This window comes from Streptomyces sp. NPDC031474 (genome assembly GCF_055581185.1).
In genome coordinates, this window is the sequence record NZ_JBVIJX010000028.1 from 1 (window position 1) to 46,341 (window position 46,341).

The following is a 46,341-nucleotide window of genomic DNA, read 5'->3' on the forward strand; positions in this document are numbered from 1 at the left end:
CTGGGCACCATGGAACTCACCGCCTCCCGCGCCCAGGTCAGCCTCGAAGAACTCACCAACCACATGGCCGGCGGCGCCGAACTCGCAGCCCTCAAACACGAGCTGTCCCAGGTCCGCGGCGTCGACGTGGAAGAGCTCCCGGAGGCCAAGGACCTCACCACACCCGTGGCGGCGCCCCCCGACGCAACCGGTTGACGTCGGCCGCGGTGGAGGCGGTGGCGGTCCGGAGTGGGGTGCCGTTGTGAAGCCCGCACCCCACTCCTGGCGACAGCTATTGACATGACATTCGGACTTGGGTCATCGTACGGGAACTAGAGCGCGCTAGTAGAGCGCGACAGAGCATTCTCCGGACAAGCCGGTCGAGCCGTCGGAGCGAAGGGAAACGAGAGCGATGCCGTTCGAAGTGCTGACCATGGGCCGTGTGGGGGTGGATGTGTATCCGCTCCAGACGGGGGTGGGGCTGGCGGAGGTCGCCTCGTTCGGCAAGTACCTGGGTGGCAGTCCGACGAATGTGGCGGTGGCCGCGGCCCGGTACGGGCGTTCGGCGGCCGTGATCACCAAGACGGGGCGGGACCCGTTCGGTGAGTTCGTGCGGCAGGCGCTGGAGGGTTACGGCGTCGACGCGCGGTTCGTGGGGGCGTCGGGGATCGCACCGACGCCGGTGACCTTCTGTGAGATCTTCCCGCCGGACGACTTCCCGCTGTACTTCTACCGGCTGCCGAAGGCTCCCGACCTGGACATTCAGGCGGCTGAGCTGGACCTGGACGCGGTGCGCGACGCGCGGATCTTCTGGGTCACGGGCACGGGCCTGAGCGAGGAGCCGAGCCGTTCGGCGACGCTGGCGGCGCTGGCGCACCGGGCGGGGGCGGGGGCGGGGGCGACGGTGTTCGACCTGGACTGGCGGCCGATGTTCTGGACTGATCCGTCCCGGGCGCGCGCGTTCTACGCGGAGGCTCTGCGGCACACCACGGTGGCGGTGGGCAATCTCGACGAGTGCGAGGTGGCCACCGGCGAGCGTGAGCCGTATGCGGCGGCGAAGGCGCTGCTGGCGGCGGGGGTGGAGCTGGCGGTGGTGAAGCAGGGGCCGAAGGGTGTGCTGGCGGTGGGCCGGGACGGTTCGGCCGCCGAGATCCCGCCGGTGCCGGTGGACGTCGTCAACGGGCTGGGGGCGGGTGACGCGTTCGGCGGGGCGTTGTGTCACGGGCTGCTGTCGGGGTGGGACACCCGGCGGATCGTCTCCTTCGCCAATGCCGCCGGCGCGATCGTCGCGGGCCGGCTGGCCTGCTCCGAGGCGATGCCGAGCGAGGCCGAGGTCGAGGCCAAGCTCCACGAAGCGGCTCTGGCGGCCTCCTCCCCCACCGCCCCCGCCCCCGCCCGCGCTTCCTCTTCCGCTTCCTCCTCTTCTTCTTCCTTCGAACGAAAGGCGTGACGCCGTGCTGTCGGACAACGTGAGCCGGATCGTGGCCGCCCGGGTGAACGATCCCGGCGCCATCGCGGCAGCCGCCGCACGCCGGGTCAAGGCCACCTCGCTGCGGGGCGAACACGGCAGGGCCATGATCATCGCCGCCGACCATCCCGCACGCGGCGCCAATGGCGTCGGGGGCGATCCGAATGCCATGGCCGACCGCTTCGAGCTGATCGACCGGCTGTGCACGGCTCTGGAGCGGCCGGGTGTCACGGGCGTGCTGGCCACCGCCGACATCCTGGAGGACCTGCTGCTCCTCGGCGTCCTGGACGGCAAGAGCGTCTTCGGCTCGATGAACCGGGCGGGGCTCGCGGGCTCGGTCTTCGAGATCGACGACCGGTTCACCGGCTACGACGCCGCCACGATCGCGGCGATGGGCTTCGACGGCGGCAAGATGCTCACCCGCATCGCGCTGGAGGACCCGGCCACGCCGTCCGTCCTGGAGAACACCGCTCGGGCGGTGGACGAACTGAACGACCGTCAACTCATCGCCATGGTCGAGCCGTTCCTCTCCTCCTGGCAGGACGGCAAGATCCGTAACGACCTCTCCACGGACGCCGTGGTCAAGTCGGTCACCATCGCCTCCGGGCTGGGCCGGCGGACCGCCTACACCTGGCTGAAGCTCCCGGTCGTGGACGGCATGGAGCGTGTGCTGGCCGCATCCACCCTGCCCGCGCTGCTGCTGGGCGGCGAGGTCAGGGACGCCGACGCGGCGTTCGCGTCATGGGGCAAGGCCCTCAAGCAGCCCACCGCGCAGGGCCTGGTCGTCGGCCGCTCCCTGCTCTACCCCTCGAACGGCGATGTGGCCGGTGCGGTGGACAAGGCGGTGAGCCTGCTGTGAGCGACACGAGCAAGTACCACCTGCCCAAGGGCGCGTCGGCCGACGGCCCCTACGACCTCCTGGTCACGCCCGAGTCGGCGGGCTGGGGATACTCCGGCCTCAGGATCCTGACCCTGAAGCCGGGCGAGGCACACGCCCTGTCCACCCATGACGAGGAGTTCCTGGTCCTGCCGCTGACGGGCTCCTGCACCGTCACCACGGACGGCAGCACCTTCGAACTCAAGGGCCGGACAGGCGTGTTCGCCTCGGCCACCGACTTCGCCTATCTTCCGCGCGAGTCGGAGGCCCTGATCAGCAGCGCACAGGGAGGTCTGTTCGCGCTGCCCTCCGCCCGTACCGAACGGAGCTCACTCTCCGCTCGGTACGGGCGCAAGGAGGACGTGCCGGTGGAGCTGCGGGGTGCGGGAGCGTGTTCCCGGCAGGTCAACAACTACTGCCTGCCGGGAACGTTCGAGGCCGGGCAACTGCTGGTGTGCGAGGTGCTCACGCCGGGCGGGAACTGGTCGTCGTATCCCCCGCACAAGCATGACGAGGCCCGCACCGATGCGCACGGCAATCCGGTCGAGAGCGAGCTGGAGGAGATCTACTACTTCCAGGTCGCCGGGGACGGCAACGGGTTCGGCTACCAGCGGGTCTACGGCACCGCGGACCGGCCGATCGATGTGCTGGCGGAGGTCCGCTCGGGGGACGCCGTGCTGATCCCGCACGGCTGGCACGGGCCGTCGATCGCCGCGCCCGGCTACGACCTCTACTACCTCAACGTCATGGCGGGTCCGGGTCAGGACCGCGCCTGGCTGATCTGCGACGACCCCGCCCACGGGTGGGTCCGCGCCACATGGGACGCGCAGGACATCGATGACCGGCTGCCGTTCGGGGCCGAGGAGAACGAGTGATGGAAACGATCAGGCTCACCACCGCCCAGGCGCTCGTGCGGTTCCTGGCCTGCCAGTACAGCGAGCGCGACGGGCAGGAACAGCGCCTCATCCCCGGCGTGTGGGGCATCTTCGGCCACGGCAACGTCGCCGGCATCGGACAGGCCCTCCTCCAGGCCGCCACCACCGGCGAAGCCGACCTGCCCTACTACCTGGCCCGCAACGAGCAGGGCATGGTCCATGCCTCCGTCGCCTACGCCAAGATGCGCGACCGGCTGGCCACCTTCGCCTGCACCGCCTCCACCGGCCCCGGCTCCACCAACATGATCACCGGTGCGGCGCTGGCCACCACCAACCGGATCCCGGTTCTCCTGCTGCCGTCCGACATGTTCGCCACCCGCGTGGCCGATCCCGTCCTGCAGCAACTGGAGGACACCCGGGGCGGCGACGTCACCGTCAACGACACCTTCCGTGCCGTCTCCAAGTACTTCGACCGCATCTCCCGGCCCGAGCAGCTCATCGCGGCCGCGCCGGCGGCGATGCGGGTCCTCACCGACCCGGTCGAAACGGGCGCGGTCACCCTCGCGCTGCCGCAGGACGTGCAGGCCGAGGCCTACGACTGGCCGGTGGCGTTCTTCCGGCGGCGGGTGTGGCACGTGGGCCGCCCGGTCCCGGAACCGCAAGCCGTGGAGCGGGCCGCGCATCTGCTGCGGAACGCGAGGAAGCCGCTGATCGTGGCGGGCGGTGGGACGGTGTACTCGGGCGCGGAGACGGCCCTGCGCGCGTTCGCCGAGGCCACCGGCATCCCCGTCGCCGACACCCACGCCGGCAAGGGCGCCGTGCCCTGGGACCACCCCTGCGCGGTCGGCGGCATCGGCTCGACGGGGGCGTATGCCGCCAACGAGCTGGCCCGGGACGCGGACGTCGTCCTCGGCATCGGCACCCGCTACTCCGACTTCACGACCGCCAGCCACACCGTCTTCGCCAACCCCGACGTCACCTTCGTCAACCTCAACGTCGCCCGCCTGGACGCCGTCAAGCACTCGGCGGAGCCGTTGGTCGCGGACGCCCGGCTCGGCATCCAGGCCCTGGCCGGAGCACTGAGCGACTGGGAGGTCTCAGCGCAGTACCGCACACGGACCCGTGAACTCATCGTCCGGACACGGGAGATCGAGGAGGAGTGCTTCGCCCCGGACCGCAACACGGGCGACCTGCCTGCCCAGACACAGATCCTCGGCGCGCTCAACGACGTCCTCGACGACCGCGCCGTAGTCATCAACGCGGCCGGATCCATGCCCGGCGACCTCCAACAGCTCTGGCGGGCCCGCGACCCCAAGGCCTACCACGTCGAGTACGCCTACTCCTGCATGGGCTACGAGGTCGCCGCCGGCGTCGGAGCCAAGATGGCCGACCCGACGCGCGAGGTCGTCGTCCTGGTCGGCGACGGCTCGTATCTGATGATGGCGCAGGAGATCGTGACCATGGTCTCCGAAGGCCTGAAGGTCGTCATCGTCCTCGTCCAGAACCACGGCTTCGCCTCCATCGGCGCCCTGTCGGAGTCCCTCGGCTCGCAGAGGTTCGGCACCAACTACCGCTACCGAGACGGCGATTCAGGCCTCCTCGACGGCGAAGTGCTGCCGGTCGATCTCGCCGCCAATGCGTCTTCGCTGGGTGCGGACGTCCTGCACGCGACGTCGGTGGAGGAGTTTCGCAGCGCGATCGAGAAGGCCAAGGCAGCCACCCGCACCACCGTCGTCCACGTCGAGACCGACCTCTACGGACCCAACCCGCCCGGCCACGGCTGGTGGGACGTCCCGGTCAGCCAGACCTCCCACCTCGACACCACCCGCGACGCCTACGACACCTACACCGCCCACAAGCAGAACCAGCGCCACTACCTCTGACAAGGAACCCTCACGTGACCACCATCCCCCACTGGATCAACGGCGCACCGGTCTCCGGTGCCGCCACCGACACCCAGCCGGTGTTCAACCCGGCCACCGGCGCCGAGCAGGCCCGGGTCGTCCTGGGCGGCTCGGCCGACGTGGACAGCGCCGTCCAGGCTGCCGCCGCCGCGTTCGAGACCTGGTCGGAGTCCTCCCTCACCCAGCGCACCCAGGTCATGTTCGCCTTCCGTCAACTCCTCGTCGAACACGAGGAGGAACTCGGCCGGATCATCTCCGCCGAGCACGGCAAGACCGTCGACGACGCCCGCGGCGAGATCACCCGCGGACGCGAGGTCGTCGAGTACGCCTGCGGCCTCGGCGACGTGCTGAAGGGTTCCTTCTCCGACCAGGTCTCCCGCGGTGTGGACGTGCACAACTTCCGCCGGCCGCTGGGTGTGGTGGCGGGCATCACGCCCTTCAACTTCCCCGCCATGGTGCCCCTGTGGATGCACCCCATCGCCATCGCCACCGGCAACACCTTCATCCTGAAGCCGTCCGAACGCGACCCCTCCGCCGCCAACTTCGTCGCCGAGCTGTACCAGCGCGCCGGACTTCCCGACGGCGTCTTCAACGTCGTCCACGGCGGCAAGAGCGCCGTCGACGCGATCCTCACCCACCCCGGCATCGAAGCCGTCTCCTTCGTCGGGTCCACGCCCATCGCCAAGTACGTCCACGAGCAGGCCACCGCCCACGGCAAACGCGTCCAGGCCCTCGGCGGCGCCAAGAACCACGCCGTCGTCCTCCCGGACGCGGACCTGGAGTTCGCCGCCAACCACATCACCGCCGGCGCCTACGGCTCCGCCGGCGAACGCTGCATGGCGGTGTCGGTGGCGGTCGCCGTGGGTGACGCCGCCGACGGCCTCGTCGAGGTGCTGGAGCGCAAGGCACGCGAGATCAAGGTCGGCCCCGGCGACGCCCCCGGCACCGACATGGGCCCCCTGGTCACCAAGGCCGCGCAGGAACGTGTCGAGAACGCCGTCGGCACCGCCCACGCACAGGGCGCCACCCTCGTCGTCGACGGCCGCGGCCTGAAGATCGACGGCCACGAAGAAGGGTTCTTCACCGGCCCCACCCTCCTGGACCACGTCACCACCACCATGGACGCCTACTCCGAAGAGCTCTTCGGCCCCGTCCTCGCCGTCCTCCGCGTCGAAACCCTCGACGAGGCGATCACCCTCATCAACGCCAACCCCTACGGCAACGGCACCGCCCTCTTCACCGCCTCCGGCGAAGCCGCACGCCGCTTCCAGCGCAACATCCACATCGGCATGATCGGCATCAACGTCCCCGTCCCCGTGCCGATGTCCTACTACTCCTTCGGCGGCTGGAAGGACTCCCTCATCGGCGACTCCCCCATTCACGGCCCCGAAGGCATCCGCTTCTACACCCGCCCCAAGGTCGTCACCACCCGCTGGCCCCAGCCCGCCCACCACCACATCCCCACCGGCTTCAACTTCCCCACCTCCACCTGACGGTCCGCCCAATTCGGGTCCGTCGTCGGTGTGTTGTGGCAGTATCGGCTGGCATGTCACCGTTACCCGTGTGGTCGCCCATGCCCGGTCGTCGTCTGTTCGTCGTACTGCTCGTGCTGCTCATGGCGGTCGGCGCCGGAGTGGGCGATGCCGGCGCGGCGGCCAGGTCGGGGGTGTCCGGGGCCGCGGCGACGCCCGATCACGCCCGCTACGACGTGGTTCTGCGCTCCGAGGCCGACGGCAGCCACTGGAGCGGACGGCAGCGGGTGTCGTTCCGTAACGCGTCCGACCGGCCGCTGCGTGAGGTGTACCTACGGCTGTGGGGCAATGGCGAGGACGGGTGCGGCACGCCCGACACGCCTGCCCGCGTCATCGTGTCGCGAGTAGGCGGCGGCGCGCCGGGCTCGCTCACCGTGGATTGCACGGCCCTGCGCGTCGCCCTGCCGAAGCCGCTCGCGCACGGCGAGCGCACGTCGGTCGCCTTCGACGTCTCCATCACCGTGCCCGACCGCAATGCCCGCTTCGGCCGCGAGGGCGCCTACCGCTTCCTCGGCAACGCGCTGCCGGTGCTCGCCGTGCACGACGCGAAGGGGTGGCACCTCGACCCGTACGTGGCGGTCGGTGAGAGCTTCTACGCCCTGACGAGCGACTTCCGGGTCCGTCTCGATCACCCGTCGGCCCTGAAGGTGCCCGCGACCGGTCGTACCCGGACCCTGCCCGGCCGGCCCGGCCGCACGGTCACCCTCAGCGTCGCGGACCGGGTGCGCGACTTCGCATGGGCCGCGGGCCCTTTCCGCACGGCGACGCAGACCACGCCCGGGGGCGTGCGCGTGAAGTCGTACTGGGCGTCCGACACCCCGGCCGCGGGCGTGCGTATCAACCGCGCGGACGCCGTCGCCGCGATCGACCGGTTCGGCCGGGAGTTCGGCCGCTACCCGTACGGCGAGATCGACCTCGTGATGACCCACCAGTTCGGCGGCGGCATGGAGTACCCCGGTCTCGTCCTGCTCGGCACGACCGAAGAGGGCGGCGCCGTCGTCCACGAAGTGGCGCACCAGTGGTGGTACGGCATCGTCGGCAACGACGAGTACACCTCACCGTGGCTGGACGAGAGCTTCGCCCAGTACGCCAACGCCCGCTTCTACGGCTGGGACACCCGCGACTGCTGGTCGGACGTCTACTGGCCCGACGACAGCACCGCGCTGCTGACCTCCTCGATGGCCTACTGGTCGCAGCACCGCGGCGAATACCACCTCGTCTACACCGCCGGCCCCTGCGCCCTGGCCGACCTGGAGCGCACCCTCGGCGCCGACAGCATGGCACGACTCCTCAAGCGGTACGCCCAGGACCACTGGTACGGCGTCTCCACCACCGCCGACTTCAAGGAGGCCGCCCAGTCCATGACCGGCCAGGACCTCGGCCCCTTCTGGGAGACCCACCACATCCGGTGAACGAATACGGCGTTCCGGCTCTGGGGGGCCAGACTCCGTAAGACGGCCCCTCCACCGCGCCGACACGACGCTCGGCGCCGACATCGGCGTCCGCACACGTGACCCGTGCGACATGAGCATCGATACTGCCGAGAGCAGGATCCCTCGACACGCCACGCCCAAACCGACGTCTCGTCGCCAGGTCGGGATGAAGACAGCACGTAGCCAGCACGTAGACAGCATCCAGCCAGCACGAAGGCAGCATCAGTACCGCCGCAGCCCGTCCCCGAGCGCCGTCACCCGCCCAGACCGATAATTGACCAAGCCCAATGTGACCTGCACATACAGAGGTCATGAGCCGATCCGTCAATCTCATCAGGAGGTATCCGTGAGGATGCTGATCAACGTTCCGGAGACCGTGGTCGCGGACGCGCTGCGCGGAATGGCGGCCGCTCACCCAGAGCTGACCGTCGACGTCGAGAACCGGGTGATCGTGCGGCGGGACGCTCCGGCGGCCGGGAAGGTGGCGCTGGTGTCCGGCGGCGGCTCGGGGCACGAGCCGCTGCACGGCGGCTTCGTCGGACCCGGGATGCTCTCCGCGGCCTGCCCCGGCGAGGTGTTCACGTCGCCGGTGCCGGACCAGATGGTGCGGGCGGCGGCAGCCGTGAACAGCGGGGCGGGTGTGCTGTTCATCGTCAAGAACTACACCGGCGACGTGCTCAACTTCGACATGGCGGCCGAGTTGGCCGAGGACGAGGGCATCCAGATCGCGAAGGTGCTGGTCAATGACGACGTGGCCGTCACCGACAGTCTCTACACGGCCGGGCGGCGCGGTACGGGCGCGACGCTGTTCGTCGAGAAGATCGCGGGGGCCGCGGCCGAGGAGGGGCAGCCGCTGGAGCGGGTCGAGGCGCTCGCCCGGCAGGTGAACGAGAACTCCCGCAGCTTCGGCGTGGCGCTCAGCGCGTGCACGACACCGGCCAAGGGCGGCCCGACCTTCGACCTGCCGGACGGCGAGCTGGAGCTGGGCGTCGGCATCCACGGGGAGCCCGGCCGGGAACGGCGGGCGATGATGACGTCCGGGGAGATCGCCGACTTCGCGATCCACGCGATCCTGGAGGACATGACACCCCGCAACCCCGTCCTTGTGCTGGTCAACGGCATGGGCGCGACGCCGCTGCTGGAGCTGTACGGGTTCAACGCCGAGGTGCAGCGCGTGCTGGCGCAGCGGGGGGTGACCGTCGCCCATACGCTCGTCGGCAACTACGTGACGTCCCTCGACATGGCGGGCGTCTCGGTGACCCTGTGCCAGATCGACGAGGAGCTGCTGCGGCTGTGGAACGCGCCGGTGAGGACTCCCGGGCTGCGCTGGGGTGTCTGAGCCAGGGGCAGGCGCTGCGACCGTACCGACCACGCAAGGAGATCCAGTGCTAGACGCCGACTTCTTCCGCCATTGGATGACGGCGACCGCCGCGGCCGTCGACCGCGAGGCGGACCGGCTCACGGCCCTCGACTCGCCCATCGGGGACGCCGATCACGGCAGCAACATGCGGCGCGGCTTCACCGCGCTGACCGCGGCGCTGGAGCAGGAGGCGCCCCGGACTCCGGGCGCCGTCCTGGTCCTCGCCGGACGCCAACTGATCTCCACGGTGGGCGGGGCCTCGGGGCCGCTGTACGGCACGCTGCTGCGCCGGACGGGGAAGGCGCTCGGGGACGCGGCCGAGGTGGACGAGGCGCAGTTCACCGCGGCGCTGCGGGTGGGCGTGGACGCCGTGATGCAGCTCGGCGGCGCCGCGCCCGGCGACAAGACCATGATCGATGCGCTGGTGCCGGCCGTGGAGGCCCTCTCCGACGGCTTCCGCGCCGCCCGGACCGCCGCCGAACAGGGCGCAAAGGCGACGACACCGCTGCAGGCCCGCAAGGGCCGGGCCAGCTACCTCGGCGAACGCAGCATCGGCCACCAGGATCCGGGCGCCACCTCGGCGGCGCTGCTCATCGCCGCCCTAGTCGAAGCCGACGGTGCGGGGAGTGAGGCGCGGTGAGCGACGAGAAACTGGTCGGCATCGTCCTGGTGTCGCACAGCGCCGAGGTGGCCGCGGCCGTGGCCGAGCTGGCACGGCGGCTGGCGGGCGGCGGCGCGGCCGTGCCGGTCGCCGCGGCGGGCGGTACGGAGCGCGGCGAGCTGGGCACGAGCGCCGAGCTGATCACCGCTGCTGCCGCCGCTGTGGACCGGGGGGCCGGGGTCGCGCTCCTCGCCGACCTCGGCAGCGCCGTCCTCACGGTCAAGGCGCTGATCGCGGAGGGCGACGAACTCCCCGACACAGCCCGCCTGGTGGACGCCCCGTTCGTCGAGGGCGCGGTGGCCGCGGTGGTGACGGCGGCGACGGGAGCCGACCTCGACGCGGTGGCAGCGGCCGCCGCGGAGGCCTACACCTACCGGAAGGTGTGACCCGGGTTCAGGTGGGTCCCCTCGGCTCGAGCGACGTCGTTCCACATCGAGACGGACTTACCTGAGCCCCTCCGACGCCACCTCGAGGGCCGAGCGGACGGCCTCCGCCAGCTCGGCCCGTGTCGTCGCCGGGTCCGTGGCGTCGTCGTCGACGTGCCACGCGTGGTGTTCCACGGCGGCGCGCAGGGCCGCGTTGAACATCGCCGCCTGGATGGCCGGCCGGAAATCTGCGGCCGGCAGCCCGGCCCGGTCGGCGAGGGCCCGGGCGAACACCGGCTCGGCCTCGTCGTAGGTCTGGAGCCAGACCGCGCGCAGGCCCGGCTCGGTGCGGGTCAGCCGTACCAGCGCCCCGACGGTGGCGGGGTCGGGGCCCACGACGAGGCGCTGTTCGCTTTCCATCCCGGCGAAGGCGTCTCCCAGGGGGCGGCCTGGGCTCCACTCCCTCAGACAGATGGCGATCGAGTCGATGCCCGCCGTGAGCAGCGGGCGTACACAGCTCTCCTTGCTCGGGAAGTACCGCCAGACCGTGCGCGCGGAGACGCCGACGGCCTGGCCGATCTGCTCCCCGGTGGTCGCGGCGACGCCCTGGCCCACGAACAGGTCCACCGCGGCCTGGGCGATCTCCAATCGGATCTCCGCCTTGCGCTGCTCCGTCAGGGGCGGCCGGCCTGTGCGTCCACCGGATGCGGTCATGCGGCAGTCCTCCGGTCTCTCCGGTCTCGGTCACCCTCCACAGAAATTCCGTGTGCCCGAATTCTTCACCATGACTTTATGTCACTCGCAGACATTAAGTCGTAGGGTGGCGCCACAGCACTCCGGGGACGCCCCCCACCCCGCATTTCGCAGACCTAGCTAGGAGCACCACATGGCCACTGGACTGGAAGGCCGCAGCGTCGTCGTCACCGGAGCGGGCTCGGGCATCGGGCGCGCCACAGCCCTGGCCTTCGCCGCGGAGGGGGCGCGGGTCCTGATCGCCGACCTCAACGCCGAGGGCGCGCAGGCCGTCGTCAAGGAGATCGAGCAGGCGGGCGGCGCGGCCGTCGCCGTCACCGGCGACCTCAGCGAGCAGAGCGTCGTGGACGAGGTGGCCGCCACCGCCGTGGAGCGGTTCGGCGGGATCGACGTGCTGGTGAACAACGCGGGGATCATGGACCGTATGTCCGCGCTCGCGGACGTGAGCGACGCGGAGTGGGAGCGCGTCATCCGGGTCAACCTCACCGCCCCGTTCCTGCTCACCCGCGCGGTGCTGCCGCACATGCTGGCCGCCGGCCGGGGCGCGATCGTCAGCACCGCCTCCGAGGCCGGTCTGCGGGGCAGCGCGGCGGGCGCGGCGTACACCGCGTCGAAGCACGGCGTGGTGGGGCTGACGAAGTCCCTCGCGGTGATGTACCGGGGCAGGGGCATCCGCGCGAACGCGATCGCGCCGGGCGGCACGAAGACGGCGATCGCCGTGGAGGCCGAGCAGGGCGCCCACGGTCCGACAACGCTCGGACCGCACTTCGTCAACCTCGGCCGCCTGGCGGAGCCGGAGGAGCAGGCCGCCGCGATCGTGTTCCTCGCCTCGGACGCGGCCAGCAACATCAACGGCGTGATCCTGCCCGTGGACGACGGTTGGGCGGCGGTCTGACGGTCTCGGGCCTGAGGCCTCAGGCCTGAGACCTGAGGACTGACAGCAGCGGGCGACCGCCTTCGCGCCGCCCCCTTCGCTTACGCGCTCCCGTCGTCAGCGAACTCGGCGTCCAGGCCCTCATGCTCCCCTGAATGCTCCTGACCCCTCGGGGTCACAGGGGCCTCAGGGGTCTGAGGGGTCTGCGGGGTCTGAGGGGTCTGAGGGGTCTGAGGGGTCTGAGGGGTCTGCGGGGTTTCCGAAACCTCCGAGCCCTCCTGAGCCTCGCCGTCCGCCGACGCCTCCGACTCCTGCGACTTCGCCAACTCCTTCTGGGCGCCCGCCCCTTGGGCGGTCGCCGCACCGGTCGGCGGCGCCCCCGCCGCGCTTCGCGCCGCAGCCGCCCACTCCAGGCTTTCCGACCCCTCCGTCTGTTCCTGAGGCTGCGTCGGCGTCCCCTCGTTCACGGCCGCCCCCCGCACGAACAGTCGCGCCAGCCGCTCCCCCACGGCCACCGCGGACGCGTGGCTCTCGATGGGGGTCGCCAGGGAGTTCTTGAAAACGATGTACGTGACGCCGGAAGGTGTGCCGCCGCCGCGGGGGTCGGGCCGGATGCCGAGCGCCTTGGCGGTGGCGTACGACGCCTCGCCGATGATCTCGCGTGGTCCCGTGTCGCCGACGACCGCGTACTGCACCCGGTCCCGGTAGACGACGGCCGCGACGGATCCCCCGCGCACGCCGTGGTCCCGGTGGTTCCAGATGTCGCTCACCCCCGGCACGACGATGTAGGGCAGCGTCTCGGCGCTCAGATAGCGGCCGTCGGACTGCTGGTAGGCCGTGGTGTCGGAGAACAGGGGGTCGGTGCCGCTGTTGCACTGCGTGCCCGGGCGGCCGTCGCAGTCGATGTCCATGTCGGCCGTCCAGAACACCGCCTCGTCGGTGCCGCACACCGGGATCGTGGCGGGCGTGTCCTCGTCGGTGCGGTAGCGGCCGCGGGAGACGGGAGTGCAGTCGCGGACCCGGTTCAGCAGGTCGGCGGCGCGGACGGCGCCTTCCTGCCGGAGCACCGGTGGTCCGGCAGCACCCGGGGACGGGCGCGCGGCGGCGGTGGGGGTGGTCGGGGCCAGCAGGGCAAGGCCGGCCGCGGCCAGGGTCAGCGACTGGGCGCGCACGATACGGGACCCTCTCGTAGGACATTGACGGACACTCGGAACAATCTGGTACCGACCGCATCACGAGGCCACTTCGAGGGGGCCGTACGGTGCACGGCCGACGGCGCACGGCTGATCACGCACGGCGTGCGGCGCGGCGTACGGGTACCGCGTGCGGGTGCTGCGTGCGGGTGCTGCGTGCCGGTGCGGTTTCTGACGGGCCGACAGTGGTAGGGAGCGGGCAACAGGGGCCGGGGGCCCGGGCGCCGTCTCGACCCCAGGCCCCCGGCCACTTCGCCGGCGCGGGATCTGCGACGACAGCGGTCCGCGCCACCGGCATGAACTCATCAGCCCTCAGGGAGAGTTCAGCCGTAAGGAACTTCAGCATACGTAACCTCCGGAAGCGGTCACCAACGGCGTCCCGTACGGAGGCTCCCGCCCTCTTGATGCGCTCGCGCCGCCACGCCATATTGGTCCGGACCATTGCCGCCGTGCCGGGCCGGGAGGCGAAGCCGTGCGACGCGTTGTGCTGTGGGTGGTGGGGTGCGGGCTGGTGGCGGCCCTGTCGTGCGGGTGCGCGGGCAGTGGAGGTGACGACGGACGGGCGCCCGGTGCTCCGACGGGGGTCACCGCGCAGGCCGGGAGCGCGACGAGTGTGCACGTCATGTGGAACGCGGTCGTCGCGAACCCCGCGATCAGCGGGTACGAGGTGTACCGGGGCCGCACGAAGGTCGGGGACGTGCCCGGCTCCGCGCACATGCTGGACGTCGTCCGCCTCACACCGTCCACCGCATACGTCTTCACCGTGCGGGCCCGCGACGCCGAGGGGCGGCTCGGTCCGGCCGGCCGGGAGGCGCGCGCCACGACCCCGGCGTCCGCCGCGGCGGACCGCTCGGCCCCGACCCGGCCCGGAGCGGTGACGGGCCGGGTCGCCGGGAGCCGGGCCGTCCAGCTGTCCTGGACAGCGTCCACGGACGACCGGAAGGTGGTGTCCTACGACGTCTACCAGGGCGGCACGAAGATCCACAGTGTCGGCGGGGCCCAGACGGCGACGGTTGTCACGGGGCTGCGGCCGGGCACGCGCTACGCGTTCACCGTCCGGGCGCGGGACGCGGCCGACAACGTCTCGGCCGCCGGTCCACCCGTGCGCCTCACCACCGCGCCGGGCGATGACGAGGGGGCGGACACCGCGCCGGCCGGCTTCCGGGCGAGCACCCGTCTCGCCGCCGGCGCGTACTACATCGACCTGTCCTGGACGTCGCCCCGCGTGGACGGTGTGGTGACGGAGTACCAGATCCTGCTCGACGGGCAGCCGGCCACCTCGCTGGTGTGGGGCGGCACCCCGCCGCGCGGGAAGGCCACGTACAGCTTCTACGCGGGGCGAAAGGCGGGGATCGGTCACCGGGTACGGCTGCGGGCGCGGCTGCCGGACGGCACATGGGGCGCGTTCTCGACGGAGCGGACGGTGACGACGGGCGAGCCCCGCTGACCGCTCGGCGCATGGGCCGTCCGAAGGAATCCGTCACCTGCCCGGGGGCGGTCCGGATGCGGGGCGGGCCCGGGGCCCGTTGGCTGCCTCTGAGGCAGCACGGGCGTACCCGACCCTAGGCGGCGCAAGGGATGTACCGCCAACCGTGCCGCCGCCGGAGGACATCCGATGCGCGTTTCCCGCTTTCTCGCCCGCTCAGGACTGACCGTGGCAGCCGCAGCCGCGCTCCCCCTCGCCCTGGCCCCCGGGCCGGCCTTCGCCCGGGTTTCGGGCATCTCCGTCAGTACGACCGGCTCCACGGTCTCGGTGGTGACCAGCGCCTGCACCCAGCTCAACGGGAGCTGGGGCACGGCCGCGCTGCTCAGCAGCAGCCAGGGGAGCTTCGCCCAGGGGCGTCAGGTGGCGCTGTCCGGGACGACGGCAAGCCAGTCCGCCGCCTGGTCCGGCGTCTCGCCGGGCACGTACACCGTCGTCGTCATGTGCTCCAGCGGCATCACCGCGGGCACCCAGTCCGTGATCGTCTCGGCCCCGTCCGCCCCGACGATCTCCGCGACCTCCTCGCCCTCGCGCGGGGTCATGGGCGGCCTCGGCGGCGCGGCCCGCGACTACGGTCCCGTCACCATGGGGGTGGGCGGCGCGCTGGTGGGCGGCGGCGTCATCGCGGTGGCCTGGTTCCTGCGCCGCCGCTCGAAGCCCTACCGGCTCTAGCCCCAGCGGCTCCGGCTCAACCGGTACCAGGAGCCAATCCGCCCTGGTCCGGATCCGGGTCCGGGTCCTTGTCCTGGTCCGGGTCCTGGCCCGCTGATTCCTCCGCGGCGGGCAGCTCCTTGATGGCCTCGGTGAGCCACTGGGTCCAGAAGGTCTCCAGTTCGATGCCCGCGCGCAGGACCAGGTGCTGGAGCCTGGCCTGGTTGCTGCCCGGGCCGGGCGGGAAGTCGCGCTTCTCGATCTCCTCGTACTCGGTCAACTGCCGCCGGTGCAGCTCGAGATGGCGGCGCAGGTCGGCCTCAAGGCCCGCGGTGCCGACGACGGCCGCGGCGCGCAGCCGCAGCAGCAGGGCGTCGCGGAGCGGCTTCGGGTCCTGGGCGGACGCCGTCCACCGCGCGAGTTCGGCGCGGCCCGCGGGCAGGACCTCGTAGGCCTTCTTCTGCCCGCGGGCGGGCTGCTCGGTGGGCAGCGCCCTGATGTGGCCCTCGGCCTCCAGCCTTCCCAGCTCGCGATAGATCTGCTGGTGCGTCGCCGACCAGAAGTAGCCGATCGACTTGTCGAACCGGCGGGTCAGATCCAGCCCGGACGAGGGCCTCTCGAGCAGGGCGGTGAGGATCGCGTGCGGGAGTGACATGTGGTCATCCTAGGGACGCTCCCGAACGGCCCGCGTCCCCACAGCCGCCTCCCGCCGGCCGCCTTCCGCCTCCCTACAGCGCCGCCGCCAGCTCGGTGCCCTGCTGGATGGCGCGCTTGGCGTCCAGTTCGGCGGCGACGTCGGCGCCGCCGATGAGGTGCGCGTTGACGCCGGCGGCGACCAGCGCCTCGTACAGGTCCCGGCGCGGGTCCTGGCCGGTGCACAGCACGATGGTGTCGACCTCCAGGACCGTGCTCTGCTCGCCCACGGTGACGTGCAGTCCCGCGTCGTCGATCCGGTCGTAGCGCACGCCCGGGACCATGGTGACGCCGCGGTGCTTGAGCTCGGTGCGGTGGATCCAGCCGGTGGTCTTGCCGAGACCGGCGCCGACCTTGGTCGTCCTGCGCTGGAGCAGGTGGACGGTGCGCGGCGGAGCGGGGCGCTCGGGGGCGACGAGACCGCCGGGGGCTCGGTAGTCCATGTCGACGCCCCACTGGCGGAAGTACGTCGCCGGGTCCTCGCTCGCCTTGTCGCCGCCGTCGGTGAGGAACTCGGCGACGTCGAAGCCGATGCCGCCCGCGCCGAGGATCGCGACGCGGTCGCCGACGGGCGCGCCGTCGCGCAGGACGTCGAGGTAGCCGACGACGCTCGGGTGGTCGACGCCGGGTATGTCGGGGGTGCGGGGGCTGACGCCGGTGGCGACGACGACCTCGTCGTAGGACTCCACGTCGCCTGCCGTCACAGGGGTGTCGAGGCGTACGTCCACGCCGTGCGCGTCGAGCTGGTGGCGGAAGTAGCGCAGCGTCTCGTCGAACTCCTGCTTGCCCGGGACCTTGCGGGCGATGTTGAGCTGGCCGCCGATCTCGCTCGCGGCGTCGAACAACGTCACCGCATGACCGCGTTCTGCGGCGCTGACGGCGCAGGCGAGGCCCGCCGGGCCCGCGCCCACCACCGCGACGCGCTTGCGCAGCCGGGTCGGGGTGAGGACCAGCTCGGTCTCGTGGCAGGCGCGCGGGTTGACCAGGCAGGAGGTGATCTTGCCGTTGAAGGTGTGGTCGAGGCAGGCCTGGTTGCAGCCGATGCAGGTGTTGATCGCCTCGGGCGTGCCGGCGGCCGCCTTGTTCACGAAGTCGGGGTCGGCCAGCATCGGACGGGCCATGGAGATCATGTCCGCGCAGCCGTCGGCGAGCAACTCCTCGGCGACCTCGGGGGTGTTGATGCGGTTGGTGGTGACGAGCGGGATGCTCACCGCGCCCATCAGCTTCTTCGTGACCCACGTGTAGGCGCCGCGCGGCACGGAGGTCGCGATGGTGGGGATGCGGGCCTCGTGCCAGCCGATGCCGGTGTTGATGATGGTCGCGCCGGCCGCCTCGACGGCCCGGGCGAGGGTGACGACCTCGTCGAGGGTGGAGCCGCCGGGCACCAGGTCGAGCATGGACAGCCGGTAGACGACGATGAAGTCCTCGCCGACCGCCTCGCGCACCCTGCGGACGATCTCGACGGGGAACCGCATCCGGTTCTCGTACGCGCCGCCCCAGCGGTCGGTGCGGTGGTTGGTCTGGGCGGCGATGAACTCGTTGATGAGATAGCCCTCGGAGCCCATGATCTCCACGCCGTCGTAGCCGGCCTGCCGGGCGAGGCGGGCGGCGCGGACGTAGTCGTCGATCGTCCGCTCGACGTCGGCGTCGGTGAGTTCGCGGGGCGGGAAGGGGCTGATGGGGGCCTGGAGGGGGCTCGGGGCGACCAGGTCCCGGTGGTAGGCGTAGCGGCCGAAGTGCAGGATCTGCATCGCGATGCGGCCGCCCTCGCGGTGCACGGCGTCGGTGATCTGCCGGTGCTGGTCGGCCTCCGCGTCCGTGGTGAGCTTGGCGCCGCCCTCGTACGGCCGTCCCTCGTCGTTGGGGGCGATGCCGCCGGTGACGATGAGGCCCACTCCCCCGCGGGCGCGGGCTGCATAGAAGGCGGCCATGCGTTCGAAGCCGCGCTCGGCCTCCTCCAGGCCGATGTGCATCGAGCCCATCAGGACGCGGTTGGGCAGCGTGGTGAAGCCCAGATCGAGCGGGCTCAGCAGGTGCGGGTAACGGCTCATGACAGGGCAGGCCTCCGTGCGCGGCGGTAGTTCCTCCCGTTCTAGAGGACCGCACACGGTTTATGCAACTAGTTGCACAATAGACTCCGGCTCATGTGCCGCAGGTCACCGCCTCACCGGCTTTCGAGCAGTACGTGCAGCTCCCGCTCCTGGTCCCCGGAGGCCGAGGAGAGGTCGCGTACCGCGAACACCGAGTCCAGCGTCGAACGGAGCCGCTCGATCGCCCAGTAACTGCCCTGCGCGTCGGCCTCGACGGAGGACGAGAGCCGGGCCGGGCGGGCGCAGTCGTGCGCCTCGGTGACCTCGAAGGTGCCGAGCCACACCATCGGGCGGGTCTCGTGCAGTTGCTGCGGCACCTCGTCGGGGCCGCGGTCCGACTCGAAGCACGCGTTGAGCGTGTCGAACACGATCCGGGCGTCTTCCTTGTTGCATCCGCTGATCTCGACGGAGACGGACTCCTCGTGCGATCGTTCGCGATCCATCGTGATCGCTCCTCTCGTGGCGGTGGCGCGGCAGAGCGGGTTCCCCGCGAACCGCGCCACATCCCCAGAAAAGCACCACTTTCCGAGCGGGACCAGCGACGGCAGCCGCCCGCACCGCCCGCCCGGCCGGGCTCAGCTCCGCGTGAAGCGGTACGTCTTACTGTCGGTCAGCACGCAGAAGCCGGGCGAGACGACGATCACGCGCAGGGTGCCGCTGCGGCGGTCGTAGTCGACGCCCTCGGCCTCGAACGCGCCGGAGCAGGAGCTGCGCAGCGGCAACTGGCGCAGGGCCGTCACATGGCCGGTGACGTCGGCCGTGCCGTTCGGCTCGGCGGACAGGTCGATCCGCAGGAGCGGCTTGGTGATGCCGAAGAGGGTGCCGGCCGGGTCGTCGGAGGAGCACAGCAGGGTGGTCGGGCCGGTGAAGTCACAGCCCTGGACGTCCCGGACGGCGTGGTCGAGGCGGACGGTCGACACCTGGGGCAGGTTCGCCGAGGGCGAGGTGGCGGCGTTGGCGCCGGGCGTCGGGAAGACGAGGAAGCGGGTCATGGTGCCCCACTCGCCCGACAGCATCCACTTGCTGTCCGGAGTGATCGCCACCCAGGAGTTGTTGAGGGCCTCGCCCGAGCCGAGCGCGTGGACGTACTCCGACCAGGCGCCGCCCGGCGCCTGCACCCGGTACATCTTCGAGGTGCCCGAGTCGCTCTGGTAGGGCTCGACGTAGTAGCCGTCGTAGGAGGCGTCCGGGTCGCCGACGTGGTTCCAGCCCCGGGTGGAGACGGAGAACGGGATGGTGCCGATGCCGGTGTAGCGGTTGGCGCTGTTCGCCGGGGTCTCGACCGAGGCCAGGCCCTGACTCTCGGTCAGCGGGTCGGCGCGGTCGGAGCCGACCTCGGTCCAGGTGTCGGCGGCCGCTGCGGGCGGGGCCGCGGAGAGGGCGGTGACCGTGGCGACGGCCAGCGCGAGGAAGGCGGCGCGGGCGGTACGGGCGGTCCCGGACAGGGGACGGCGCAGGCGGGCAGGGCGCAGGGGCATGGGTCTCCTCGGCAAATGGGGGGTGGGGCGCGCTCGGCGGACAGTCTGGCCCGGCAGTGTGGTCATGTACAGACCAATGCGATGGACAGAGGTGGACCCTGAGGAGAACGGCGCGCGAAGCCGTACTGGAGGAGCATGGGGAAGGGCCCTCAAGGCGTGGGAGAAAAGGGTTGAGCGCGGTAGAACAGGGGGAGTCGGCACGGGGGACGACGTGCCGCGTCGATGTCCGGAGGCGGTGCGTGGCATGAGTGCAGGCGGATCGTCCGCGGCCGAGAGTGGCCCGACAGGCCCCAGCGGGCTGCTGGACGTGCTGAACGTGGCCTCGGTGGTACTCGACACCGAAGGCCGTATCGCGCTGTGGAGTCCGCAGGCCGAAGAGCTGTTCGGCTACTCGGCGCAGGAGGCGCTGGGGCGCTACGCGGCCCGGGTGATGGTCAACGAGCAGCACGTCGACCTGGTGGTGAAACTGTTCGCGGACGTCATGGCCACCGGCCGGAGCTGGGCGGGGGCGTTCCCCATCCTGCGCAAGGACGGCACCACCCGGTTGGTGGAGTTCCGCAACATGCGGCTCATGGACGACCGGGGCGACGTGTACGCCCTGGGCCTCGCCGCCGACCGCACGACGGTGCGCCGGCTGGAGCGGGATGTGGCCCTGTCCACGCGGATGGTCGAACAGTCCCCCAACGGCCTCGCCGTCCTGGACACCGACCTGCGGTACGTCTCGGTCAACTCCGCGATGGAACGGATCAACGGTGTGCCCGCCGAGGACCACCTCGGGCGTACGGTCCCCGAGGTGCTGCCCCGGGTGGACGCGGAGCTCCTGGAGTCCGCGGCGCGCCAGGTGCTACGGACCGGAAAGCCGCTCGTCGACCGGTTCACGGTCGGCCGCACCCCCGCCGACCCCGACGAGGACCACGCCTGGTCGGTCTCCCTCTACCGCCTGGAGGACGCCCGTGGCACCGTGCTGGGCGTGGCCGCGTCGGTCGTCGACGTCACCGACCGGCACCGGGCGGCTGTCGAGGCGGAGTCGGCGCGCCGCCGGCTGGCGCTGATCGCGGATGCCTCGGCCCGGATCGGCACCACCCTGGACCTGGAGCGCACCGCCCGCGAACTGGCCGACGTGGCCGTGCCGGAACTGGCGGACGTGGCCGCCGTGGAACTGCTCGACGCCGTGGTGGCGGGCCGGCGCACCAGCCTCGGCCCCGCGGAGGACGCGGTGATCCGCGCCCTGGCGGTCCGGGTGTACAACGCACCCGACGCCCTTCAGGCCTCCGACCCGCCCGGCCAGGTCGCCCGCTACGGGCCGCAGCGGCTCATCACGGAGTGCGTACGCACCGGCCAACCGGTCATGGTCGCGCAGGTCAAGGACGAGGACCTCACGCGTATCGCCCGCTCCCCCGAGTCGGCCGAGCTGCTGGCCCGGGCGGGTGTCCACTCCTATCTGGCCGTGCCGCTCATCGCGCGGGGCGAGGTGCTCGGCGCCCTCGACCTGAAGCGGATCCACCATCCGCTCCCCTTCGGCCGGGACGACCTGCTGCTCGCCCGCGAACTGGCCGCGCGCGCCGCCGTGCAGATCGACAATGCCCGCTGGTACCAGAACGCCCGCACCACCGCGCTCACCCTGCAGCGCAGCCTGCTGCCGAGTCATCCGGCCGTCACCGGCGGCCTGGAGGTCGCCTCCCGATACCAGCCGGCCGGGGCCACCACCGAGGTCGGCGGCGACTGGTTCGACGTCATCCCGCTGCCGGACGGCAAGACGGCGCTCGTCGTCGGCGACGTGATGGGCAGCGGCATCGACGCCGCCGCGACGATGGGCCGGCTGCGCACCGCGACGACCACGCTGGCCTCCCTCGACCTGGACCCGGCGGTCCTGCTCGAGCACCTCGACCGGATCACCCAGGGCCTGGACCACTCCATCGCCACCTGTGTGTACGCCGTCCACGACCCCCGGCTGGGGCAGTGCCGGATCGCCAACGCGGGACATCTGCCGCCCGCCCGGGTGCGTCCCGGCCGGCCGCCGGAGCTGTTGGACCTGCCCACCGGGGTGCCGCTGGGCGTGGGCGGGGTGGCGTTCTCCACGACCGACGTCGACTTCGCGCCCGGCGACCAGCTCGTGCTGTACACGGACGGGCTCGTCGAGACCCGCGTGCACTCCCTCGACGAGCGTCTGGAGGCGCTGCTGGCGCTGCTCGACGACCCCGCGCGCCCCCTGGAGGAGCTGTGCGACCTGCTGCTGAGCGCGCTGCACCATCCCGACAACCACGACGACGTGGCGCTGCTGGTGGCACGGGCACGGTCCACTGCCTAGCCGGCCCTTCGCCGCGATTCACAGGCTGCTGTTACCGGTTCCTTGTCGGGCGCCTCGGACAATCACAGTGAGGCGTGGCAGTGGTGCCGCCGTCGTGGCCGAGGAGAGTGAGCCGTGATGCAGGAGCCGCAGAAGCCGGAAGAACCGGAAGAGCCGCACGAGGTCGAACTGCTGTCGGGACCGGTCGACGAGGAACGGGAACACACCCACCTGCGCGCACTGTGGCAGCGGCGGTCCGCCCGCGGGCGGGCGGTGATCGCGGCCACGACCGTCGCCGTTCTGGCGCTCGGCGGCACCGTGGCGTACGCGGCGACGAACGGCTCGGACGGCGGCTCGCCCTCCGCGTCGCCGTCCGCCTCCTCCTCCGAGGGCCCCGGCGGACGGCACGGTCACGGTGGCCCGTGGTTCGGCATGGGTGGCGACGCGGTGCACGGTGAGGCGACCGTCAAGGATCGCGACACCGGCAAGTGGGTCGTCCGCGTGTGGCAGCGGGGCACGGTGCAGAAGGTGAACGACGACCGTGTCACCGTCAAGAGCGAGGACGGCGCGTCGTGGACGTGGACGGTGCCTTCGGACACCTCCGTCCGGTCCGACGGCGGCTCCGGTTCCGGGGCAGGCTCGCTGAAGAAGGGCGACACGGTGTACGTCGTCGGGTCCCGTTCCGGCGACACCAACACGGCCGCCCGCGTCCTGTCGGGCGCCTTCGACGACCATGGCCCGGGCAGTCGGCGCCGCGGCTTCCCGGGGCACGGCCCGTGGGACCGCGGCGACGACCGCTCCCCCAGCCCCACGGGCAGCGGCGCCGTTACCTGACCCTGGTGCCGACGACCACGTGGGCGTACAGCTCCTCGTCCTGCGCCAGACGCACCGCCAGGCCGGCGTCGGTGAACGCCTCGACGGCGGCCGGGGCCTGACGCTCACTGGTCTCGATGAGGAGGCAGCCGCCGGGGGCGAGCCACCGCGGCGCCTCGGCGGCCACCCGGCGCAGCACGTCCAGCCCGTCGCCGCCGCCGTCGAGAGCGGTGAGCGGCTCGTGCTCACGAGCCTCCGCCGGCAGCAGCGGGACCTCGCCGGTGGGGACGTACGGCACGTTGGCGGCCAGGATGTCGACGCGGCCGCGGAGTTGGGCGGGGAGTGCCTCGAACAGGTCGCCGGTGTAGGCGTGTCCGCCGTGCCCGGCGACGTTGCGCCGCGCACAGCGCACGGCCGCCGGGTCGATGTCGGCGGCGTGCAGTTCGACCTGCTCCAGGGAGGCGGCGAGCGCGGCGCCGACCGCGCCCGAGCCGCAGCACAGGTCGACGACGACGCAGGCGTGCGGCGCCGCGGCGAGGGCCTGGTCGACGAGGAACTCGGTGCGGCGGCGGGGCACGAAGACGCCCGTCTCGACGATGATGCGCAGACCGTGGAACTCGGCCCAGCCCACGACGTGTTCGAGGGGCAGACCCGATGCACGGCGCTCCGCCATGGCGGCGGCCTCGTCCAGGGTCCGGGCCGCGGTGAGGATCATCTCGGCCTCGTCCTCGGCGAAGACGCAGCCAGCGGCCCGCAGAACGGCGACGAGGCCGTCACGGACCGAGGAAGAGGGCGCCGGCTGACGCTCTGAAAGAGAAGAAACAGAAGGGGAGGGCGAAGAAGAGGAGGAGAAAGAAGGCGAAGAAGGAGAGGGCATGGAGCCGAGAAGCCTTTCGGAAGCCGAAGGGCGCTCTCGCGGTCGCCTACGGGCGGCGGTCCACGCCGACACGAGGTGAGAGCACCCGACCTGACACAGCGGTAATGGGTCTCACCTCCTCGGCCTCGCACGACTGGGAGCATCCGCAGCCGGACGGCCACCCTACCCCAACACCTCCGGTTGTACTATGCAACCAGGAGAGTGAGGGAGAGTCAGTGGAAGCAGCCGAGGCCGTGGAGACGATCCAGCGGGAGATGACGGTCTTCGCCCGGCGGGCCCGGGCCTCGGCGGGCCGGCTGCACCCCGAGCTGTCGCTGGTGTCGTACACGCTCCTCGGCCACCTGGAGGAGAGCGGCGGCTGCCGTGCCACCGACCTCGCCGCGCACTACGCCCTGGACAAGTCCACGGTGAGCCGCCAGGTCGCCGCCCTGGAGCGCGCCGCCCTGATCGAACGGCGCCAGGACCCCGAGGACCACCGCGTCCAGGTACTCCACCTCACCGACGCCGGCCGCCTCATCCTCGCCCAGGTCACCGAAAGCCGCCGCACGGCCTTCCGTGAACGTCTGGCGCAGTGGCCGCCGGAGGATCTGGCCCGCTTCGCGGAGTACCTGACGCGGTACAACGCATGGACCGGCCCCGCCACAGGCCCGTAGCCCTTCTCCTCGCCCCGGCTACGCCACCGGCATCGCCTCCCGCTCCTCCCCCAGCCGCTCCGGGACCCGTGCTGCCAGGAACTGCGAGGTGCGGCGCAGTCGAAAGCCCAGGGACTCGTAGAGGCGGATGGCGTTCGTGTTGCCGGCGCCGGTGTGCAGGAAGGGGGTTTCGCCGCGTTCGCGGATGCCGTGGGCGACGGCGAGGACCAGCCGGGTCGCCAGGCCCTGGCCACGGAAGGCGGGGTCGGTGCAGACCGCGCTGATCTCGGTCCAGCCCGGCGGATGCAGACGCTCACCGGCGACGGCGATCAGGGCGCCGTCGCGGCGTAGGCCCAGGTAGGTGCCGAGTTCGATGGTGCGGGGCTCGAACGGGCCCGGCCGGGTGCGGGCGACCAGGTCGAGGATCTCGGGTACGTCGGCGGGGCCGAGGCGGATCGCCTCCGGGTCGGGCGCGGCGGCCACGCCGTCGTCGACGAGCTGTACGCCCTCGCCGTGGAAGGTGATCTCCCAGCCGGGCGGGACCTCGCCGCGGAAGCCGAGCAGCGGGACCTCCGCGCCGGGGCCGGCGAGCGCGGCGAGGTCCGCCCAGTCGTCGGCGTCCGGGTCGTCCGGCATCGCCAGCCAGGGCGACACGTCGACCGGGTAGCGCAGGATGCGCCCCCGACGCTCGGCGAACCGGGCGTGCGGCCCGGTGAGGGAGGCGAGGGCGGGATGGTCGAGGACATGCCGCGGCTCGGCGCCGTCCAGACCGCGCGGCTCACGGGGCTCGGCGCCGTGCCGCGCGGGGACGGGCGGGAGGTCCGCGCCCGGGGCGTCGCGCGGCTCCTCGCTCCTCGGGTCCGGGAGGCGTGGGGGCTCGGGGACGGTCATATCGCCGCTCCGATCTCAAGGACGACCTTGCCGCGGGCGTGGCCGTTCTCCACCTCGCGCAGGGCCTCGCCCGCCCGTTCCAGCGGGAGGGTCAGGGTGACGTGCGGGTTCAGCGCGCCGCGGACGACGAGGTCGGCCACCGCCTGCAGGACGGCCGCGTTGCGGGCGCGCGCCACCCGCGCGCCGCCCAGCCGCTCGACCTCCTCGGCCGGGGCGCCGGCGGTGATCAGCCGGGAGCGGTCCCGCACCAGGCCGGCCGCCTCGTGGAGCACATCGCCGCCGACGAGGTCGTAGACGCCGTCGACGCCGTCCGGGGCGGCCGACCGCACGGCGTCGGCCCAGCCCTCGCCGGACGGGACGTGCACCGCGCCCAGCGACTCCAGGAAGTCCTTCTTGCCCTCGCTCGCGACGCCCACGACCCGCAGCCCAAGCGCGTGGGCGATCTGCACGACGGCGGCCCCGACCCCGCCGCCCGCGCCGGTGACCAGCAGCGTCGCCCCGCTGGGCAGGGCGAGCTGGTGGACGCCGTCGTAGGCGGTCGCGGCGGCCACGGGGAGGGTCGCCGCGTCGGTGAAGGACAGCCCGGCAGGCTTGTGCGCGGTGATGCCGGCGGCCAGCAGCGCGTACTCGGCGTAGGCGCCCGCGACCGCCGTGCCGAACACCTGGTCGCCGGGCGCGAACCCGGTGACGCCCTCGCCGGTCTCCTCGACGACGCCGGCCGCCTCGTTGCCCAGGACCGAGGGGAACACCCGCTCATCCGTCTCGCCGGGGCGCCGGTAGCCCGTGCGCTGCTTCCAGTCCACGGGGTTCACTCCCGCCGCCCGCACCGCGACGAGCACCTCGCCGGGCCCGGGCCGGGGCCGGTCCAGGTCGATGAGCGCCTCGGTCTCCGGGCCGCCGTACCGGGTGAAGACGTACGCCTTCGGCATTGCTCCCACTCTCCTTCGCTGGCACCGGACCGCTGGACCGCTGGATCCGGAACGACACGTTCAAGAGCGGGGAGCCGAGGGGGTATTCCCGGCCGTCGGGAGTGTTCATACGGGCTTAATGATCGGCGGGCGGACCCGGTGCGGAGCGCTCCCGACTTGCACGTACGGTTGACTGCGTAACCAACCGCCGTCGCGCTCCCGCTGGAACCGTATGAACGTCACCCGAGGCTTCGCCGGACGCCCCCGCGTCCTCAATCCGGGGCTGCCCCCCGGCCAGTACGACGCGGGCGACGACTGGCCCGTGCTGTCCGCCGAGGTCACACCCGACCTCGCGCCCGCCGACTGGACCTTCCGCGTGGACGGGCTGGTGGCGGCGCCCCGCACCTGGGACTGGGACGAGGCGCACACGCTGCCGGAGTCCGTGTACGAGGGCGACATCCACTGTGTGACCAGCTGGTCGAAGTTCGGCGTGCGGTTCGCGGGCGTGTCCCTGGACGCGTTCCTGGCGGCCGTCCGGCCCGCCGCGACGGCGACCCACGCCGTCGCCTACTCGCACACCGGGTACACCACGAACCTCCCCCTGTCCGACCTCACCGGCGGCCGGGCCTGGATCGCCTGGGAGTACGACGGGAAGCCCCTCGCGGCCGAGCACGGCGGTCCGGCGCGGCTGCTGGTGCCGCACCTGTACTTCTGGAAGAGCGCCAAGTGGATCGCGGGCCTGCGCCTCCTCGACCACGACGAGCCGGGTTTCTGGGAGCAGAACGGCTACCACGCCCGGGGCAACCCCTGGCAGGAGCAGAGGTACTCCGGTGACTGAGACGTTCCCGGCGCCTGCCTTCACGCCCCCGACGCGGTTCGCCGTGCCGGGCCGGATCGCCGTGAGCAACCGGGACGCCGCCGTGTGGCAGACGGCCACGCTCACCGAGATCCGCCGCGAGACCCCGTGGGCGGCCACCTTCCGGTTCGCGGTGCCGGCCTGGGCGGGGCACCTGCCCGGCCAGCATCTGATGCTGCGGCTCACGGCCGACGACGGCTACACCGCTCAGCGACACTATTCGATCGCCTCCGCGCCCGACGACGACGGCCACATCGAGCTGACCCTGGACCATGTGGACGGCGGCGAGGTCTCGGGCTGGTTCCACACCGTCGCCGAGCCGGGTGACGAGGTCGAGGTGCGCGGCCCGCTCAGCGGCTTCTTCGCCTGGCCCGGCGACCGGCCCGCGCTGCTGATCGGCGCCGGTTCCGGGGTCGTCCCGCTGATGTCGATGGTCCGCCACCACCGGGCCCGCGGCCTCGACGTGCCGCTGCGGCTGCTGGTGTCCGCGCGCGGCCCCGAGGAACTGATCTACGCGCACGAGTACGGCACGGAGACGACGCCGGTGTTCACCAGGAGCGCGCCGGCGGGCGTGCCGGTGGGCCGGCTCACCGCCGAGCAGGTGGCTCCGCTGCTCGCGCAGGCGCCGCGGGGCGGCTGGGAGGCGTATGTGTGCGGTTCCAACGGGTTCGCCGAGCACGCCTCGCGGCTGCTGGTGGAGGCCGGGCAGCCGGTGGACCGCGTCCGCATCGAACGTTTCGGCTGACACTCTCCCGGCTCCAGGGAGCCGTCGTGAACGATGCGTGAAACGATGTACTCCGAACGGAGTACGACACTCATGTGGGCACTCGTACGCGTGACGGCGAGGAGGTCGACATGCGAACCCGGGTGCGCGGCTGGCGCTGGCGGCACAATCCGCTACGACGCCGGTCGGACATCGTGGAGGCGTGGACGGCGCTGGCCGTCGCCCTGCTGTTGCTGGTCGCCGTGCCGCTGGCCGGGGTGCTCGCGGGCCGGTGGGCCCATGACGACGCCCAGGCGGCCGCGGACCGGCAGCGGGCCGAACGTCATCGGGTGCGGGCCGAGGTCGTGGGCCGTCCGCCCGATGCCGTGCCCTCGGTGGAGGGCGGCAGCCGGCAGACGGTCCGGGTGAGCGTGCGCTGGACGCCGCCCGGTGAACACGTGCGGACGGCGGCCGCCCGGGTGCCCGCGGGCACCCGCCAGGGCGACGTGGTGGAGGTGTGGTTCGACGACCGGGGGCGGAGCGTCGCGCCGCCGCCGAACGACACGATGGTGTGGCAGCACGCCCTGACGATGGGCACGTGCGCGGCCGGCGGCGCGGCCGCCGCGGTGCTGCTCGGGCACGCCGTGGTCCGCCGGGTGGCGATGCGCCACCGGCTGGACGAGTGGGAACAGGAGTGGACCCGTACCGAGCCGCAGTGGACCCGTCGCAGGCCCGCCTGAAGCTCCTGGCCAGGGTCTGGCGAGGCCTTCTGCCGCCCCCATAGGGTGGCTGCATTCGTACGGGCACTTAACAAAAGGCGGTCCTTCATGCCCCTGTTCGACCTGTCCCTCGAGGAGCTCCACGAGTACCGCAGCGCATCCATCGAGCCGGAGGACTTCGACACGTTCTGGTCCAAGACCCTCCAGGAAGCCCGCGATCACGACCTGGACGCCCGTTTCGAGCCGGTCGACACGGGCCTGAGCACCGTGCAGGTCTTCGACGTGACGTTCGCCGGGTTCGGCGGCCACCCGGTGAAGGGCTGGCTGATGACGCCCGCCGGGGCCGAGGAACCGCTGCCCCTGGTCGTGGAGTTCGTCGGCTACGGCGGCGGGCGCGGTCTGCCGCACGAGCACCTGCTGTGGGCGTCGACGGGCCGCGCGTACTTCGTCATGGACACCCGTGGCCAGGGCAGCGCGTGGGGCGGCGGGGGCGGCACCGCGGACCCGGTGGGCAGCGCGCCCGCCTACCCCGGTTTCATGACCCAGGGCATCGACGCTCCCGAGAACTACTACTACCGCCGGGTGATCACGGACGCGGTGCGCGCGATCGAGGCGGCCCGCTCCCACCCGCTGACCGACGCCTCGCGGACCGTGGCGCTCGGCGGGAGCCAGGGCGGCGGTCTCTCGATCGCCGTCGGCGGACTGGTGCCCGACCTGGCGGCGGTCGCCCCGGACGTGCCGTTCCTGTGCGACTTCCCGCGCGCCACGACCCTGACGGACCGTCACCCGTACCGTGAGATCGGCCTGTTCCTCAAGACGCACCGCGGCCGCACCCAGGACACCCTGCGCACGCTGGCGTACTTCGACGGCGTGCACTTCGCGTCCCGCGCCTCGGCTCCCGCCCTGTTCTCGGCGGCCCTGGAGGACCAGACCTGCCCGCCGTCGACCGTGTTCGCCGCCTTCAACGCCTGGGCGCACGAGGACAAGACGATCGAGGTGTACGACTTCAACGACCACGAGGGCGGCGGCCCCCACCACGAGCGGGCCAAGCTGCGCTGGCTGCGCTCGTACGCCTGAGCGGCCGGCCGGTGGAGACGCGTGCCGCCGCCGAACGGTTCACAGCGGTGTGGGAGCGGGCCTGGGCGGCGCACGACGTGGACGCGCTGCTGGAGCTGTACGCCGAGGCCTGCGTCCACCGCTCGATGCCGTTTCGTGAACCGCACCGGGGGCGGGACGAGTTGGCGGCGTACTTGCGCTGGTCGTTCGCGGCGGAGCGGGTGGCCGACGTGCGATTCTCGCCCCCGGTGGTCGGTGCGGACGGCGTCGCGGTGGCCGAGTTCCGGGTGCTGTCCGAGGAGGACGGGGCGGCCGTGACGCTGGCCGGCTGTGTCTTCGTCCGGTTCGACGACGCCGGTCTGGCGGTCGAGACACGGGACTACTGGCATACGGCCGAGGGTCACCGGGAACCGGCGGGGCGCCGTTTCCTCCTGTGATCCGGCCGGGCGGCTTCCCTCCAGTCCGACCAGTCGGTATGTTCGGGGTGCCCGGGCCGCACCGTCGCGGTCCGGGGTCCCGCGGACGACGGAGGCCCCATGTCCGAGCACGTGCCACAGGTTCACGGCCACTGCGACCCACGGTTCACCGCGGTGCGCACCGCCTTCGAGGAGAACTTCCGCGACCGCGACGAGCTGGGCGCCGCGGTGTGCGTCACGGTCGACGGCGTGCCGGTGGCCGACCTGTGGGGCGGCTGGGCCGATCCGGCGCGCACGCGCCCGTGGGAGCGGGACACGCTGGTCAATGTCTGGTCGACGTCGAAGGGGCCGACGGCGCTGTGCGCGCACATCCTCGCCGACCGGGGGCTGCTCGACCTCGACGCGCCGGTGGCCGCGTACTGGCCGGAGTTCGCCGCGGCGGGCAAGGAGCAGATCCTCGTCCGGCATCTGCTCTCCCACCGCGCGGGCCTGGCAGGGCTGCGGGAGCCGCACTCGCTCGAGCAGCTCTACGACTGGGAGCTGACCACCGCCCGTCTCGCGGCCACGGAACCCTGGTGGGAGCCGGGCACCCGGTCCGGCTATCACGCCCACACCTACGGCTTCCTGGTCGGCGAGGTCGTGCGGCGGGTCTCGGGGCTGCTGCCGGGGGCCTTCCTGGAGCGGGAGGTGACCGGCCCGCTGGGCCTCGACTTCACCATCGGACTGCCGGAGAAGGAGGCGGACCGGGCGGCCGAACTGGTGCATCCGCAGGCCGCCTCGTCCACCGAACAGGCCGCGGTCTTCGGCCAGTTGGCGCCCGTGGCCCTGGCCGCCCTGGCCAACCCCCTGGCCGGCGCGGCCGAGGCCAACTCGCCGCGGTGGCGGGCCGCGGAGCTCCCGGCCGCGAACGGCCACGGCACGGCGCGCGCGATCGCCGCGCTGTACGGGATCTTCGCCGGCCGTGGCGCGTACGGCGGCCGCCGCGTCCTGTCCGCGGAGGCGGCCGAGCGGGTCCGGCAGGGGCAGGGCAGCTGCCGGGACATCGTGCTGGGGGCCGGATTCGAGCACGAGACCGAGATCGGGCTCGGGCTGTGGCTCAGCGGTCCGAACGGATCGTACGGACCCAACCCGCGCGCGTTCGGACACGACGGCTTCGGCGGCTCCTGCGGGCTCGCGGACCCGGAGGCGGGGGTGTCGCTGGGGTACGTCATGAACCGTATGGGGCCGCACATCGCCGACGACCCGCGCAAGACGGCGTTGGTGGACGCCCTGTACAGCGCGCTGTGACGAACCGGGCGCCGGAAGCGGCAACGCGGGGGCCGTGGCCTCAGTCCGCCCGACGCGCCTCGACCATGCGCACGCGTGGACTTCCGTCGCTCCTCGTCCCGAACTCGGGCAGGGCGCGGAGGTCCACGCGGAACCCGGCGTGTTCCAGTTCGCGCCGGACCTCGCCGAGCCGGAAGGCGCGGTAGTACATCACGAACGGCGGCCGCCACAGGGCGTTGCGCACCCGCATCACGGTGTCGAAGCCGAGGAGCATCCAGTAGACCGGAGAGTACGGCCGGGGCGGCGCGACCAGCGGGAACGCGAAGCAGCCGCCCGGCCGCAGCACCCCGTGCACCTGGGCGAACAGGCCCGGCAGCTCACGGGGCAGGAAGTGCCCGAACGCGCCGAAGCTGACGACGAGGTCGAAGCCGGCGGTGAACGGCAGGGCGCGGGCATCCGCGCGCACCCAGGACACCCGCGGGCCCGCCGGACGGCTCCGGCCGCGTGCCTCGTCGAGCATGCCCGCACTGAAGTCGACCCCGGTCACGCGGCCGTGGCACACCGTGGCGAGGACGTCGACCCCGGCGCCCGTGCCGCAGCACAGGTCGAGGCCGTCCTCGTAGGGCCCCGACTCCTTCAGGGCCGAGGCGACCGCGTCCAGGACGGAGTCCGGGGTGCGGAACGGCGTGTGGTCGAACTTCGGGGCGAGGAGGTCGTAGCCGCGCTCGACGGACGACAGGGCCTGGACGGCGAGTTCGCGCAGGGTGGGGCCTTCGGGGCTGAACATCTGCGTCACCCTACGGCGGTCCGCCGCTCCAGGAGCGCGAGGGCGCGCTCGCACCAGCGCAGGTTCGTCTCCTCGAAGGCGATGCCGCCCATCAGGGTCAGGTAGGGGCCGATCCGGTCGGCCTCGCTCAGGTACACGTCCTCCGTGCGCCCGCCGAGGAGGAGGTCACGCAGCCGCTCATAGCGGTCGAGCTTGGCGCGCGACCAGGTCATGCGTTCCTCGATGAGCGCACGGGTCACCTCGGGGTCGACGGCGTCCGCCGCCTGGATCTTGACGAAAAGTTCGTCGCGGAGAGCGGTGGGCCGACGGGGCGGGGTCGCGGCGAAGGCGCTCAGGTCCTCGCGGCCCGCCTCGGTGAGGGTGAACATCCGCTTGTTGGGCCGGCGTTCCTGCTGCACCACCCGCGCCTCGATCAGGCCGTCCTGCGCGAGGCGCTCCAGCTCGCGGTAGAGCTGCTGCGGGGTCGCGGGCCAGAAGTTCGCGAGGGAGGCGTCGAAGACCTTCGACAGTTCGTAGCCCGAGGCCTCGCCGTCCAGGAGGGCGGCCAGGACGGCGTACTTGAGGGACATATGGACACGGTAGCAGCAGGTGATTATTCTCATCTGCGTCTACTCAACAAATTTAATATCCAAATGAGGTGATCCGATGCGCGCGTTCCGTGAAGCGGTCGAGGCCGGCGATCTCGACGCCGTCGAGGCGCTGCTGGCCGAGGACGTGGTGTTCACCAGCCCGGTCGTGTTCAAGCCGTACCCGGGCAAGGCGATCACCGCGGCGATCCTGCGCGCCGTGGTGCGGATCTTCGAGGACTTCCGGTACGAGCGGGAACTCGGCGGCGGCGACGGCCGCGACCACGCGCTGGTGTTCACGACCCGGGTGGGTGAACGGCAGCTGTCCGGCTGCGACTTCATCCATCTGAACGAGGACGGACTCATCGACGAACTCACCGTCATGGTGCGCCCGTTGTCCGGTGCGCAGGCTCTCGCGGCGGCCATGGGCGCGCGTTTCGAGGAGATCGCGAAGGAGGCGGAGGCCCGGTCGGCCGCCGCCTCCTGACGCTCCGGCCTCAGTCCTTCAGGTCTCCCAGGGTCGTCTTCGTGTCCGCCTTCAGCCAGTCGGAGACCGCTTGCAGCTTCGGCGGATCGGTGTCGGTGCTGTAGGAGGAGTAGTAGGCGCTGTAGCTCATCGTGTAGGTCACCCAGCCGTCGCGCACGGCGAGCGTGGCGTAGAGGGAACCGCTGGACGAGCCGGACGTGGTGTCGTCGCTGACGAGGTAGGCCTCGTCGCCTATGCCGGTGACGGCGTCCACGTCGTAACCCGTATGGCTGTCCGCGTAGTTCTTCCAGGTGGCGGTGAACTCGGGCCCGGGGTCGGTCTTCTTGTGCCGGTCCAGTTGGACGGAGAGGTACGCGTCCGAGTAGCTCGACCCGGTCTTCTTCAGGCTGAGGCTGCAGAGCCCCTCGTCGAGGGCGTCGTCCTCGAGGCTGTTGTGGGTCGGGGCGCCGTCGCTCTGCGGGTACTCCTCCTTGAAGGACGAGTAATCGGTGGAGTTGCACAGGTTGGACGGCGCCGGGTAGCCCCGCAGGTCCGGATCGGCTCCGGCGCCGACCAGGAAGACACCGGCCGCCCACGCGGCCGACGCCACCACGGCGCCGACCACGGCCCACAGGACCGCGCGTCCGGCGCCGCCGCCCGCCGTGGGCGGCGGGCCGACGACGGGGTACGGGCCCGGCTGGGCGTACGGGTTGCCGGGCTGGGGCTGGACGGGCTGCCCGACCAGGGTCGGCTGGGCATAGACGCTGTGCGGGCCGGCGGGGGTCGCGGGCGCCGCCGGGGGGAAGGCCAGCGGCCCGCCGGGGGCCGGCGACTGCGGATGCGGGTAGGGGTACGCGCTCGGCTGGGCCGGCGCCTCGGACGGCTGCTCCGGCTGCTGCGGAGACTGAGGCGGCGTGGACATGTCGTGAAGATAGGGCAGATTTGGCGGTCAAGTCCCTTGCTGTGACGGATCGTTACCCTCTGGGGACATGTGCGGTAAACCTCGAAGAGGTTGAGTTGTCCCCGACCTCTCCTGTGCACTGTGCCGGATGTGCCGCATGGAACAAGCGATGCCGTGCGCGCGTTGACGCCGTCGGAGTCGACCGGTGTGCTACATTGCCGATAGCACTTGTGTACGCCCCCTGTTCGGGCGCCGGTGCCAGTTCTTCTTCAGTTCGTTCAGTTCGCCGCATCACCCGCCCTTTCCGGCCGGTGCGACGGCTTTCCCGCACCACCTCACCGACGGCTCGTTTCTGCCATCGCCGAGGTGCTGTCTTCCGCCGCCCGAGGTGCGCAGTGCGCCCTCCCTTCGCGGCCGCTCCCCCCTTCTCCGCATGCCTCATGCCTTCCGTCCGTGAAAGGACCGACCACCATGACCACCACTCTCGAACGCCCCGCTGTGCAACAGCAGCCTCCGGCCCGGGTCGCCGCCGGCGTCCTCGACATCGACGCGAGCGGGAAGGGGCAGCTGCGCTCCGCGGACTGCCTGCCCACGCCCGCCGATCTCCAGGTGCCGGCCGCGCTGATCCGCCGTCACGGCCTGCGCAAGGGCGACCTCGTCGAAGGAGTGCGCGGCACCCAGCGCGCGCTGACCGAGGTCGCCCGCGTCAACGGCCGTACGCCCGACGCACTGCCCGCCCGCCGTCACTTCCGTGACCTCACCCCCGTCCACCCGCACGAGCGGCTCCGCCTGGAACACCCGGCGGCCGGGCTCGCCGGACGCGTCGCCGATCTCCTCGCGCCCGTCGGCAAGGGCCAGCGCGGGTTGATCGTCGCCCCGCCGAAGACCGGCAAGACCGTGCTGCTCCAGCAGCTCGCCGCCGCCGTCGCCGGCAACCATCCCGAGGCGCGGCTGATGGTCGTCCTGCTCGACGAGCGGCCCGAGGAGGTCACCGACATGCGGCGCTCCGTGCGCGGCGAGGTGTACGCCTCGACCTTCGACCGGACGCCCAGGCAGCACATCGCGCTGGCCGAACTCGTCATCGAGCGTGCCAAGCGACTCGTCGAGGCGGGCGAGGACGTCGTGATCCTCCTCGACTCGCTGACCCGGCTGTGCCGGGCCCACAACAACGCGGCCGCCGCCGGTGGCCGCACCCTGAGCGGCGGGGTCGACGCGACCGCCCTCATCGGCCCCAAGCGGTTCTTCGGCGCCGCGCGTGCGGCCGAGGAGGGCGGCTCGCTCACCGTCCTCGCCACCGCGCTCGTCGAAACCGGCTCCCGCGCCGACGACTTCTACTTCGAGGAACTGAAGAGCACCGGCAACATGGAGCTCCGCCTCGACCGCGAACCCGCCTCGCGTCGCGTCTTCCCGGCCGTCGACATCAACACCTCCGGCACCCGCCGTGAGGAACTCCTGCTCTCCCCGGGGGAGTTGACGGCCATGCGCGGCCTGCGCCGGGCCCTGCAGACACGGGACGGCCAGGCGAACCTGGAGACGCTCCTGGAGCGGATGCGTACGACCCCGGACAACGCGACCTTCCTGCGCCGCATCCAGCCGACACTGCCGGCCGCCTGACGTCGCCTCAAGCCGTCCGACGCCGAACGTGCGGCATCCGGGTGCTCACGGGTACCCGCTCGGCACGGGCAGCGCCCCGAACGCCGCCTTCATTCCTACGTTGATCGTATGACGATCGGATTCTCTTCCCGGGTCGCTGTGGCGGCCTGCACATTCTGTGCGGCAGGCGCCCTGGTCCTCGGGCCCGCCGCGGTCGCCGCTCGGACCGGCCCGGACCCCCGAGCGCCCGGCGGAGCCGCCGACGTCGGTGCGCCACGGATGAAGACGCCGCGGCCGTCCCTGCTGTACCGCTCCGGCACGCAGGTCAGGCCTCACCGGGGCGCCCCCGAGGTCCCGGACGTCTCCGCCCTGTCGTGGCTGGTGGCGGACGCGCGGACCGGCGCGGTGCTCGCCGCGTCGAACGCGCACCGCAAGCTGCCCCCGGCCAGCACGTTGAAGACCCTCTTCGCCCTCACGGTGCTGCCGGTCCTGCCCGGCGGGATCCGGCACCGGGTGAGGGAGGAGGAACTCATGGACCTCGGGCCGGGCAGCAGCCTCGTCGGGGTCGCAGAGGGACACACGTACCAGGTCGCCGACCTGTGGCGCGGGGTGTTCCTCAACTCCGGCAACGACGCCGTGCACGTCCTGGCGGCGCTGAGCGGCGGCTGGCACGCCACGGCCGTCCGGATGCAGGACAAGGCACGGTCCCTGGGCGCCCTGGACACACACGTGCGCTCGCCCGACGGATACGACACCGCGGGCCAGGTGTCGTCGGCGTACGACCTGGCGGTGTTCGGGCGGGCGGGGCTGCGCAACCCGGACTTCGCGCGGTACTGCGGCACCGCGGAGGCGGCCTTCCCGGGCGACGACGGCTGGCCGTACGAGATCACGAACACCAACCGGCTGTTGACGGGGGCGGACGGCGTCGAGCCGTATCCGGGTCTGATCGGGATCAAGAACGGCTACACCAGCAACGCCGGAAACACCCTGGTCGCCGCCGCCCGCCGGGGCGGACGCACCCTCGTCGTGACGGTGCTCAACCCCCGGGCGGGCGACGGGTTCGCCGTCTACGAAGAGGCCCGCGAGCTGCTGGACTGGGGGTTCGCGGCCGCCGGGCGGGTCGACGCGGTGGGCTCGCTGGACGCGCTGCGGGCCCACCCGCGTCCTCAGCCGGTGCCGGGCCCGACGCCGGCGTCCGCGTCGGCGCCCGTCGCCGCCGCGAGCGCGGTCGACGACGCTCCCGGCTGGTCGGAGGCCGCATGCGTCGCGGGTGCCGCCGTAATGGGCGGGGCCGCCGTGGCGTTCGCGCTGCGGCTCGCCGATCGCCGCGCCTTGGGGAGATGACCGACCGGCAGCCACACCAGCAGACCGAGCGTGATCCATGTGTAGATGTTGCTGCCGAGGAAGCCGTCGACCCCGGACGCGTCGTGGAACCACAGCCACACCACGCTGGTGCACAGCACCGCGTACAGGGCGCCCGCCACGCGTGGGCGCCCCGCGCGGATCAGCACGGCGAACGACGGCAGCAGCCAGACCAGGTGATGCACCCAGGTGACGGGGCTGACCAGACAGGCGGTGAGACCGGTGAGAGCGAAAGCCGCCTGCCAGTCGCCCACGGCCACCGCCCGCCGGGCCCGCCACGCCCACCAGCACAGCACCACCAGGACCAGCACCGCCCAGACGGCCCGGCTCTCCACACCCAGCCGGGCCAGGACGCCCTGGAGCGACTGGTTGGAGACGTAGTCGAGCCGGCCCACCCGGTTCGTGTCCCACATGGCGTACGTCCAGTAGAAGCGCGAGGCGTCCGGGGCGATCAGGGCCGCGAGCCCCGTGGCGGCCGCTGCCACGGCCGTCGCCACGGCGGCCTCCCGTCGGCGGCGGGCGACCAGCAGCAGGCCGATGAAGAGGGCGGGCGTCAGCTTCACCGCCGCCGCCAGGCCGATCCCCACCCCGGCCCAGCGGGTCCGGCCGGCCGCCAGCAGCCAGGCGTCGGTCAGGACGAGGGCCAGCAGCAGCAGGTTGACCTGCCCGAAGCTGAACGTGTCGCGCAACGGTTCGAACAGGGCGAGGGCGCAGGCGGCGAGGCCGGCGCCGTACCAGCCGTGGCGCCGCCACCACGGTCCGACCAGCACACGGACGGCCACGGCCAGCGCCGTCAGGTTGAGCAGGAAGGCGGCGAGGATCGCGGTGCGCAGGCCGATCAGCGCCATCGGCAGCATGACGACGGCCGCGAACGGCGGGTAGGTGAAGCCGTACGACGTGCCCGGCACGCGGTAGTCGTAGACACGGCCGCCGTCGTGGATCCAGCTGTTGACGGTGCCGTAGTAGACACGCAGATCGAACCAGTCCCGCAGCAGCGGGACCGTCGCGGTGAAGACGGCGACGCCGACGGCGAGGGCGAGGACCAGCAGGAGACGGCCTCGTTCGGTGCGGGGCGGTTTCACAGCCCGGACGGCGATCGTTCTCATGCCGGACGCCCCAAAGCGGTCGGCGTCCGCGCCGCGAGATGGGCCTGCCACAGGACGACCAGGGCGAGCGCCCCGCCGGAGACGGCGAGCACCAGGCGTCCCGTGTCGGCCGGGTCGCCGTCGGGCAGAACGGCCAGGGCGAGGACGCCGGCCACGGCGGCCATCCGGTGACGTATCAGGGTGTCGGGGGCGGCCGCGGCTATGAGGAACAGTCCCCACAGCGCGTACCAGGGGCGGATCGCCGGGCCGAACGCGGCCACCGTGGCGAGACTCAGACCGAGCGCGTACACCGGGCGCGGCCGCAGCCGCCACCAGATGACGACGAGGGCGACGGCCGTCAACGCGAGTCCCAGCACATGCCAGACAGGGATCGCCAGGGGCGCCAGATCGCTGCCCACGTGCTCGAGGAGGGCGCCGGTGGCGCGGCCGAGCAGGCTGGTGAGCGCCCAGTTCTGCGCGGAGACCGGGGTGTCCAGGGCTCCTATCCAGCCGTATCCGGTGCCCGCGACGGCCGTCGCCGCGACGGTGGTGGCGGCGGCCGCGGCCCCCGTCGTCAGCAGGGTCGGAGCCGGGCGGCGGCCCGCGCGCAGCTGTAGGACCACGATGGCGACGAGGCCCAGGGCCGCGGGCGCCTTGACCAGGGCGGCCAGGGTGACCAGGACGGTGGCCAGCACCGGGCGGCGGCCGAGAGCGGCGACCAGGCCGACGCCGAGCAGGCCCAGCATGATCGCGTCGTTGTGGGCGCCGGCCACCAGGTGCAGCAGCACCAGCGGGTTGAGGACGCCGAGCCAGAGCGCGGCTGCCGGGTCGGCGCCGCAGTGCCGGGCGAGCCGGGGCAGGGCGGCCGTCATCAGCGCCACCCCGAACAGCGCGACGCATCGCATGCCGAGCAGCCCGGCGGACAGGGCGCCTCGGGTCAGGCCGGCCAGGGCGCCCGCGAGGGCGAGGAAGACCGGGCCGTACGGGGCTCCGGTGTGCCGCCACAGCGGGGCGACCTCGTCGGCGAGCGGGCCGCCGAGCCGCGCCGGACCGTGCGCGTACACATCGAGATGCGCGTCCACCATGGCGCCCTGGGCCAGGTAGCTGTACACGTCCCGGCTGAACAGCGGCGGCGCGATGAGCAGCGGCGCGGCCCAGACCACGAGGACCAGGACGAGGGCGCGCGGGGTCGGCGGATCCGCGCTGCGCACCAGACGGCCGAGCAGGATCCAGGCCGCGGTCAGCAGCACCAGTCCGCAGTACACGCCGACCAGACCGAGCGCGGCGTGCACCGACGACGGGGCCAGGAGCTCGCGGGCGGGCAGCGCGCCGGCCGTCTCGCCGCCGAGCGCGAGACAGGCCGTGCCGGCCAGGCCCAGCACCTGACAGCGACGGAGATCGATGGGGAATGCCTTGGCCAACACTCCGTCATCGTGTCAACGCCGGGTGGCCGGAGAGCGACGTTCCGCCCTCCGGGCGGCGGCCTGCGTGTGACCGGCTTGTGAGGTCTTCGCCGGAGCGACGAGTTCCACGGGCCCGGCGTCCTCACCGTCGGCCCGGCTCAGAACACCGACAGTCCGGTCAGGGTCGTGAAGCGGTCCAGGGCGGCCACGCCCGCCACCGAGTTGCCGCGTTCGTCCAGGCCCGGGCTCCACACGCACAGCGTGCAGCGGCCGGGCACGACAGCGATGATGCCGCCGCCCACACCGCTCTTGCCGGGCAGTCCGACGCGGTAGGCGAAGTCGCCGGCCGCGTCGTACGTCCCGCAGGTCAGCATCACCGCGTTGACCTGCTTGGCCTGGCTGCGGGTGAGCAGCCGGGCACCGTCGGCGCGGACGCCGTGCCGGGCGAGGAAGCCGGTGGCCAGGGCCAGGTCGGCGCAGGAGGCGGTGAGGGAGCACTGACGGAAGTACTGGTCGAGGAGGACCGGCACGTCGTTGTCGATGTTGCCGTAGGACGCCATGAAATGGGCGAGGGCGGCGTTGCGGTCGCCGTGCGCGGACTCGGAGGCGGCGACCTCCTCGTCGAAGTCGAGCGCGGGGTTGCCGCTCTCGGCGCGCAGAAAATCCAGGAGTTCGCCGGAGGCGTCTCCGGTACGGGTCTGGAGGCGGTCGGTGACGACGAGCGCGCCCGCGTTGATGAACGGGTTGCGCGGGATGCCGTTCTCGTACTCCAGCTGGACCAGGGAGTTGAAGGGGTTGCCGGAGGGTTCGCGGCCCACGTGCTCCCAGAGTTCGTCGCCCTCGCGGGCCAGGTCGAGGGCGAGGGTGAAGACCTTGGTGAGGGACTGGGTGGAGAACGGCTCCCGCCAGTCCCCCACGCCGTACACCGTGCCGTCCAGTTCCGCGACGGCCATGCCGAAGCTGCGCGGATCGCGGGCGGCGAGCGCCGGGATGTAGTCGGCGGGCCGCCCGCGGCCGGGGGTGCGCTCCATCTCCTCGGCGATGCGTTCCAGGACCGGCTGGAAGGGCAGGGACGACGTCGTTGTCATGATCACCATTGTGCCTCCGTGCCGGTCCTGGCGCGTTCGTCGCAGGTCCAGAAGGTGTTACACGAGGGGCGAGCCGCTGCCGGCGAGGACCTCGGGGCGCAGCAGATCAGCGAGTCGCTCGGCGGGCAACAGGCCCTTCTCCAGGACGAGTTCGGCGACGCCGCGGCCGGTGACGAGGGCCTCCTTGGCGATGTCGGTGGCCGCCGTGTACCCGATGTGCGGGTTGAGGGCGGTGACCAGGCCGATGGAGTTCTCCACGCTCGCGCGCAGCGCCTCGGTGTTGGCGGTGATGCCGTTCACGCAGCGCTCGGCGAGGGTGAGGCAGGCGGCGCGCAGGTGGGTGATGGACTCCGACAGGGAGTGCAGGATGATCGGCTCGAAGGCGTTGAGCTGGAGCTGTCCGGCCTCGGCGGCCATGGTGATGGTGACGTCGTTGCCGATCACCTCGAAGGCGACCTGGTTGACGACCTCGGGGATCACCGGGTTGACCTTGCCGGGCATGATCGACGAACCTGCCTGCACCGGCGGCAGGTTGATCTCGCCCAGGCCTGCGCGCGGCCCGGAGGACAGCAGCCGCAGGTCGTTGCAGCTCTTGGAGAGCTTGACGGCGACGCGCTTGAGCACCCCCGACATCTGGACGAACGCACCGCAGTCCTGGGTGGCTTCGACGAGGTTCGCGGCGGTGACGAGGGGCAGGCCGGTGATCTCGGCGAGGTGACGGCGGGCCGACTCGGCGTATCCGGCCGGGGCGTTGAGTCCCGTCCCGATGGCCGTGGCGCCGAGGTTGATCTCGTGGATCAGCTCGACGGCCTCGGCGAGGCGGCTGCGGTCCTCGTCGAGCATGACGGCGTACGCCGAGAACTCCTGGCCGAGGGTCATCGGCACCGCGTCCTGGAGTTGGGTACGGCCCATCTTCAGCACGTCACGGAACTCGACCGCCTTGCGGCCGAAGGCGTCCTGGAGCACGGCCATCGCCTTGAGCAGCCCGCGCACGGCGAACACGGTCGCGACCTTGACGGCGGTCGGGTACACGTCGTTGGTGGACTGCCCGAGGTTGACGTCCTCGTTGGGGTGCAGGTACCGGTACTCCCCCTTGGCGTGGCCGAGCAGCTCCAGCGCACGGTTGGCGACGACCTCGTTCGCGTTCATGTTGGTCGAGGTCCCGGCACCGCCCTGGACGACGTCGACGACGAACTGGTCGTGCAGCTTCCCGGCCCGGATCTCACGGCAGGCGGCGACGATGGCGGCCGCCTTGTCCGACGCCAGCAGACCGAGCTCCTCGTTGGCGAGCGCGGCGGCCTCCTTGACGGCGGCGAGGGCGTCGATGAGGTGGGGGTAGGCGGAGATCGGCGTCCCGGTGATGGGGAAGTTCTCCGTGGCGCGCAGGGTGTGGACACCCCAGTACGCGTCGGCGGGGACGTCCCGGTCTCCGAGCAGATCGTGTTCACTGCGGGTGGCGGCGACGGTCATGAGGGTGCGGCCTCTTTCTGAGGGTGAGTGAGGAGCGGGTGAGTGAGGTCGGTCGGAGGATGGGGGCCGGCTCGGGCGGTACGGGGTGACGCCCGCCCGAGCCGGTCGGGACACCGGTCCGGCGGTGACCGGACCGGTGGTTCAGGGACCGCCCGCGCGAGGCGGCCGGAGCCCGGTGCCCCACGAGCGCCTCGCGCGCCGCGACCCGGGCAGCCGTGCAGGGCCGGCCGACGGGCGCCCGCACACGGCGCGCGTCGGGCGGGGACACGCCCACCGGACGGCACCTGGCCGAGCGGCCCGGGCACGCGACACGCCGAGCCTCGGGCAGGCGCGGGACCGGTTGAGCCACGGCCGGTGCCCGGTCGGGCCGGTCGAGCATCCGTGCCGGGCATGCCCCCACCGAGCCGGGCGGCCACGGCCGCCCGACGACGCCTGTGCGCCGCGGCCGCGTGCCGGGCCGAGGCACACCGAAGGCACCGGCCCGGCGCGACGACGGGCCGCGCGATGGCCACCGGACGGGCTGCCCGAGGCGAGGGCGCCCGATTCGACGGCACCGGACACCGCGCGTCGACCGCCCGCCTGAACCGTGCCGCCGAGGCGACGGCCACACCGGTCGAGCGGCGGAGCGGCGCCCCCGCGACGGCTTCGCGGGGCCACCCCCAGGCCCATGAACGCCCGTGGACGCTCGGCCGGGCCGGCCGCACTTGCGACCGCGCCCCTGCCGAGCGGTCACCGGGCGCACCGGGCGGCCGGCGTGGGACTCCGTCCGGTCGGCCGGAGGCCCGGGCGGACAGCGCAGCCGCATCAGTGGTCCGTGCGGGTCAGGCGCAGGCGCGTGCGGTGAGCGGGTCGAGGGCGCGTACCGGGTGGACGCAGCCGACCGGTTCGCCGCCGCCGAGGAGGGGTTCGCCCGCGAACTCGGTGAGGAGGGCGGGGTCCACGCCTGCGCGGGCGAGGGCGGCCGCCGTCACCGGGACGCGGGCGCGGTTCGCACCGTCGGAGATCTTGACGGCGACGGCGCGGCCGTCCGGGAGCGCGGCGACCTCGACGCCCTCGAAGCCGTCCTTGGCGAGCAGGCCGGGGACGGCCCGCATCAGGGCGGCGACGTCCCTGCCCGCGCCGGAGGCCATCTCGGCGTGGTCGCGCATGGCGTCCGCGACCCTCGCCTCCGGGGTGTCCGGGGCCGCCGTGGTGATGCGGGCGGCGGCCCTGGCGAGGCCGTGCAGGGAGACGGAGAAGAGAGGGGCGCCGCACCCGTCGACGGTGACCCGTGCGATCCGCTGCCCGGTGAGGTCCTCGACGATCTCGGCGATCGCCTGCTGGAGCGGGTGCTCCGGGTCGAGATAGCCGTCGAGGGACCAGCCGTTGAGCTTGCAGGTGTACAGCATGGCCGCGTGCTTGCCGGAGCAGTTCTGCGCCAGCCGGGAGGGCGCGCGGCCCTCGCGTGTCCACGCGTCGCGGACCGCCGGGTCGTACGGCATGTCCTTGACGTTGCGCAGGTCGTCCTCCGTGACGCCCGCCAGCTCGAGGATCCGCCGGGTACCGGCGAGGTGGCGTTCCTCGCCGGAGTGGCTGGCGGCGGCGAGCGAGAGCAGCTCGCCGTCGAGCGGCAGGCCGGCCCGCAGCATGGCGACGGCCTGGACGGGCTTGAGCGCCGAGCGCGGGTAGAACGCGGCCTCGATGTCGCCGAGCTGGAAGTCGACCTGACCGCTCGTGCCGAGGACGACGACGGAGCCGTAGTGGATCCCCTCCGTCACGCCGCCGCGCACGAGGTGGGCGACGGGGGCGTGGAGGGGTTCGCGGATCGCGGGGGCTTGGGCGAGGGAACTGCTGTACATCACTGCCTGGATCACTTGTGGGTTGTCGTGGGCCGGCGCCGGGCTCACACGTCGGCCTTGGCCGCGGTGCGTGCGAGGTTGCGGCGGATGGCGTACCAGCCGGCGACGAGCGCCGCGGCTATCAGCGGCAGGCACAGCACCGTGGTGCGGCCCGCGCCGCCGTCGGCGTACATGAGGACGAGGACCGAGACGAGGAAGACCAGCGTCACGAGTTCGGTCCACGGGGAGCCCGGGAGCCGGTAGCTCGGGCGGGTCAGCTCGCCCTTCTGGGTCTTCTGCCAGAAGAGGAAGTGACAGATCATGATCATGCCCCAGGTGGAGAGGATGCCGATCGCCGCGAAGTTGAGGACGATCTCGAAGGCGTCCGCCGGGACGACGAAGTTCAGGCCGACGCCCAGGACACAGATACCGCTCGTGAGCAGAATGCCGCCGTACGGGACCTGGCTGCGGCTCATGACCGAGGTGAACTTCGGGGCGGAGCCGGACATCGCCATGGAGCGCAGGATGCGGCCGGTGGAGTACAGGCCGGAGTTGAGCGAGGACATGGCGGCGGTGAGCACGACGAGGTTCATCACGCCGCCCGCGGCCGGGATGCCTATGTTGGACAGGACCGTCACGAAGGGGCTCTCGCCGGACGTGTACTTGTTCCAGGGCAGCAGCATCGACAGCAGGACGACCGAGCCGACGTAGAACAGGCCGACCCGCCACATGATCGAGTTGATCGCCTTCGGCATGATCTTCTCGGGGTTCTCGGTCTCACCGGCGGCGACGCCGACCAGTTCGACCGAGGCGTAGGCGAAGACGACGCCCTGGATGATCAGCAGCATGGGCAGCAGGCCGTTGGGGAAGACGCCGCCGTTGTCCGTGATCAGGGACGGGCCGGGGGTGGTGCCGTCGACCTGGTGCTGGGTGACCAGCAGGAAGATGCCGATGCACATGAAGATCACCAGTGCGCTGACCTTCACGATGGCGAACCAGAACTCCAGTTCGCCGAAGATCTTCACCGAGATCAGGTTCACGGTGAGCACCACGGCCAGGGCGATCAGCGCGATCACCCACTGCGGGATGTCGGAGAACATGCCCCAGTAGTGGGTGTAGGTGGCGACCGCGGTGATGTCGGCGATGCCGGTGGTGGCCCAGTTCAGGAAGTACATCCAGCCGGCCGTGTACGCGCCCTTCTCGCCGAGGAACTCGCGGGCGTAGGACACGAAGGCGCCGGAGGACGGGCGGTACAGGACGAGTTCGCCGAGGGCGCGCACGACGAGGAAGGCGAAGACGCCGCAGACCGCGTAGGCGATGAAGAGGGAGGGTCCGGCGTCGGCGAGGCGGCCGCCGGCTCCCAGGAAGAGGCCGGTGCCGATGGCGCCGCCGATGGCGATCATGTTGACGTGACGGGACTTCAGCGCCTTGCTGTAGCCCTCGTCTCCGGCGTCGACGTGACGGGGGGAGGTACGCGTCTCGTCTTTGAGGTGCTGGTCGCTCACGCCGCGGGTCCGCCTTCCAGGTGAGGGTTCGTGCGCGGGGCGCGCACGATGTCGGTGAGGGTCGTCTCGACGCGGTCGAGGTGGTGGCTCATCGCCTCCACCGCGTCGGGCTCGGAACCGTCGATCAGCGCCTCGACGATCGCCCGGTGCTCGCGGTTGGACTGCTCGCGCCGTCCGCCCAGCTCGTTGAGGAAGGCCGACTGACGCGCCAGTGCGTCCCGGATCTCCTCGATGACCCGGCGGAACACCGGGTTCTGGGCGGCCTCGGCGACGGCCAGGTGGAAGAGGGTGTCCATCGCGACCCACGCGGTGGTGTCCGTCTCCCGCTCCATGCGGTCGAGCAGATGGGCCAGGTGGTCCAGGTTCTCCGGGGTGCGGCGCAGCGCCGCGTACCCGGCGACCGGGATCTCGACGTGGCGGCGCACCTCGAGCAGGTCGCTGGCCGCGTAGTCGCCGAAGGTGGGGTCCTCGACGGTGTTCGCGATCACGAAGGTGCCCTTGCCGGTCTTGGCGACCGTCAGGCCCATGGTCTGCAGGGCGCGCAGGGCCTCCCGCAGGACGGGCCGGGACACCTCGAGGGTGCGGCAGAGCTCGGCCTCGGAGGGAAGCTTGTCGCCGATGGCGTACTCGCCGCGCTCGATGGCGCCGCGGAGGTGGGTGAGGACCGCTTCCATCGCGCTGACGCGCCGCGGGCCCCGACCACCTGTCTGGCTGTCTGACAGGTTCACGGGAGTGATACTCCGGGTGGCCCGAGGCCGCTGTCAAGACGAACGGAAACAAAAAATTCAGGCGGCGGGAGCCCTGAAAGACAACTTCCCGCCCCCTGAAGGACTTTCACCGCGGGCACTACCCAGAGCCGGTGGCCACCACGCAGAACCGCTCGACACTGCTCAAAGCGGGTGGCCGCCGACCGGAGCCGGGGGCCACTGCTCAGCGCGGTGGCCCCTGCTCAGCTCCGGGTGGCCTCTGCTCAACGCCGGGCGCGCGCTGACCAGAACCGGTGGGCACCGCTCAGCGCGGTGGACGCTGCTCAGCGCGGTGGGCCCCGCCCAGCGCGGTGGGCCCCGCCCAGAACCGGTGGGTGCTGCTCGGCTCCGGTGGGCGCTGCCCAGAGCCGGTGGCCGCCGGCCAGCGCGGTGGCCCCTGCTCAACGCCGCTCGCCGCTGACCAGAACCAGTGGGCACCGCCCAGAACCGGTGACCGTC

The 46,341-nt window shown here is 72.3% G+C and carries 41 protein-coding genes and 3 pseudogenes; 25 read left to right on the forward strand and 19 right to left on the reverse strand.

The annotated features are described in order from the left end of the window. The 10 genes and pseudogenes from ACZ5SK_RS41900 to ACZ5SK_RS41945 form a co-directional block, all read left to right on the forward strand. Positions 1-195, forward strand: a pseudogene (locus ACZ5SK_RS41900) (sugar ABC transporter ATP-binding protein); the annotation flags it as partial. Between the two features lie 196 nt (positions 196-391). Then, positions 392-1,429 (forward strand): 5-dehydro-2-deoxygluconokinase, encoded by a 1,038-nt coding sequence (gene iolC / locus ACZ5SK_RS41905; protein WP_457495782.1) that lies wholly within the window; start codon positions 392-394, stop codon positions 1,427-1,429. Between the two features lie 4 nt (positions 1,430-1,433). Continuing rightward, positions 1,434-2,306 (forward strand): Cgl0159 family (beta/alpha)8-fold protein, encoded by an 873-nt coding sequence (locus ACZ5SK_RS41910; protein WP_457495783.1) that lies wholly within the window; start codon positions 1,434-1,436, stop codon positions 2,304-2,306. Next, positions 2,303-3,199: a 5-deoxy-glucuronate isomerase gene (iolB, locus tag ACZ5SK_RS41915; protein ID WP_361709109.1), complete on the forward strand. Its 897-nt coding sequence runs from the start codon at positions 2,303-2,305 to the stop codon at positions 3,197-3,199. The genes ACZ5SK_RS41910 and iolB overlap by 4 nt, the downstream gene beginning before the upstream one ends. Then, positions 3,199-5,082 (forward strand): 3D-(3,5/4)-trihydroxycyclohexane-1,2-dione acylhydrolase (decyclizing), encoded by a 1,884-nt coding sequence (gene iolD / locus ACZ5SK_RS41920; protein ID WP_334582462.1) that lies wholly within the window; start codon positions 3,199-3,201, stop codon positions 5,080-5,082. Before iolB ends, iolD begins: the two co-directional genes overlap by 1 nt. Positions 5,083-5,096: 14 nt before the next feature. Then, entirely contained in the window at positions 5,097-6,596 is a 1,500-nt protein-coding gene (locus tag ACZ5SK_RS41925) for a CoA-acylating methylmalonate-semialdehyde dehydrogenase (protein WP_334582463.1), read from the forward strand. A gap of 53 nt (positions 6,597-6,649) precedes the next feature. Further along, positions 6,650-8,047 carry a M1 family metallopeptidase gene (locus ACZ5SK_RS41930; protein ID WP_468577580.1) on the forward strand — a complete coding sequence of 466 codons (1,398 nt, stop codon included), beginning with the start codon at positions 6,650-6,652 and terminating at the stop codon, positions 8,045-8,047. A gap of 367 nt (positions 8,048-8,414) precedes the next feature. Beyond that, a complete protein-coding gene (dhaK, locus tag ACZ5SK_RS41935; protein ID WP_468577582.1) occupies positions 8,415-9,407 on the forward strand; it encodes a dihydroxyacetone kinase subunit DhaK in 993 nt (330 codons plus the stop codon). A gap of 46 nt (positions 9,408-9,453) precedes the next feature. Further along, entirely contained in the window at positions 9,454-10,068 is a 615-nt protein-coding gene (gene dhaL, locus ACZ5SK_RS41940) for a dihydroxyacetone kinase subunit DhaL (RefSeq protein WP_334582466.1), read from the forward strand. Beyond that, entirely contained in the window at positions 10,065-10,475 is a 411-nt protein-coding gene (locus ACZ5SK_RS41945) for a PTS sugar transporter subunit IIA domain-containing protein (protein ID WP_334582467.1), read from the forward strand. The genes dhaL and ACZ5SK_RS41945 overlap by 4 nt, the downstream gene beginning before the upstream one ends. Before the next feature lie 57 nt (positions 10,476-10,532). Here ACZ5SK_RS41945 and ACZ5SK_RS41950 read toward each other — a convergent pair whose 3' ends face one another. Next, a complete protein-coding gene (locus tag ACZ5SK_RS41950) occupies positions 10,533-11,168 on the reverse strand; it encodes a TetR/AcrR family transcriptional regulator (protein WP_334582468.1) in 636 nt (211 codons plus the stop codon). Between the two features lie 172 nt (positions 11,169-11,340). On the opposite strand from ACZ5SK_RS41950, the gene ACZ5SK_RS41955 reads away from it, so the two are divergent. After that, positions 11,341-12,102 (forward strand): SDR family NAD(P)-dependent oxidoreductase, encoded by a 762-nt coding sequence (locus tag ACZ5SK_RS41955; RefSeq protein ID WP_334582469.1) that lies wholly within the window; start codon positions 11,341-11,343, stop codon positions 12,100-12,102. Between the two features lie 446 nt (positions 12,103-12,548). On the opposite strand, the pseudogene ACZ5SK_RS41960 reads toward ACZ5SK_RS41955, so the two are convergent. Then, positions 12,549-13,253 (reverse strand): annotated as a pseudogene (locus ACZ5SK_RS41960) (glycoside hydrolase family 75 protein); the annotation flags it as partial. 493 nt (positions 13,254-13,746) lie between these two features. Here ACZ5SK_RS41960 and ACZ5SK_RS41965 point away from each other — a divergent pair. Next, positions 13,747-14,721, forward strand: coding sequence for a fibronectin type III domain-containing protein (locus tag ACZ5SK_RS41965; protein ID WP_334582470.1), 975 nt, complete (start codon positions 13,747-13,749; stop codon positions 14,719-14,721). A 168-nt stretch (positions 14,722-14,889) separates the two neighbouring features. Beyond that, a complete protein-coding gene (locus ACZ5SK_RS41970) occupies positions 14,890-15,429 on the forward strand; it encodes a hypothetical protein (RefSeq protein WP_334582471.1) in 540 nt (179 codons plus the stop codon). 16 nt (positions 15,430-15,445) lie between these two features. Here the strand turns inward: ACZ5SK_RS41970 and ACZ5SK_RS41975 are convergent, their stop codons facing one another. The 4 genes from ACZ5SK_RS41975 to ACZ5SK_RS41990 all read right to left on the reverse strand — a co-directional run bounded on the left by ACZ5SK_RS41975 (position 15,446) and on the right by ACZ5SK_RS41990 (position 19,669). After that, entirely contained in the window at positions 15,446-16,063 is a 618-nt protein-coding gene (locus ACZ5SK_RS41975; protein WP_334582472.1) for a PadR family transcriptional regulator, read from the reverse strand. 73 nt (positions 16,064-16,136) lie between these two features. Beyond that, a complete protein-coding gene (locus ACZ5SK_RS41980; protein WP_457495785.1) occupies positions 16,137-18,152 on the reverse strand; it encodes an oxidoreductase in 2,016 nt (671 codons plus the stop codon). 113 nt (positions 18,153-18,265) lie between these two features. After that, positions 18,266-18,634, reverse strand: a complete 369-nt coding sequence (locus tag ACZ5SK_RS41985) for a hypothetical protein (RefSeq protein WP_334582474.1) — start codon at positions 18,632-18,634, stop codon at positions 18,266-18,268. Positions 18,635-18,766: 132 nt separating this feature from the next. Then, a complete protein-coding gene (locus ACZ5SK_RS41990) occupies positions 18,767-19,669 on the reverse strand; it encodes a hypothetical protein (protein WP_457495786.1) in 903 nt (300 codons plus the stop codon). Between the two features lie 244 nt (positions 19,670-19,913). On the opposite strand from ACZ5SK_RS41990, the gene ACZ5SK_RS41995 reads away from it, so the two are divergent. Next, positions 19,914-21,977, forward strand: coding sequence for a SpoIIE family protein phosphatase (locus ACZ5SK_RS41995; protein ID WP_468577587.1), 2,064 nt, complete (start codon positions 19,914-19,916; stop codon positions 21,975-21,977). Between the two features lie 117 nt (positions 21,978-22,094). Beyond that, complete coding sequence (locus ACZ5SK_RS42000) at positions 22,095-22,790, forward strand: hypothetical protein (RefSeq protein ID WP_334582477.1); 696 nt, start codon at positions 22,095-22,097, stop codon at positions 22,788-22,790. On the opposite strand, the gene ACZ5SK_RS42005 is transcribed toward ACZ5SK_RS42000, so the two are convergent. After that, positions 22,783-23,646, reverse strand: a complete 864-nt coding sequence (locus tag ACZ5SK_RS42005; RefSeq protein WP_457495787.1) for a putative protein N(5)-glutamine methyltransferase — start codon at positions 23,644-23,646, stop codon at positions 22,783-22,785. The genes ACZ5SK_RS42000 and ACZ5SK_RS42005 overlap by 8 nt on opposite strands. A gap of 215 nt (positions 23,647-23,861) precedes the next feature. On the opposite strand from ACZ5SK_RS42005, the gene ACZ5SK_RS42010 reads away from it, so the two are divergent. Then, positions 23,862-24,299: a MarR family winged helix-turn-helix transcriptional regulator gene (locus tag ACZ5SK_RS42010; protein ID WP_334582479.1), complete on the forward strand. Its 438-nt coding sequence runs from the start codon at positions 23,862-23,864 to the stop codon at positions 24,297-24,299. A gap of 18 nt (positions 24,300-24,317) precedes the next feature. Here ACZ5SK_RS42010 and ACZ5SK_RS42015 read toward each other — a convergent pair whose 3' ends face one another. Both ACZ5SK_RS42015 and ACZ5SK_RS42020 read right to left on the reverse strand, forming a co-directional pair. Then, positions 24,318-25,169 (reverse strand): GNAT family N-acetyltransferase, encoded by an 852-nt coding sequence (locus ACZ5SK_RS42015; protein ID WP_443041371.1) that lies wholly within the window; start codon positions 25,167-25,169, stop codon positions 24,318-24,320. Beyond that, complete coding sequence (locus tag ACZ5SK_RS42020) at positions 25,166-26,098, reverse strand: NADP-dependent oxidoreductase (protein ID WP_334582480.1); 933 nt, start codon at positions 26,096-26,098, stop codon at positions 25,166-25,168. The genes ACZ5SK_RS42015 and ACZ5SK_RS42020 overlap by 4 nt, the downstream gene beginning before the upstream one ends. A 211-nt stretch (positions 26,099-26,309) precedes the next feature. Here ACZ5SK_RS42020 and ACZ5SK_RS42025 point away from each other — a divergent pair, with 211 nt between their 5' ends. The 6 genes from ACZ5SK_RS42025 to ACZ5SK_RS42050 all read left to right on the forward strand — a co-directional run bounded on the left by ACZ5SK_RS42025 (position 26,310) and on the right by ACZ5SK_RS42050 (position 31,114). Then, positions 26,310-26,915: a sulfite oxidase-like oxidoreductase gene (locus tag ACZ5SK_RS42025; RefSeq protein ID WP_334582481.1), complete on the forward strand. Its 606-nt coding sequence runs from the start codon at positions 26,310-26,312 to the stop codon at positions 26,913-26,915. Continuing rightward, positions 26,908-27,678 carry a ferredoxin reductase gene (locus tag ACZ5SK_RS42030; RefSeq protein WP_334582482.1) on the forward strand — a complete coding sequence of 257 codons (771 nt, stop codon included), beginning with the start codon at positions 26,908-26,910 and terminating at the stop codon, positions 27,676-27,678. The genes ACZ5SK_RS42025 and ACZ5SK_RS42030 overlap by 8 nt, the downstream gene beginning before the upstream one ends. A 110-nt stretch (positions 27,679-27,788) precedes the next feature. After that, complete coding sequence (locus tag ACZ5SK_RS42035) at positions 27,789-28,376, forward strand: Rv1733c family protein (protein WP_334582483.1); 588 nt, start codon at positions 27,789-27,791, stop codon at positions 28,374-28,376. A gap of 87 nt (positions 28,377-28,463) precedes the next feature. Then, entirely contained in the window at positions 28,464-29,432 is a 969-nt protein-coding gene (locus tag ACZ5SK_RS42040; protein WP_334582484.1) for an acetylxylan esterase, read from the forward strand. An 11-nt stretch (positions 29,433-29,443) separates the two neighbouring features. Beyond that, positions 29,444-29,848 carry a nuclear transport factor 2 family protein gene (locus ACZ5SK_RS42045; protein ID WP_334582485.1) on the forward strand — a complete coding sequence of 135 codons (405 nt, stop codon included), beginning with the start codon at positions 29,444-29,446 and terminating at the stop codon, positions 29,846-29,848. A gap of 99 nt (positions 29,849-29,947) precedes the next feature. Beyond that, positions 29,948-31,114 (forward strand): serine hydrolase domain-containing protein, encoded by a 1,167-nt coding sequence (locus tag ACZ5SK_RS42050; protein WP_334582486.1) that lies wholly within the window; start codon positions 29,948-29,950, stop codon positions 31,112-31,114. 40 nt (positions 31,115-31,154) lie between these two features. On the opposite strand, the gene ACZ5SK_RS42055 is transcribed toward ACZ5SK_RS42050, so the two are convergent. Both ACZ5SK_RS42055 and ACZ5SK_RS42060 read right to left on the reverse strand, forming a co-directional pair. After that, entirely contained in the window at positions 31,155-31,880 is a 726-nt protein-coding gene (locus ACZ5SK_RS42055; RefSeq protein WP_334582487.1) for a class I SAM-dependent methyltransferase, read from the reverse strand. A gap of 5 nt (positions 31,881-31,885) precedes the next feature. After that, positions 31,886-32,449 carry a PadR family transcriptional regulator gene (locus ACZ5SK_RS42060; RefSeq protein ID WP_334582488.1) on the reverse strand — a complete coding sequence of 188 codons (564 nt, stop codon included), beginning with the start codon at positions 32,447-32,449 and terminating at the stop codon, positions 31,886-31,888. Between the two features lie 76 nt (positions 32,450-32,525). Here ACZ5SK_RS42060 and ACZ5SK_RS42065 point away from each other — a divergent pair, with 76 nt between their 5' ends. Further along, on the forward strand, positions 32,526-32,933 hold the full coding sequence (locus ACZ5SK_RS42065; RefSeq protein WP_334582489.1) for a nuclear transport factor 2 family protein: 408 nt from the start codon (positions 32,526-32,528) through the stop codon (positions 32,931-32,933). A gap of 10 nt (positions 32,934-32,943) precedes the next feature. Here the strand turns inward: ACZ5SK_RS42065 and ACZ5SK_RS42070 are convergent, their stop codons facing one another. Continuing rightward, positions 32,944-33,834, reverse strand: coding sequence for a hypothetical protein (locus ACZ5SK_RS42070; protein WP_334582490.1), 891 nt, complete (start codon positions 33,832-33,834; stop codon positions 32,944-32,946). A gap of 450 nt (positions 33,835-34,284) precedes the next feature. Here ACZ5SK_RS42070 and rho point away from each other — a divergent pair, with 450 nt between their 5' ends. Both rho and ACZ5SK_RS42080 read left to right on the forward strand, forming a co-directional pair. Continuing rightward, positions 34,285-35,427, forward strand: coding sequence for a transcription termination factor Rho (gene rho, locus ACZ5SK_RS42075; RefSeq protein ID WP_334582491.1), 1,143 nt, complete (start codon positions 34,285-34,287; stop codon positions 35,425-35,427). Between the two features lie 108 nt (positions 35,428-35,535). Next, the gene (locus ACZ5SK_RS42080) at positions 35,536-36,750 is read left to right on the forward strand and encodes a D-alanyl-D-alanine carboxypeptidase family protein (RefSeq protein WP_334582492.1); all 1,215 of its coding nucleotides are present in this window, start codon (positions 35,536-35,538) and stop codon (positions 36,748-36,750) included. Between the two features lie 272 nt (positions 36,751-37,022). On the opposite strand, the pseudogene ACZ5SK_RS42085 reads toward ACZ5SK_RS42080, so the two are convergent. From ACZ5SK_RS42085 to ACZ5SK_RS42115, 7 genes and pseudogenes are all read right to left on the reverse strand, one after another. Continuing rightward, positions 37,023-37,874, reverse strand: a pseudogene (locus tag ACZ5SK_RS42085) (glycosyltransferase family 87 protein); the annotation flags it as partial. After that, positions 37,871-39,277, reverse strand: coding sequence for a polyprenol phosphomannose-dependent alpha 1,6 mannosyltransferase MptB (gene mptB, locus ACZ5SK_RS42090; RefSeq protein ID WP_361709134.1), 1,407 nt, complete (start codon positions 39,275-39,277; stop codon positions 37,871-37,873). The pseudogene ACZ5SK_RS42085 and the gene mptB, both read right to left, overlap by 4 nt. A gap of 137 nt (positions 39,278-39,414) precedes the next feature. Next, positions 39,415-40,353: a glutaminase gene (locus ACZ5SK_RS42095; protein ID WP_334582494.1), complete on the reverse strand. Its 939-nt coding sequence runs from the start codon at positions 40,351-40,353 to the stop codon at positions 39,415-39,417. 48 nt (positions 40,354-40,401) lie between these two features. Continuing rightward, positions 40,402-41,814 carry an aspartate ammonia-lyase gene (gene aspA / locus ACZ5SK_RS42100; protein ID WP_079664392.1) on the reverse strand — a complete coding sequence of 471 codons (1,413 nt, stop codon included), beginning with the start codon at positions 41,812-41,814 and terminating at the stop codon, positions 40,402-40,404. An 821-nt stretch (positions 41,815-42,635) separates the two neighbouring features. Further along, positions 42,636-43,652 (reverse strand): asparaginase, encoded by a 1,017-nt coding sequence (locus ACZ5SK_RS42105; RefSeq protein WP_361709190.1) that lies wholly within the window; start codon positions 43,650-43,652, stop codon positions 42,636-42,638. 44 nt (positions 43,653-43,696) lie between these two features. Further along, positions 43,697-45,136 carry an amino acid permease gene (locus ACZ5SK_RS42110; protein ID WP_334582496.1) on the reverse strand — a complete coding sequence of 480 codons (1,440 nt, stop codon included), beginning with the start codon at positions 45,134-45,136 and terminating at the stop codon, positions 43,697-43,699. Continuing rightward, a complete protein-coding gene (locus ACZ5SK_RS42115) occupies positions 45,133-45,810 on the reverse strand; it encodes a FadR/GntR family transcriptional regulator (protein ID WP_079664390.1) in 678 nt (225 codons plus the stop codon). Before ACZ5SK_RS42115 ends, ACZ5SK_RS42110 begins: the two co-directional genes overlap by 4 nt. Positions 45,811-46,341: the final 531 nt, after the last annotated feature.

What these genes read in the sequence shown, in the direction of transcription:
- iolC (WP_457495782.1), top strand. Translation starts at nt 392, where the DNA reads ATGCCGTTCGAAGTGCTGACCATGGGCCGTGTGGGGGTGGATGTGTAT.
- iolD (WP_334582462.1), top strand. Translation starts at nt 3,199, where the DNA reads ATGGAAACGATCAGGCTCACCACCGCCCAGGCGCTCGTGCGGTTCCTG.
- ACZ5SK_RS41930 (WP_468577580.1), top strand. Translation starts at nt 6,650, where the DNA reads ATGTCACCGTTACCCGTGTGGTCGCCCATGCCCGGTCGTCGTCTGTTC.
- ACZ5SK_RS41950 (WP_334582468.1), bottom strand. Translation starts at nt 11,168, where the DNA reads ATGACCGCATCCGGTGGACGCACAGGCCGGCCGCCCCTGACGGAGCAG.
- ACZ5SK_RS41955 (WP_334582469.1), top strand. Translation starts at nt 11,341, where the DNA reads ATGGCCACTGGACTGGAAGGCCGCAGCGTCGTCGTCACCGGAGCGGGC.
- ACZ5SK_RS41970 (WP_334582471.1), top strand. Translation starts at nt 14,890, where the DNA reads ATGCGCGTTTCCCGCTTTCTCGCCCGCTCAGGACTGACCGTGGCAGCC.
- ACZ5SK_RS41975 (WP_334582472.1), bottom strand. Translation starts at nt 16,063, where the DNA reads ATGTCACTCCCGCACGCGATCCTCACCGCCCTGCTCGAGAGGCCCTCG.
- ACZ5SK_RS41980 (WP_457495785.1), bottom strand. Translation starts at nt 18,152, where the DNA reads ATGAGCCGTTACCCGCACCTGCTGAGCCCGCTCGATCTGGGCTTCACC.
- ACZ5SK_RS41985 (WP_334582474.1), bottom strand. Translation starts at nt 18,634, where the DNA reads ATGGATCGCGAACGATCGCACGAGGAGTCCGTCTCCGTCGAGATCAGC.
- ACZ5SK_RS41990 (WP_457495786.1), bottom strand. Translation starts at nt 19,669, where the DNA reads ATGCCCCTGCGCCCTGCCCGCCTGCGCCGTCCCCTGTCCGGGACCGCC.
- ACZ5SK_RS41995 (WP_468577587.1), top strand. Translation starts at nt 19,914, where the DNA reads ATGAGTGCAGGCGGATCGTCCGCGGCCGAGAGTGGCCCGACAGGCCCC.
- ACZ5SK_RS42000 (WP_334582477.1), top strand. Translation starts at nt 22,095, where the DNA reads ATGCAGGAGCCGCAGAAGCCGGAAGAACCGGAAGAGCCGCACGAGGTC.
- ACZ5SK_RS42005 (WP_457495787.1), bottom strand. Translation starts at nt 23,646, where the DNA reads ATGCCCTCTCCTTCTTCGCCTTCTTTCTCCTCCTCTTCTTCGCCCTCC.
- ACZ5SK_RS42015 (WP_443041371.1), bottom strand. Translation starts at nt 25,169, where the DNA reads ATGACCGTCCCCGAGCCCCCACGCCTCCCGGACCCGAGGAGCGAGGAG.
- ACZ5SK_RS42020 (WP_334582480.1), bottom strand. Translation starts at nt 26,098, where the DNA reads ATGCCGAAGGCGTACGTCTTCACCCGGTACGGCGGCCCGGAGACCGAG.
- ACZ5SK_RS42025 (WP_334582481.1), top strand. Translation starts at nt 26,310, where the DNA reads ATGAACGTCACCCGAGGCTTCGCCGGACGCCCCCGCGTCCTCAATCCG.
- ACZ5SK_RS42035 (WP_334582483.1), top strand. Translation starts at nt 27,789, where the DNA reads ATGCGAACCCGGGTGCGCGGCTGGCGCTGGCGGCACAATCCGCTACGA.
- ACZ5SK_RS42040 (WP_334582484.1), top strand. Translation starts at nt 28,464, where the DNA reads ATGCCCCTGTTCGACCTGTCCCTCGAGGAGCTCCACGAGTACCGCAGC.
- ACZ5SK_RS42050 (WP_334582486.1), top strand. Translation starts at nt 29,948, where the DNA reads ATGTCCGAGCACGTGCCACAGGTTCACGGCCACTGCGACCCACGGTTC.
- ACZ5SK_RS42055 (WP_334582487.1), bottom strand. Translation starts at nt 31,880, where the DNA reads ATGTTCAGCCCCGAAGGCCCCACCCTGCGCGAACTCGCCGTCCAGGCC.
- ACZ5SK_RS42060 (WP_334582488.1), bottom strand. Translation starts at nt 32,449, where the DNA reads ATGTCCCTCAAGTACGCCGTCCTGGCCGCCCTCCTGGACGGCGAGGCC.
- ACZ5SK_RS42065 (WP_334582489.1), top strand. Translation starts at nt 32,526, where the DNA reads ATGCGCGCGTTCCGTGAAGCGGTCGAGGCCGGCGATCTCGACGCCGTC.
- ACZ5SK_RS42070 (WP_334582490.1), bottom strand. Translation starts at nt 33,834, where the DNA reads ATGTCCACGCCGCCTCAGTCTCCGCAGCAGCCGGAGCAGCCGTCCGAG.
- rho (WP_334582491.1), top strand. Translation starts at nt 34,285, where the DNA reads ATGACCACCACTCTCGAACGCCCCGCTGTGCAACAGCAGCCTCCGGCC.
- ACZ5SK_RS42080 (WP_334582492.1), top strand. Translation starts at nt 35,536, where the DNA reads ATGACGATCGGATTCTCTTCCCGGGTCGCTGTGGCGGCCTGCACATTC.
- ACZ5SK_RS42095 (WP_334582494.1), bottom strand. Translation starts at nt 40,353, where the DNA reads ATGGTGATCATGACAACGACGTCGTCCCTGCCCTTCCAGCCGGTCCTG.
- aspA (WP_079664392.1), bottom strand. Translation starts at nt 41,814, where the DNA reads ATGACCGTCGCCGCCACCCGCAGTGAACACGATCTGCTCGGAGACCGG.
- ACZ5SK_RS42105 (WP_361709190.1), bottom strand. Translation starts at nt 43,652, where the DNA reads ATGTACAGCAGTTCCCTCGCCCAAGCCCCCGCGATCCGCGAACCCCTC.
- ACZ5SK_RS42115 (WP_079664390.1), bottom strand. Translation starts at nt 45,810, where the DNA reads ATGGAAGCGGTCCTCACCCACCTCCGCGGCGCCATCGAGCGCGGCGAG.